The sequence below is a fragment of the Streptomyces sp. NPDC097129 genome, assembly GCF_055668065.1.
On the sequence record NZ_JBVOQE010000020.1, the window covers coordinates 1 to 57,671 of the forward strand.

The window sequence follows — 57,671 nt, forward strand, 5'->3', positions numbered from 1 at the left end:
CCGCAAGCGGAATTCGAAAGGCGGGGCAATTCGCGCAAGCGCGAATTGGAGGCGACCGCGCAAGCGCGGTCGCCTGGGCTGGCTGCAGGGGCGGGTGCATCGCGTGCGGGACTGTGTAGGGTTTGGGATTCCCGGCCACCATCCCTGCATCGGATGTGACGGTCTATCGGCCTGATGGAGTGTCAGTTTCTACCGCAGTGACGGGCTCCGCTGCGCTCCACCCGAACCCCTCCCCTACCTTGAAGCTGGCCCGACAATCTTCACCAATACCCTGCCAGCACGGGCCCAACCGGTCGTTCGCGATGGGATTGAGTCACGTGTCGCTCTGGGGAGCGGCGTTGGTGCGCGAGTGATGCATCATAGACTGTCACTGTGTAGAGTTTGGGATTAGACACCACACCCCCAGCGCCGCGCGCGCCTCGCGCTGGATTCCCTTTCTATTACGTGTCGCATTCCGCGAAAAGGGAGAACACGGGGCATGGCCGTGAGACTGCGTGACCACCAGGTCGAGGCCGTTGCCGCCATTGTGCGCGGCTTGGATGTCCCGCCGGGTGGTATTCCGTGGAACGGTCTGCGTGGGCAGGTGCACGCCGCGTGCGGCACGGGCAAGACGATCATCGCCGCCGCGTCGGCTAAGCGGCTCGTGCCCAAGGAAGGGCTATAGGCCCCTCCGGGGGCCGATCGCCCGTTCAGGGGTGGAGGGTTGGGCTGCCTCCGGCAGACCGCTGAGCGGTCCGGGCGCGCCAGCGCCCGAGCGCGGAGGCTCCGCCGACGCGCAACCTGAAACCCCCGGCCCCGATCCCCGAGGCCGCCGCGCCGCCCTAGCCCGCCCCCACCTTTCTCTCATTCGGGCAGGGAGAGCGGCAGCAGAGGGGGTGTCAGCTTCCCCAACCACGCATAAGAGTCGCTCTGACCTGGGGTGTTGGAGAGGCCGGCCGCTGGTCGAGGGCAGGGGATGACGCAGGAGATGGTGCAGGAGTTTGCGCGTGAGGTGGTGCAACAGATCAAGAGTGCTGTATTATGGAACATGTCGGAAGGGGTGGCCCCCTAACCGGCACCGCCGAACGTTCGTCAACAGAAAGGCGTAAGCGTGGAAATCGTCATCAGTGGAGGCAAGGTGGCTCCCAGCACGGACGAGATCACGACCCCTCAGGCCGTAACGGCCCGCCGGATCGCCAACTTCCTCCCGCGCCCGGAACTCCTCCGGGATGCCGTCATCGAGCACAACCAGGACGACAACACCACGTCAATTCGGTTCGAGACCACGGCCGGTCCCATCCGAATCCTTCTGCCGGTCGCCCAGGGGTTCGAGTTCCACATCATCCACGACAGCGACACCGGGCCCCGCATTCTCGGAACATTCCGAGGAGCATCCCTTTCGGTGCGAGCCATCGCATTCCGCATCAGTGAATTTCTGCGGACGCGCGGACTGAAGTAGGAGGCAATTCCGGGGGGCCCGGTTTACCGGGCCCCCCGGACAGTCCCAGCACCCACACCAACCGAAGGGAAAATCACGTGAGCACGACAAGCATTGAGCCAGCCCACCGCGCCGTTCCGGCGACCGAGGCAGAGCGAGAGCAGATGGAGGCCGCTTTCCGGGCAGCACTCGAACAGCTCCCCGAGAACACCGGTTTCCCGCACGACGTGCGCGAGTTGACCCGGCCCCTGTTCGAGGTGGGATGGATCTCCGGCGTACGGACCGGGCACACCGGGCCCGCGCTGGCCGACGTGCCCTTGCCTCCCCACACGTTCGGTACGGCCCTGGCCAACCTGTCCGCCGCCCTACACGCGGACAGCGGCCCTAGCATCGGGCAGTTGGTCAGCTACCACGGGTCGCAGGAGTGCTGCCACGGCCGCTACTGGGTGACGCGCATTGAGCGCGAACTGGACCGCCGAGGACGAGAGTCCACGCTCTACCGCCTCAGCGAGTACCGGAACGGCGCATTCGTCACCGCACTGACCGGAGTCCACACGTGGAGCGTCACGGCACTGCCGCAGCACTGGCAGCGGTAAGCCCACAGCTGTAGCCGCAGGTCAGCAGCCGCCCCGGGGGGTGGGGCGCACCGGAGATTTAATCGGTTGCCCCACCCCCGGCATTAGGTATTATGGAACCAGCTCGGAAGGGTTGGCCCCCTACCGGACACGCCGAAAGTTCGTCACCAGAAGGGAAGCCCCAAGTGGCTCACGAGATCGAGCAGTTCACCGACGGCACCGCCGCTTTCGCCTCCGCCAACACGAGCGCCTGGCACAAGCTCGGCACCGTCACCAACGGCGCGATGACCGCCGAAGACGCCATGCGCATCGCGTCTCTGTCCGGCTGGAACGTGCGACTCCTCCCCCTCACCGCGACCGAGATCACGGCTGACGGAACCACGCCGCTGGAGGTACCGCAGCACTTCGCGACCGCGCGCACGCACCCCAAGACCGGCCGCACGCAGACGCTCGGAGTGGTCGGCAGCGACTACCACCCCGTTCAGAACGAGGAACACGCCGAGTTCCTCAACCTGCTGGCTGACGAGTCCGGCGCGCACTTCGAGACCGCCGGATCGCTCAAGGACGGACGCCAGGTGTTCCTGACCATGAAGATGCCGCAGGGTCTCACGATCGGCGGGCACGACGACGTTGATCTGTACATCGCAGCGTTCAACAGCCACGACGGAGGCTCAGCGTTCCGCATCGTGGTGACGCCGGTCCGGGTGGTGTGCGCGAACACCATGCGTGCGGCCATCCACGGGGCCCGGTCCTCGTTCGTGGTGCGGCACACCGCCGGAGCCAAGGCCCGCATCGCGCAGGCCCGTTCCGCCCTCGGTCTGACATTCCGGTACGCCGAGGAGTTCGAGAAGGCCGCTCAGCGGATGATCGAAGCCGAGATGACGCTCGGCGAGCTGAAGTCGGTGGTGGACGCGCTGTGGCCGGTCAAGGACAGCGACCACGCCCGCGCCAAGACCAACCAGCGCCAGCGGTGGGGGGCGATCTCGAACCTGTTCGAGCACGCCGACACCCAGGCCGGTATCCGGGGCACGCGGTGGGCCGGATACAACGCGCTCACCGAGTACGCCAACCACGTCGCCCCGACCCGGGGCAAGACCGACGCCGAGAAGGCGAACGCCCGCGCCGAGCGGGTCATCAGCGGAGCGGCGAACGACCTGATGGAGAAGGCATTCGCCCTCACCACGGTCTGACCCCCTGACCGCCGGGTGGGCACCCCAACTCCCCCACGGGGGTGCCCGCCCGGCCCCACCGGCCAGCAGCGGCCGCACCCGCCCGAGCGCGGAGCGCTCACCCCCGCATCAGCAGCGCGGAGCGCTGCCCGCCGGCCCCTGCCGCGTAGCGGCAGCGCGTCGCGTCTGCGGAGCAGAGCGCGCGCCAAGAACACGTCCGCCCCTCGCTGCGCCCAGGCCGCGCCGGCGGACGCCCAGCAACTCGACACCCACCGCCCACCCACCGCCCCGCGGAAGGCCATCCATGCCCATCCCGAAGTGGACGATCAAAGGCATCGTCGACGACTACGACACGTGCGGTTGCTGCGGCCGCCGCGGACTCAAGCGCACGGTCGCGCTCATGCCGCTTGACGCCGACGGGAACGAGGACGGCACCGCCGAAGACGTCGTGTACTACGGCACGTCGTGCGCCGCTATCGCGCTGAGCTGGACGCAGGGCAAGGTGACCGCCACCGCGCGCGCCGCCCAGGCCGAGTGGGACCAGCGCGACGCCTATGCCCGCCGGATGATCAGCATCTACGCCCCGGTAGAGTTCGCCCCCGTCCGCGACCAGGCCCGCGTCTACTACGGCCGCAACCAGCACCAGCGGGACACGGGTGTGAAGGCGACCGAGGAAGTGGCGAAACTGCTGGACAAGGCCCGCGCCACGCTGGCCGACACCACCACTGGCCCGGCCCGCCCCTCGCGGATCGAGGACTTCCGCCGCTACCTCGTGATCTTCACCAGCGACGACCGGATCTTCCTCGTACGGCGCGTGCCGGAGGAGCAGGCCGAGCGCCAGGAGCAGGCCGCCGCCGCCCAGCGCCGCGCCGATCAGATCCGGGGCAGTGTCCTGGTCGTGGCCGCGCTGGACGCCGATTCCGCGCGCGACGTCGCGTACGCCGACGAACTGACCCGCGAGTGGAACACGAAGGCCTGGCAGGCCGCCCATGCCTGAGACCGCCCCCGCGCCCAGGTTGTTCATCGGTAGCCGCGTCACGTACCACGGCAGCATCACCGAGATGCACGACCGCCCCCTGTACCTCCTGCCGTGCACGTGGTTCGGACACTGCGACGCCTGCTGGGAACAGGACGACGAGTTCGGCGAGCAGCACCCGATGGAGCGGGACCACTTCATGGCCGTCGACCTCACCACCGACCGCCGTTTGCACCACGCCCGCCGAGCGCACCTGACCCCGATCCCGCACGAGTGGCCCCAGGACGCCGTTCCGTTCAACATCAACGGCTACTGGTACGCCGCCGCGTACACCACGGCAGGCGGAAGCGACCGGGCCCGGACGGTGCACTTCTACACCGCCGAGGACTTCGTGGGGCGCACCTGGTGCCACTTCCGGGAGCCCGCGCCCGACGTGCGCCGCCTGGACGAGCAGGGTCGCCGCCGCCCCGTCATCTGACCAGTGCCCGCGCGCCACAGCGCGCGGGACACCCCCGCCCGCCGCGCGCAGCCGGCCCCAACCCGTCGCCTCGCTGGAGTCACCGTGACGAACCCGCACCCCGACCAGCCCGCCCGCGCCGACCGCCGCACCCTGCCCTACCCCGGAGACGAAGCGGTCACCGCCTCCCGCGACCGCGCGCACCAGGCATTCGCCCAGCTCTTCACCGCCCTGGGTGCCGGACGTCACCGCCTGCACTTCGGCGCGGTGGACGTCGACGGCCGGTATGCCCTGGCCAGCGCCACCGTCGACGTGGCGACCGCCCCCGCATGGCACCTGGACGCCGACCCGGACGAGTTCACCGTCATCGAGGCCGCCGTGACGGCCGCACTGGAGGGCAGCTGCACCGTCCTGGCCACCCTGGTCGTACAGACCGGTCAGGCTCCGGGCCCGATCGTGTGCGGGTGGCGGATCGAGCGCGGATGGCTGCGTGGCATGACGACCGCCACGGTGCAGGCCGCCGTACGGCGCGGGGGCGTCTCAGCGCCCGTCGCCCGCGCGTACCCCGCCCCGTTCCTGCCGGACCCGTCCGTCACCGGCTGAGGCCCCCGCCCGGCCCCGGGCGGGTCCGGGCCGCCCGCCAACTCGCCATTCTCGATTCTCGTACGCTCTGTGAGGAGACACCCTGTGATCACCATTGGAACCCCGTCCGGCACCGTCCGCGCCGTTCCGTCCGAGGCGGACGCCACCGGCAGCGTGTTATACACCCTCGCCGGCGCCGCCACGGGAACTGTCCACGTGACCGGGACCAGCAGCCCCGCCCGCTGGGACCGCTTCGACGCCGTCCGCGCCAGTCTCGGATCCGTCAGCGCGCGAGAGCTCCCCGCCGAGCCACTGGTACGCATCCGCGGCCGCGCCTACCAGGGCAACACAGTCCGGGTGCTCGCCCACTCCGCCGACGTGCCCTGGGGATGGCTGGAACGCGACCTGACCGACACCGACGACCGGCCCGTGCCCCCGCAGGCCAGCCAGACGCTGACCGCCATCCTGCGCGCGTGCGCCGGCCACTACGCCACGCGCAGCGACTTCCCCAGCCTCCAGCACGCGGCCCGCCGCCACGACACCCCGCAGCTGCTGAAGTGGCTGGACGCGATGATCTCGCACGCCGAACGGGCGCAAGCCCGCTGGCTGAAGGAGGCCGAGACCCACCGGGTCCAGGCCGCCCGCAGTCTGGCCGCCTGGTGGACGCTGGCTGGTTGGTTCACCGCCCGTCCGCACCCGGTGCTCGCGCTGCTGCTGGTGCCGGACCGCGAGAGCCTGGCCCACCGCGCCGAGTACCTGCCGAAGTGGGCCGAGATCAGCACGCGCGCAGCCGAGGACGAGGGCCGCCGTGACGCTCTTCCGGTCGGAGTACGAGGGGTTGACCCGGCCAGCCGCCGCGAAGGACGTCACGGCATGAGCAGCCCGCCGCCGTTTAGGCCCGAGGACTTCGAAGAGCGCTGCGAGACCTGCAACGCCCCGCCCGGACAGCTCTGCCAGGCCTGGTGCGACGCCGGATACACCGCCGAGGACGCCCGCGCCGACGCCGAGCGCCACGCCGCCCAGCGGGGCGCCAAGCCCCCTGCGCCGTAGGTGCACCGCACCCGAGTCCCCCGCCCACCTTTCCCGAAGGAGGCCCCTCATGGAACTGTCCACCCCCGCCGGCCTTGAGTCCCTCGCAGGGGCGGTTGCCGAACAGCTCGGCGCCGACCGTGCCGAGAAGGACGGCGACACAGGCCGGGCGCGTGTCGTCTACGCCGACGGCCGCGCCCTGGAACTCACCCCCAACCGCCCCCGGACCCGGATCACCGTCACCGCGGTTCTGCCCGAGCAGGCCACCGCGCACGGCATCGAGGTCAAGGCGATCACGGTCACCGCCCTGTCCCGCCCGCGCCCCAGCGAGACCCAAGCCAAGGCCACCGCGCGGCACACGGCCGACCACATCCGGCATCGGCTGCTGCCCGCGCAGACCGCCGCCCTGGCCGAGCTGCGTGAGCGCACCGCCCCCCAGCCGGCCACGTTCCAGCGCGCCGACGCCGCCCTTGCCGGATTCCTCGACCGCCCCGGGGGCGGGGTGGCGATCTCCGAGCAGCCGGTACGCCGCCCGCTGGGGCTGACCGCCCGGTGCGCCGTCGCCTGGTGGCACACGCTCGACGGCCCCTCCCGCGCCGTGGCACCGTTCATGGCTGACGCCCTGCGCCGGGCCGGACTGGTGACGACGGAGCCGCAGGGCAGCGGCTACGTGTTCTTCGCCGAGCCCCCGGCCGATCCCTCCGAGACCCGGTTCCGGATCGCCCCTGCCGCCAGTGGCGCAGGGTGGGATCTGGTCGACGAGTTCACCGGCGCGCGCGTGCGCACGTACGACGACCGGGAGTCGGCCCAGGGGATCGCCGAGAGCGCGAACGGCGAGGAGGACGCCGCCCGGCGCGCCAAAGTCGCGTCCATGGACCTGCCAGGACTCTCGGCAGACCTGATCGAGGACGGGCGATTCCGGGCCCTGGCCGTGGAGTTGGCCACCGCCGGACACATGCCCCACGGCCTGACCGACGTCGACTACACGCAGACGCCGGGATTCCACATCTACCCCAGCGCGGAGCCTGGCAGGGCCAAGGTGGCGCGGCTGCTGGAGCCCTGGGGGGCGATCCGGCCCGGTGCCCGCTTCGAGGCGCCCGAACGCGAAGTCGAGCGCTATGACGAGGACATGGAGGCCTACGCGCGGCTCCTGACCAGGCCCGGCCGGACGGTGGCCGTCATGCTGGGCGGCATCCAGGTCACGTACAACGACCCGCCGACCAGGTCCTGATCTGCGCGCTCCGGGGTGGGGCAGCCCCATGAAAATCGGTTGCCCCACTCCTGAGATCAGTATTATGGAACAGGAGGGTAATGGGAGCGGCATACGCCCCGTGGACTGCACCGCAGCGGCCCCGCCCACGGCCCGAACGCGCCGCGGCAGGGCTGCACCCCTCCCCCACCATCACACCCCGCACGGGCGACTAGCACGGGGCGCAGGCGATGGACACCGATCACAGCATTGATGACGAGCCCGAGCGAGACAGCAGGGACCCGAGTCTTGAAGGAGCGCAACACCGCGGAGCTGCGGCGGTGGGCGAAGCCCTAGCGGCCAGAGATCGTTTTCTCTCGGTGTTTCATCCCGTGATGCAGATTTTATTCGGTAATGCCAGGTCGCGCTAGGAGGTGGTGGCTTCGCCGGTGAGGCGGGGCCCATCAAGTCGGTCACGGCCAGGTGGATCATGGCTTTGAAGCGCGCCGGGAGGGTCTCGTAGCGTGGGCCAGGTACTCCCGCGTGTGCCCTCACCTACTCGACTCGCGCCAAGAAGACTTGAGTCGTGCACCGGCCCAAGTCATACAGCCCCCCGGGACCGTTGATCGCTTCACCGGTGACTCGCCAGAAGTCCCTTAGCGTTCCGACCTGCATACCGCCCAGCACGTATGTCGGCGTCACGGCTCGGAAAATAGTGCGGTACTGCGCCGTGTCTGGTCGGGTCAAGGCGGCGCACTCGTATCGTCTGCCCAAAGGCTGACGTCAACCCGACACGGCGTTGCCGGAGTCGAGATCGAAGGCACTGCCTGCAGTGAGCTTCTCGACGAAGGTCCTGAAGTCGCTGGCCAGTGCGAGTTCGCTGTCGAGATCGGTGTCGAACCAGGTGACTGATGGGTCGCCGGCTGGGCCGCAACCTCGGTAGTCGAGACCAATCCAGTAGTGCCCGTCGCCAGAGAGAAGCACGATCGACGATGGCAGCCCCCACTCTGTGACCAAGTAAGGGCTGTCCAGCAATGACGTCATTCGCTTCCTTGGCCCGATGCCCATCAGGGCATCGAAGGGCACGTGGTCTTCGCTCCACGAGGTCGGCTGACTCGTGGGGAACGCATCGTGATCAGCAGCCACGATGCCGCCGTTCTGAACCCGCAGAAGGTCAAGCAGAGCCGAGGGCAGCTGTCACACCAAGCACACGCTCGGCTTCTCTCACCGTCTGGTCCGTCAGAGGCGGCGGGACGCCGAAATCACCGTTAGCCCAGAACGTTGCCAGGACCTCATCGAATCGTGCCATGACAGGCAGCCTACGGTTCAGCAGCAAGATCAATTCTTAGTCCGGAAAAGCTGCTCCTGCTCGCTGTGCATCTCCGCCTCCCGCCACGATGTACTGCTCTCCATCGGTCGGCGGCCGCGGCTGGTCGACCTGTACGCCGAGGTCGAACAGGTCCGGGGCGACGGCTTCCGCGCGAACTGGCGCATCACCGACCTGATCCGGCACACCGAGCAGTGCGGCGCGCCCGACCCGGCCGTCGTCCGCCCGGACGACGGCCCAGAATGCACCGCTCTCAAGAAGCAGGTACCGGCGGCACTGAAGAAGAAGCCCCGCAAGGAACCCGAACTGGCCCGCCGCGTCGGCCGCGCATTGTGCGACGGCTGCACCGTGCACAACTGATGACCACCGCCCGCTGCGCTTCTCGGCGCAGCGGGCGCCCCCTACAGTGGGTAGAAGAGATGACCATGGAGACGAACCCCACCGCCCTGCTGCTCGAACTCGCCGCCCAGGCCCATCGTGCGAGCGACCCGGACACGCTGTACGACTTGCTGTCCAGGGGCCACCGCGCCTGGTGCGAGGGCGTCGCCGACGTCCAGGCCGGCCTGGACCGGGAGACCATGAGCCTGTCCGACGCCGAGCTCGCCGAGCGGTGCGCCGCTGCGTGCGTCCCATGGGAGGAGGGAATGACGCGCAGCGAGGCGGTCGCCGCTCTCGCTTTCATGACGTGGGATGCCGCGCCGGCCGCGATGGCCTACACGGAGCTGGCGGAGCGTGCGGCCCGCTTCGGGGTGTGCCTGCTGGGCGAGGAAGTGCTGTAGGCCGATTTGGCGTCGGGCTGGACAGCAAACCGCCCACTTTGGGATTATCGAACATGTCGCGCTCGTCCGAGTGCCGGCACCGCCGTGCTGATCCTTCCCAAGGGGCCCTGATGTCTTCCGCCGAGCGGCTCGTGGACACCGCGCAGATCGTGTCCGAGTTCGGCACGAGCAAGCCCCGGATCAGCGACTGGAGCAACAACCCGGACAGTGGGTTCCCCGCGGTCGCGCACACGGAGGGCCGCAAGCGGTTCTGGCGCCACGCCGAGGTCGCGGCGTTCTTCGCGCAGCGTGCCCCGAAGAAGCGCGCGCTGCCGGCCGCGGTACTCGAGGCCGACCAGGACGAGCTGCTGACCAAGCGGGAGGTGGCCCAGCTTCTCGGCTACACCCGCACATCGACCATCGACGGCTACTTCCGCGACCGGCCCGGTTACTTCCCGGAGCCCGACGAGGACGTCGACGGTCCCATGTGGCGCCGCGGCACGATCGTGGCCTGGGTCGCCAGCCGCCCCGGCAAGGGCCGGCGCAACTCCGCTCCGGCGGCAGCGCGGCCTGAGGTGTCGGCGAACGGCGACCCCGACGAGCTGCTCGGTACAGCCGAGGTCGCTGCGCTGCTCGGCTATGGCAGCACGGCTTCCTTCTCCAGTGCCCTCTACCAGGGGCGCATCCCCGAACTGCCCGAACCGGACGCCCAGGTGAAGGAGGAAGGCAGCCGCGGCCCGGGCCGCAAGAAGTGGCGGCGGGCTACTGTCGTCGCTGTCGCCCGCAAGCGTGGTGTGCTGCCGCCGGCCGACCAGGGCGAGCACGAGGACCTGGTCGGCGCCGCCGAGGCAGCCCGGATCCTCGGATACAGCAACGCCGACAGTTTCATCAGTGCGCTCGGGCACGGCCTCCTGCCCGACCTCGAGCAGCCCGACGGATACGAGTACCGGCGCGGCAGCGCCGGCCGTCCTCGTCAGCAGCGCTGGAAGCGTTCCCGCCTCGAGGAGCTGGCCGCGCGCCGCTCCTCGACGTCCTGACTGCAGCGCGCCGAGGCGCGCCGCAGGCGGGATACCGTAAGACCGCGGCTTCTGGTTTGAGGGTCGACGAACTCCCGGCGGGCCAGACGCCGCACGATGGCCGGCATGACGCGGCTCGCCACCGCGTCCCGCAGCAGCCACAGGCTGCTGCGGACCGGCCATCGCTACGGACGCTGGCGTGCCGCGCGGCCTCGTCCCCTCATCGGTTGGTCTCCCGCTCCCAGCCCAGCAGTCTCTGCACGGCGCTGGTGCTCCAGATTCCTCGGCGGCTCGGTGTCGAAATCGCCTCTTCAACAAGCCAGGCGGCGATCTTCCTGGGTCCAGCACGTCCTCGACGGAGACAGCCCCCTGGAGAGCGACTGCCCTCCCGCTTGGGCGCACTGGGTCAAGGGCCGCGCCTACATGCCGCTGCTCGCGCCGGCGACGACCGCCATCCGGTCCAAGGCAGACCAGCTGCCCGGCGACCGCGAGGGCGAAGCCGTCCTCGACGCCATCCGCGAGCACTTCAGTGGCCGGGAAAACGACTTCGAGCGCTGCGCTGTCGCTATCTGGCGCCTGATCGCACCGCGGACCGGGGCCTGCGACGTCACCCGTCCCAGCCGTGACGGCGGACGCGACGCCGTCGGCAACTACATCCTCGGGCCGGTAGCGAGCTCCATCGCCATCGACTTCGCCATCGAAGCCAAGTGCTACGCACCGGTCAACTCCGTAGGGTCAGGGAGGTATCCGGTCTCATCTCCCGCAGACGCCACCGCAACTTCGGCGTGCTCGTGACCACCTCCTACTTTCATCATCAGGTGCAGGAGGAGGTGCACGAAGACGGCCACCCGATCGCGCTCGTGTGCGGCAGGGACGTGGTGGACGTCCTGCGGCAGCACGGCCACGCCACTGTCAGCGCGGTGCGGCGCTGCCTGGAGCAGAGCTTCCCCCGCCCCTGAGGCAGGGGAAGCGACTGGGAGAGGGCTCGCCGCAGTGCTAGCGCGCCGCCGGCGAAGGCATCGCTTCCGGCGAGCGCCTGGTGCGCCGGAGGACCAGCCTTGCGGCCGTGCCCGGTCAGTCCAGGGCCGGGCCCGCTATGCGAGTTCCCCGGTGTCGAGCAGTTCCTGGACGGCGTCTTGCTGGCGCCGTAGGACGATGCGGCCGTCGCCTCGGGTGTAGGCGAGGATCCGGCTGCCTGGGGACAGGCCCGCTTCGGCGAGGAGCCCGAGGGGCAGGGCGATACTGCCGTCGTCGGCGATGGTGAGCTCGGCTGGTTCTCGCAGCATGCCGATTACCTTCTCACGCGGCGGCACGGCCCGTACGGCCGCCGTGCCCGGCGAGGCCTGCGGCCCCGCGGCCGGGGCGGAGGGAGTCCCCATGCCTCCGGCGCGGCAGAGCCGACCGGCGCTTTTGTGTCGTTCGGCCCGGGGACCTGATCACCGGGGCCGGGGCGGCCCTGGCGGGAGTGCGCCTAGACTGCCAGGGCGATGACCATTCAGCCTCCGGAGCCAGATCCCCGCCCCTGGACGCCCCCCGAGGGATCGTGGGCGTCGTCCGCTGGGAACCGGCGCAGCATGCTCGGCAACCGCAACCGCGACACTTCTCCGGAACGCGCCCTGCGTTCTCTGGTCCACGCCGCCGGCCTGCGGTACCGGGTTGCTGCCAAGCCTCTGCCGGGGATGCGTCGCACCGCGGACCTCGTCTTCGGCCCGGCACAGGTTGCCGTGTTCGTCGACGGCTGCTTCTGGCACGGCTGCCCGGACCACTTCGTGGCGCCGAAGACCAACCCGGACTACTGGCGCGAGAAGATCGAGCGCAACGTCCGGCGCGACCGCGACACCGACGCGCGTCTTGCTGAGGCGGGCTGGCTTGTCCTGCGGTTCTGGGAGCATGAATCGGCGCAGGCGTGCTCTCGTGCTGTCGTCGAGGCAGTCTCGTCGCGGCGGGCTGCCCTGACCGCCGCGCGCGGCAGCGCGCAAAGGCGCGGGTAGAGCGGGTCCGTCCAGGGCCGGGGCCGGGTTTCCTGCGCGGCGGCCCTGGGCCTGGCAGCACCGCAGGGATCCCGTGGTGGGCTATCTCACCTCTCGCATACGCTGTCTCCTTGCTGCGGCAGGGGGTTCCAGCGTGTGAGGGCGTGCTGCAGCTTCGAAGGAGCATGGTGGGCGGGGCTGGTTCAGTCAGTCCGCGTTCGGGAAAGGGCGGGGCGCCGAGGGATGGCGGTTGAACGTACGAACCGGGATGTCCGGACTCTGATCACGCAGATCGCTGCCGGGGAGATCATGCTCCCCGAGATCCAGCGCGGCTATGTGTGGAAGACGTCGCAGGTCGCGCGGCTCATCGAGTCGCTGTACCGGGGGTATCCGGCGGGCTCGCTTCTGTTCTGGAAGACCGGGCAGGCGGCGGAGACCCGGGTGGCCGCACTCGGTGCTGCCCAGGCGCTACCGAGCGTGATGCCCCTGTACCTGCTGGACGGGCAGCAGCGCCTCACGTCGCTGTTCCGGGTATTGACCGACCATCCGGAAGCACAGGTCGTGTTCAACATCGAGACCGAGACCTTCCAGAACCAGAGCGCGGCTACCCGGAAGAACCGGAAATGGATCAAGGTCTACGACGTCGTCGGCCCGGACGCCGACGTCTTCGCCGTCCACGCAGAGCTCAAGGCGGCTGGCCTGGGTATCCCCGATGCTGAGATCGGGCACCGCCTCAGCGCGCTGCAGAAGATCACTCAGCGCGACTTCCACATGGAGGTGCTGCACGACTTCGAGTACGCGGAGGTCGCTGAGATTTTCGTGCGGGTGAACAGCGGCGGCCGGGCGCTGAAGACGACCGACCTCGCGCTGGCGACGCTGTCCGCCCGCGCGCCGGGTTTCCTTGGCCAGCTTGAGGCGGAGTCGGCCCGGTGGGCCGAGCGCGGCTACGGCGGCCTGGACGTCAACTTCCTCATCAAGGCCCTGACTTTGAGCCTGTCGATCTCCGGCAAGCGGCTGTCGTCTGTTGCGAAGCTGACAACGGCGGGCAAGGACTCTGTCGAGGCGGGCTGGGAGCAGGTCCGCCGGGGACTGGCCCGCGTGGTGCCCCTGCTCCAGGACAGGCTCCTGGTTCCGACGACGGCTCTGATCCCGTCGCTTGCCGCTCTGCACCCCCTGGTCGTCTACTACGGGCGCCAGCCCGAGGGCGCTGCGGTCGCCGGCGAGGTCGAGGACGGCCTGCTGTACTGGTTCATGGCCGCCACGGCCCGCAACCGCTACGGCGGCGCGACCGACACCGGCCTGACGCAGGACATCAGGGCCCTCGATGCGGAGGACCCGGTCAGAGCGCTGCTGTCCAACCTCGGCGTCGGCGAGAGCGGGATCTCCGTGGGCGCCCGCGACCTGGCCGGGCGCAACCACCAGAGCCCCTACCTCATGTTCTGCTATCTGGCGGCGGCCCACGCGGGTGCGAGCGACTGGTGGGACGGCAGCCCGATCTCGGCCGCGGCCGACGCTTCCGGCAGGCCGCAGTACAGCCTCGCGCACCCCGCAGCGAAGCTGCGGGGCCACCGCGCGAAGTACTCTTCCGCGGAGATCAACGAGCTCGCGAACATCGTGTTCGTGTCGCAGCAGACGGCGAAGAACCTGATCGGAAGCCGCTCCCCGGCAGCCTACGCCCAGCAGGTCGGTGCCGGCGACCTTGCGGCGCACGCGGTCCCCGCCGACCCCGCACTCTTGGAAGCCGACGGGTACCGGGGCTTCCTGACTGCCCGCAGGGCCTTGCTGGCGGAGCGGATCACGGAGCTCTTCGACCGGTTCAGGCCCGGCTTCCTGGCACAGGCCAGTGGGCCGGGCGTGCAGCCGGTTGTGCGGTGGCTGGCTTTTGCCGGGTATGCCGGCGGCGGGCGGCGCGTGCTGGTGGCCGATGCGCAGCTGGGCGGCCGGAGCTGGATCGGCTGGATCGATCCGGCCGACCTCGAGGCGGCGCTGGACGCTGCTGCCGCTGGCCTTGCCAGCGATGTGGCCGTCGGCGGCGAATCGACTCCGATGCGGATCGACGACGAGGGCGGTGCGGCATTCGGTCTCGGGCCGTTCCTGGTGCGCGGTTCGCTCGACCAGTGGCGTTCTGCCCTCAAGGACGCGTTCGAGGACGCGCAGCCGCTAAGCGAGTGCCCTGAGCCCACCGACGAGCAATGGCCTGCGGATGCCGAGGAGTTCCCGCTTTCGGATGCCGGGGTGCGGGCTGCCTGAGGTCCGGGCGGCTGCACCGGAGGCGGGGCCTTTGGTGCAGCCTGTGGCTGTAGTCAGCAACCGGGCCATCCCGCCGTGCCTTTGAGCAGGGGCGGGGCGTCCTGGGCCAGGAAGGGAGCGATGCAGGGGATGCCCGGAGCCGGCACGCCGGGCGGTACGTCGAGGCGGCACGACTCCCAGCGCCCGCGCGAGCCCCGATCGGCCGGCGCCTGAGCTGCGATCCAGTCCTTGGGCACCGTTGCAACGGCGAGCGGCTGCAGGTCCGGCGCCAGGCGGACGGCGACCAGCTCCCAGTGCGGGTCGCGCAGCATCGTCTCGTACTCGTTGCGGGAGAGGTAGACGGTGAGGCGGCTGCGGCGCAGCGTCGCCTTCACTTCGAGGTGCGCGCGGTGCTGGGGGGCATGGACGGCGATGTCGTAGCCGTAGCCGTCCGCCCAGGCTGCTACGTGCTCGATGCGGGCATCGGCCGAGGCGGTCAGCAGCTCGACGAGCGCCAGCTCCCCGGCTGCTCCGATCCGCGCGCGCTCGCTGGTGTCCACCTTCCCCCAGACGGCTGCGATCTGCGCGTACGCCTCGCCGTCGGTCAGGTCCAGTGCCTCGGCGGTGCGCAGGACGTCGTCGGGCAGCTCTTGCGGTCCGCGGACCAGGAGGTCGGCATCGGGCAGCCAGAGGGCCCCGCTGTGGGCGATGGCGGCGTCGAAGACCCGGCGGCGGGCGGGGATGCGGCTGCGCACGTCGTCCAGGAGGCCGGTCTGGCGCAGCCAGTGGTAGGCGGCGTCGTACTGGGTGGGGGTGATATCGCTGAAGTCGCTGTGCGCGGTGAACAGGACGCGGATGCGGGCGGCGCCGCTGGCGGGGAGCCTGTCCAGCCAGCGGACTGCCGCGCGCAGGACGGGTTCAGGCGGTATGGGCACGCAGGTGGCCCATCAGTGCCTGCAGGTCGCGCTGGTCGAGGCCTCCTCCGACGGCGGGTTCCTCGTCGAGGTCGGCGAGCTGCTGGACGGCGGGGTCGTCGAGGATGCCACCCATGAACTGGAGCTTGTCGGCCAGCCGCTGCGCGACGACCTCGTCGATGGTTCCCTCCGAGGCGAGCACGGTGATCCGGGTCTCGGTGCCGGGGGCGAGGCCGAGGCGGTGGATGCGGTCCAGGCTCTGCAGGAAGCGGCCGGCGGCGAAGTCCCGGTCGACGTAGACGGCGTCGTGGCAGTGGTGGTGCAGGCTGATGCCCTCGCCGAGGGTGGCGGGGTTGGACAGAAGCACCATGCAGCCGAGGTCGTTGCGGAACCGCTCGATCTCGGCTTCGCGGTCCTCCGTGCCGCCGTGGACCACGGCGGGCGAGAACTCCCCGAGGATGCGCTCGAGGGTGTTGAGGCTGCGGATGAAAGTCGACCAGACCAGCGTCTTGCGCCCGCGGGCGGCGTTCGCTGCGACGATGGCGAGGACCTCGCGGTACTTCGGCGACATTTCGTAGCTGGGAAGGTCCCGCATCAGGTCGAACAGCGGGGTGCCCTGGGGGACGGCCAGCGGCGGCACCCGGTAGGACAGCGGCTCGTAGCGGGTGGTGCCGACGGCCAGCAGGGCCGGGCTGGTGGCGGCCATCAGCAGGTAGACGATGATCTTCCCCAGGGCGAGGAAGTCGCCTTCCGAGCCTGCGGCCCGGGCGGAGAACCGCCCGACAAGCGCTTCGTAGACCTCCTGGTGGACCGGGGGCATGGGTACGGGCCGCACGGTGGTCGTCACGGGCGGCAGGCCGAGCTCGCCTTTCGTGGTGCGGGTGAACAGGGGGCGCAGGACCTGGCTGGCCTTAGCGAGGTCTCCGCCGGCGACGGCCTGGGTGACCTTCTGCCGGCCGTGGCCCGGCCACACGAACCCGAAGAGGTTCTCCAAGTCCCTGACGCCGTTGGGCGCCGGCGTGCCGGTCAGGATGAGCCGGTGGCGGCTGCGGGGTCCGAGGGCGAGGCAGGCCGCTCCGTAGGTGCCGTCGGCGCCGAGCTTCATCCGGTGCGCCTCGTCCAGCAGCAGCATGGACGGCCGGGCGCCCAGCCACTGGCCCAGCTCGTTCACGGCCCCTGAAAGGCGCTCGTAGTTGACGATGAGCGCGTCTGCTGCCGAGTCGGCGCCGCGGGAAAGCACGTCCATGCGCAGGGGCTCGCCCAGGCACTGCTGGTTCTCGTACTGCCAGGACTCGTAGCAGGACTTGGGGCCGACGATCAGGAGCCGCTCGACGCCCTCGGTGCGCCGCAGGGCGTGGAAGACGGCGAGCCCGACGCGCGTCTTGCCGGCACCGGGGACGGAGAAGTTGGCTCCGTGGCGCAGGGACAGCAGTTTGGCGATGTCCCTGCGCTGGAAAGCGGTGAGGTCTGCCTTCCACTCCGGCCCGAGCAGGTCGGCGACCTGCTCGGGGCTGAGGTGCCCGTCGGCTTCGGCAGCGGGGTCCAGCCGCTTGGCGACGGCCTGCGCGTCCAGGGCGGAGTCGGTGGCCAGCGCGGCCAGTTGCGGGTCCCATGCGACGCTCCCCGGCTGGGGCCAGGCGGTCAGCGCCACCAGGTTGGTCAGGAGGTCGTCGATCTCGACCTCCATGGTCTGGGGCGAGCGCTGCACGCTGCTGGCGAACCGCAGGGCGAGGCGGCGCAGTTCGTCCTCGTATCCGCTCCCGGCCCGCAGCCGGGCACGGGCTACACCGTCTGCGAAGCCGATCTCCAGGCTGGGGCCGCCGCCCGGTGCCGCCGCCATCAGCTCTCCCGCGCGGCGTCGAGCAGCCACGCGACGCCGTCGCCCGGCGAGCTGAACGTGCGGCCCGCCTGCTTCGCCAGCCGCGCCAGGCTGGCCCGCAGGGTCAACAACGCGTCGTCGAAGGCGTCCTCGTCCAGGGCGCGCTTGGCCTTGGCCTCGGCGAACTCCGCAGCGCACTGGTTGACGTAGTCGGCGGCGTCCGTGAGGCGTTCGGGGACGGCCACCTGGCGCTTTTGCAGCTGGGCGTTCTGCCCGGCCATCTTCACCGCCACGTCGAAGGTCTTGCGCGCCGACTTAATGAGCCCATCCGCCTCCGCGACGACTGCAGGCTCCAGCGTGCCGCCTGCCTGCGCTGCGGCCTTCGCCTGAAGCAGGGCGTCGGTGAGCGCGCGGGTGGTCTTCACCGCTGCCGTCGCGTCCGGCACCGCCACCCCTGCCAGCCCCGGGATGGACACCGCCGCCGACTGCTGGATGGCGGGCCGCAGCTGTTCAGGCAGGCGCTCGTGCAGGTAGCGGCTGTGGAAGTCGGGCTCCGCCAGACGCACGGTGGTCTTAGGGTAGTTCAGCACCACCATGGCCAGGCGCGTCTCCTTGAGCTGCTCGGCAGCGTCCGGGTCGGTCTTAGCCCGCTTGGTGTAGTCGCGGTGCAGCTCGCGGAGCTTCTCCTGGTGGTCTTCGAAGTCGACCAGCCGCAGCGCGGCGCCGTCCGCGCTCCTGCTGCGCTCGATGGCATCGTTGATGAGCTGGTAGACCCAGCGGTCCTGGTGGAGCGTCGTGGTCTTGATGTTGAAGTCGCGGGCCACGTCCTCCTCGCGCCGCCCGCTCGCAAGCTCATCCTCGATCGCGATGAGGCGGTTGATGTAGGAGTACTCGCGACGCTTGTCGCGCCGCAGCTGCAGGGCCAGCTCCACGCTGTTGATGTCCCGGCGGGAGGTGTCCGCCGGGAGCACAGCGACCCGGATGTCCTTGATCCCCAGGTCCCTCAGGGCGGCGCAGCGGGTGTTGCCGTCGACGAGGATCCCGTCGGGGCTGATGATGCCGGGCTCCTTCTGCCCGAAGTCGTCCAGCTCCTCCTGCAGCGCGACGAAGTCCGGGTCGGTCTGGTTCGGGTTGGAGGGCCGACAGCGCAGCAGGTGGTGCAGGTAGGTCTGCGACGCCTCGCTCCACGGCTCCTCCTCCAGCAGCCGGTTGCGCTCCGCGTCCAGGGTGCGCTGGGCGCGGATGCGGTGGGTGTCGGGGTTGAAGTAGAGCATGTCCACCGGCATGGAGATGACATGCAGGTGCTTCTGCTCGCCGCGCCACTCCACCGTGACCTTGCCGCCGCTCTCGGTCATGGCCTGCTTGAGCCGCTCCTCCACCAAAGAGCGGATCTTCTCGCCCTCGGGCGGAACACCGAACTTCACAGCCATGACTGCAGCCTCCCGAAATCGCGCACACCTTCGCCATGCATGATTGCAGGACCCACTGACATCGGGCACCCCGATGATCCACAATCAGTGCTCCAGCACTGCAGAACGGAGCAAGAGGTGCCCCTCCCCTTGTGGAACGACCCGGACCTCAAAGCCGGAACCATGATCCGCGGAGCGCTCTGGCTCGTCCAGGAGATCGGCGAGGGCAACACTTTCACCAAGGAGCAGATCCGCGACGCCTTCCCCGGCATCTCCCAGGCCGACCGGCGCATCCGCGACCTGCGCAACTACGGCTGGGTCATGCTCACCAACACCGAGGACGCGACGCTGACGGCCGAGGACCAGCGCTTCGTCAAGGCCGGGGTCCCCGTCTGGGACCCGGCAGCGCGGCGCGCTGCAGCACCGCAGAAGTCGGTCTCAGCCAAGGACAAGCAGGCAGCCCTAGCCCGAGACGACTACATGTGCACGATCTGCGGCATTTCGGGCGGAGAGTCGTACTTGGACGACTCCAACCAGACCGCAGTGCTGTCCGTCACCCGCCTCCCTACCGTCCTTGCAGACGGAACGGAGGATGTCCTCCTCGTCACCGAGTGCAAGCGCTGCCGCGCCGGCAGCGGGGGCAGCCCGGCGCGCGCGGACGAGGTCCTTGCGGATATAAAGGCGCTCGACACTTCCGACCAGAAGCGCCTTGCCCGCTGGATCGAGCGCGGCCGCCGCGGCTCAACCCCCTTGGACCGCGCCTGGAACGCCTACCGGCGACTGCCGGCAGACGCACGGGACAGCGTCCGCACGGCACTCGGAGGCTGACTCCCTCCCACTGGATGCGCGATGCGCGCTAGCCGTGTCGGCAGTTGTCGGTGGGACGCCGTAGACTTCCACAGCCTTGCCCGACTCCCTGCACAGATCGGCCGCCCAGCCCGGGACCTGCGGCTATCGTGCCTGCCGGGCCCCGGCGTACGGGATGGACCCGGCATGCTTGCGAGGGCGGGAAGGCGGCACTGCACCTGCGCCGGCCCGGCCTGCGCGCCTGGAAGGAGATCGGAATGTCGGCGTCGGAGTGCGAAGAACGGCTCGAGGTCGTCGAGATCTGCGCCGGCGCCGGCGGGCAGTCGCTGGGCCTGCACCGTGCCGGATTCACGCACCGCCTCGCCGTGGAGCTGGACCCCCAGGCCGCCCTGACCCTGGACAAAAACCTCCGGAGGCTGCTGGAAGAGGACGGCGCAGAGGTGCCCGCCAATCTCGTGCGGGTCGGCGACGTAGCCGACCCCGAGGTCTGGAAGCCGGAGGAGCACCCCGGCATCGCCCTCCTTGCGGGCGGTGTCCCCTGCCCGCCGTTCAGCATTGCCGGCAAGCAGCTCGGCACCAGCGACGAGCGGGACCTGTTCGCCTGGGCTATCGAACTGTGCGGCCGGATGAAGCCGAAGGCGCTGCTCCTGGAGAACGTCCGCGGCCTGAGTGCCAACCGCTTTTCCGGCTACCGCCAGGCCGTCCTCGACAAACTCCACGACCTGGGATACATCGCCTCCTGGAAGCTGCTGCACGCCTCCGACTTCGGCGTCCCACAGCTGCGCCCGCGGTTCGTCCTCGTCGCGCTCCAGCCCGAATACGCACCCTACTTCCAGTGGCCGAAGGGCACTCCCGGCCAAGCACCGACCGTCGGCCAGGTACTTGCCGGCCTGATGGCCGAGGAGGGCTGGGAGGAGGAAGCGATCGCAGCCTGGGCGAAGAAGGCGGACGGCATCGCCCCCACCATCGTCGGCGGCTCCAAGAAGCACGGCGGCGCCGACCTCGGCCCGACCCGGGCGAAGAAGGCCTGGGCGGCGCTCGGAGTGGATGCGATGGGTGTCGCCAACCACGCGCCCAAGCCCGGCTTCCAGCCCGAGAACGGGGCCCCCGGACCGAAGCTGACAACAGCCATGGTGGCCAAGATCCAGGGCTGGCACGGCGAGGAGTTCAGCGGCTGGCAGTTCGAAGGGCGCAAGACAGCCGTCTACCGGCAAATCGGCAACGCCTTCCCCCCGCCCGTCGCCAAAGCCCTCGGCGAGGCGATCCGGGACGCGCTGCACAAGAAGGGCGAGCCGCAGCCCCTCGTCGAGGCCTCCAGCCCCGTCCACGACCCCGTGTACAAGGTCCTCAGGGACAGCACCCGCCCGCTGACCGCCGAACAGATCATCGCCAAGCTCTCGGCGGACGGCGTCGCCATGGACCAGCCGGAGGTCGAGCGCCACCTGAACCACCTGGGACACGACTTCGAGCTGGAGACGGCCGAGCGGAAGACCGGCCAACTCGCCTACAGCCTGGGCGCGTTCAAGGCATTCGTCGGCCAGGCCGACCACCAGCGCCACGACCTGTTCAACCAGCACCGGGCCAAGATCAGCTGAAGTATTGCCAGCCGCCTGGTCTGCCGCGCAGCGTCCGCCGCAGACCCGGGGCTGGGTCGGCTGGCCCAGCCCCGCTCAGCCGCCCCGAAGAGAGGCTCTCTGCTCGGTGCGGGACGCTCACAACCGCTGCTGGGCCACGCCGTTCACCGAGAGGTCCGGATCTGCAGCGGGTTGCGGCGAGGCCTGCGCACGCTGCCTGCTTGCAGCCTCCTCCCGCTCCCCCTCCGTTTCATGCGGGGAGGAGCCGGCGTCCAGGAAGGGCACCTCGGTGTGGGACAGGAGCCGCGCCAGTTCGTCGCCGAGTCCGGCTTGGAGCGGGGTGCCGTCCTTGCCGAATGAGTCGATCTCGCCGTCGAAGAGAGGTGTCTTGGTGACCTCGTGGGTAACCTTCACTCCGAGGATGCCGCTGTGGTCGTAGCGGAACTGCACCAGCACCGCGTTGCGTTCGGGGTCGCGCTCCGGCTTGGGCAGCGCAACTTCCAGATGGGACAGGGGAAAGGCCCGGTCGCTGTCCGCCGGGTAGCCTGCTTCCCCCTCGATGATCTCCACCTTGACGGAAACTGCGTCAGGCTGCGACGGGGTGAAGCGCCGCTCCCCCCTGGCGATGAGGGTGCGGTTGCGGCGGATGATGGGCTGGAATCCCTTGCGCGGGCCGGCATCGAAGGCGGTGCCCAGGTCGTAGTTGGTGACCAGGCTGAAGCGGTCCCTCTGGTCGGGGTCGTCCAGGGCCGCCGCATAGATCGCCGCGCCGCGTGCGACTGCCGTCATCGGATGGCACAACTCCGCCGGGACGATCCGGTCGGCGCCCAGGACGCGGCCCACGGCCTCCCGTGCTTCGGGGATCTGGGACGTGCCGCCGATCATGAGCACGGTATCGATCCCGCCAGGAGCGATCCCGGCGTCGTGGAGAGCCTGCTCCAGCGGTTGCATCGCACGCTCGATCAGCGGTGAAACGGACGCCAGGTACTCGGCGCGCGTCACGGTCAGTGTCGTGCCGAGGGCTGGGAGGTCAAAGGGCACCTCGGCCGCGTCGCGCCGCGACAGGGCGATCTTCGTGAGCTCGACATCGCGGCGCCACCGGTTGCGTTCTTCAAGGCTCAGGTGCTCGGGCACCTGGCCGAGCTTTGCCAGGAAGATCCGGGCCAGCGCTTCGTCGAACTCCAGGCCGCCCAGTGCGGCGATGCCGCGCGAGGACAGCTCTTCGAAGTACTTCCCGTCGTAATACAGGACGGTGACGTCGATGGTGCCGCCGCCCCAGTCGAAGACGAGGAAGCGGCCCGGGATGTCGATGTCGTTGGTGTAGGAGACAGCGGCGGCCGTGGGCTCGTTGAGCAGTGCCTTGACCTTGATGCCGGCCAGCCGCGCAGCCGCACGGGTCCGGTACCGGGCGCCGCCGGTTGCGTTGGCCGGCACGGTGACAACGGCTTCGGACAAGTCGAGGAAACTGCGCTGCGCGGCCGTCTTCATCTGAGCGAAGAGCGCTGCTGCGGCGGCTGTGGTGCGGAAGGGCTCGCTGCCCAGCCACACATGGTCCTCTTCGAGGGCGGGCGCTCCCGCATCACCTTCCTGCACCCCGGCGGAGCGGGTGCCCAGCATCCGCTTGACCGCGTCCACGGGTTCGCCCGGCGCTGTCTTGGCCGCCCAGCCGAAGCACAGGGTGCGCTGCAGGTCGCGGACGGCCAGGACCGAGGGGAAGAGCTCCTCGAACTCCGGCTGGCGCCACTGGGCGGGGATGCCGTGGCTGTCGATGGGCAGGGTCTCGGTGTGGGCGCCGTCGGACCGTGCGACAACCGAGTTGCTGGTGCCGAAATCGATACCGAATGTCAACTCGTACTCCTGGGCGGCTCGTTGTCCTGTCCGGGGGCCGTACCGGGCTGCTGAGAGCGGTACCGGCGGGGCATGGCGACGCCGCCGACGGCTCCCGGCGCGCGTCCGGTCGTGCGCCTGCGCTTCTTGGCCCTGTCTGAGTGGGCAGCCTGAGGCAGCGGGTGCCCGGGCTCCTCGACTGCGCCCGATTCCCGGGAATCGGCTGCTGGGGCGGGCCCGGCGGTGCGCGCGTCGGCGTCCTTTCCTGCGGCTGGCCGGGTCTGCAGGTCCGCGGCATGCCAGGGCTCCGGGCCTGCGGGGCCGGCTGCACTGCGCGGCGCGGCGCGGCTGCCGTGGCCTTCGGACTGCGGCTCCTCGCAGTCAGGCTGCCGGGGCGCAGTGCGGTGCTCGCTCCGGCGCGTCCGTTGGTCCTGGGCGGTCTGCTCTGGGGCTGCAGCCGGCTCGGCGGCGAGCTGTGCCGGGGCGCCGCCGGGGCGCTGCTTGCTGCTGGGCGGAGCGGAGTCCTCCTGCGGGCCTTGCGGATCCGGTTGTGCTGCGGGTGCGCTGCTGCCGGCGGCTGCCTCAGGCCGGCGGTCCTTGTGTGCGCGCGATACCGACCCGTGGAGCTTGCCGGCGGGCGCAGGAGCCGGTCCTTGCGGCAGGGAGCGGATCCACCCGCGTTCGACCATGCGCCCGGTTTCGGCATCGACGTAAGCGGGACTGACCAGTTCGTAGGCATCATCGCCTGGCAGGCTGCCACTGGGGGCGCCGCCCGCGTCAGCCAGGTTGAACGCGGCTAGATCGGAGACTTCGGAGATGCGGCGCAGGCCCGCCAGCGCCAGTTCCCGGTCGATGCGCTCCTGGAGTTCCGCTAGGGCGCTGGCCTGGGCTGCAGCACGGTCGATCACGGCCAGTTGGGCCAAGTGGCGGTCCCGGGACCTCATGCCTTCCACGACGCCCGACCGCACGGCGTCCGCGAGCTGGCGGCCGACAGCCCGGATGGCCTGTGCCACCGCCTCAGCGCTGGTGCCTTGGCCGGCCGCGGCGTCTTCAAGGGAGTGCAGGCCCTCGGTGATCCTCGGTTCGATAGATGCCAGGACCGATTCGAGGAGGGCCGCAGCATCGAAGGTCCCTGCCTCGCAGCGGGGATGGCCTTCTCCAATATGGACGACGACAGGCCGCGGTTTCCGCCGGGGAGGGGCGGCGGGTGCGCCGCCGGCGCGGCTCCGCCGTTCCTGCGGTGCTGCTTGGCCCCGCCGGAGCCGGGTGCTGCGGCCGGTGCCCTTGGCCGGCGGCTGGCCTTTCCTGTCCGTACGCGCGGACGAGCCGCTGCCGCCATGGGACTTGTCGCTCACTGGTTGCTGCTCTCTGGGGAGAAGGCCGGGAAGGCCACGGCGTCGGTTGGAAGCCCTACATTCTGACAGGCAGCGCGGATGATGCCGTGTGCTGCCTGGTCGCGGGCGTAGTCCCGCTCCTGCTTCGTCGGTTCAGCTGTGCGGCGCGGCATCGGCGGCGCTCCTGCTCCGGTCGCAGCTGTCCCGGCGGCGGGGTTGGCCCATCGCTGGGGCATCAGGGGCACGAGGAACGGCTCCACGGGGGCCCGACCCCGCTCGCGCGCCTGGATAGCGTCCTTGGCCTGGTTGACCGCGGCCTCGCCGTCATCGTCGAGTGCCCGACGCAGAGCCCGCCATTTGTCCTTCCACACCTCCGTCGGCGCACCGTCCGGTACGCCCAGGACGAGGTAGGGGTTCAGGACGTGGTCGTCTTCGCGGTGGCGCTGCAGCTGGCGCAGCACGGTGCGGTTGTGCTCGAGATGTGCGCGCCCTGGGCCGGGCAGCTGGTCCTCGCGCGGCCCGCGGCCCAGCGGCACGGGGCTGATCACTTCGAGGGCCTCGTCGTAGGGGTCGTCTCCTGTGGGGCTGAGCACAATGAGGTAGGCGAGGAGGTTCTTGGCCTCCCAGCCGCCGGGCGACCAGATGTCCCGCAGGGCGTAGGCGTCGCTGCGTGCGTGTTTGAGTAGCGCGTCGGCCCGCTTTTGGTCTTTGAGCAGCTGCTCGCGGTGCGCGGTCCGAAGAGCCCGGTGCATGCGCCGTACGACGTACCAGCTGCCGAAGGCCTTGTCGCGGCGCAGGTTCACCGCAGCTTGCGGGGCGAGCCGCTCGAGTGCCGGCCACAGCCATTTATGGGCGGACAACTCGGATGGGATCCGGCCTGTTGCACGCACCTGTGCCAGGTCTGCCGCCAGTCTAAGCTGCTCGTCCGTCAGCCCGCGCGCTTCATCGAGCACCGCGATGTCCCCGCGCGCGAGCCGGATGCGGAATTCCCGGCGTGTCTGCTCCTCGGCCCAGCCAAGGCCCCGCAAGCCTTCCATGTCCACCAGGGAGGGCGCGAGGCGGGCCTGCAGGTAGAGCCGTCGGTCACCGTCTTCCGGGACCGCTTTGACCGCCAGCTGCCCGTCGTCGACGAGGTCGTCGACGACGGGCAGCGGCAGGCGCTGCGCTAGCCGCTTCTGGTTTTCGGCGGGCACCCGGCCGTACTGGGTGAGCCGCACGTAGTCCGCGTACACCTGCCAGGCGTCGTCGGCTCCCCCTTCCAGGACGCCCCCGTACCCGGCGGCTACCTGGCCAGGGTGGCCTGCAAGGAGTGCACGGGCCCGTACAGCCAGTCCCGGCGGGAGGAGTGCATCTACCGAAGCTGCCGCCTCTGCAAGCGCCCGGACAGCGCTGACCGGCGGCATCGGCAGGACCGCCGCGACCATGCTGCGCGCCAGCAGGTCCGCTGTCGTGTCCGCGGCGATGGCCTCGAGCTCGGGCGCGGGGTGCCCGCCTGCCCGTGCGGCAGCGGCCAGCACGCGCGCAGCCTGCTGCGCGGCATGCCAAGCGGACTGGGATGCGAATCCTGCCGGGACCGGTGCTGCTGGCGGACGCCGCTCCGGCATGGCGGCTTCATGCTCGGCGGCTCCCTCGGCCGACTGCGGCTGCAGGGATCCGTCCTCGCTGCACGAGCGCTCGACCGCATTCGGCGAGCCGACTGCCTGTGCGGCGATCAAGGCGAGCCGGCGCTGGCGCTCCCGCTCGATCAATTCCTCGCGGGTCTGAGCTGCAGTAGGGCGGTCGGCGGCCGCAGGGTGCGAGAACAGCGGTCCGCCGGTCACAGCTCCTCCTCTGCGAACTCCACCAGCGCGTTGGTCACTGCCGCAGGGATGCGGTCCAGGCAGTACCCGTCGGCGAAGGCCACGCGCTCAGCCAGACCGCTGTTGAGGATGAACTCGCTGCACTGGCGGAGCCGAGGGGCCATCGCCGTCGACTCGGCCGACTCCAGCGGGTGCTTCACCACCACGGCGAAGGGCTCTTCTGCGAATTCGCTCTGGGCCAGTGCTACGGAGCCGAAGGGCGTGTCGCGTACCTCCGCGTCGAGGTCGGTGCGGTCCTCCGCCCAGCGTTGCAGCAGCTTGCCGTAGGCAGCCGTGTCGACACACAGCGGGCGTCCCCGCAGAACGCCGAGCAGGTCTCTGGCGAGCCTCCAATCCAGCAGCGGGTGGAGCCGCATGTTGGAGTAGTCGCGCAGGCAGCGGTAGCACGAGCCGCTGCACTCCTGTGCGTGGGCCGAGCCGAGTCCTGCGAGGTATCCGTCGACGGCGTCGAGGAACTCCTCGATGTGTTGCGGCGATCCCAGGTAGGTGCTGAAGCCGGCGCCGTTCTCGAGGCTGTCGGCGAGGTAGGCCAGGACCGGGGATGAAGCAGTGGCCGAGCCGTGGATGCCTGCCAGGAGTTCCTCTGGCTGCACGTCGAGGAACGGTGCCGCGGCTCGGCGCAGGAGTGCGGCAAGCGAGTACCAGGCGGCGCGCCGTCCGTGGTAGGCGTCGCGGAACCCGTGTGGCTGATCGTACGGGGAGATACCGAACTGCAGGCCCCGGTCCGTATCGAGGGGTGCCCGCGCGCCCAGGAAGAGCATGTCGGTGTGCTCTGTGGCTCCCAGGGCTGTCTCGATGTCGGCCTGTGCTTTCGGGCTGTCGACGACGTGGTAGCCGCCCCAGGAGCCATGGACCTTCTTGAACCGGTACAGGCGGCCGTTGTTGCTGTTGATCGTGAAGCGGTCGCCGCTTCCCGCATGGGCAACGAGCCAGTCGTCGGCGCTCCGGAATACCCGGGGTGCGTCCTTTTCGAGGTCTGCTGCTGTACGCGAGCTGGTCCCCCCCTGGCCCCATTCGCGGACGCCGTCGTAATCGCGCGGCACCCCGGCGCGGAAGCCCGCCGGTTCGCGCATGGGCAGCGAGGCGTAGTTGCGGCCGGTCGCGCCGCATGCAGGGCAGGACTTCGGCTCCTCACCTTCCTCGAGCGGGCGGATGTGGGCGCACAGACGACAGAGGGCGACCCGGGTCTCGGGCCCGAACGGCTCCTCTTCGGCCCACGGGCGGGTCCGCCCCGGTCGGAAGGAGACCACGCCCATGGACTGGTAGAGGCGCCCGTCACGCGGGGTCTCGGAGCCTGGCGCGAATTTGGTCAGCGCCACTGCCAGGTTGCGGTCGATCGCGCCGGGCGGGGGCCAGGGGAAGTTCGCCTCCGGCCTCTCGGTGTAGAGGTAGCGGACGCGCGTGGGGAAGCCGAACATCGGCAGGAGCCCAGCTTCGGCGAGCCGCTGGCTGAGCTCGGCGTGCCCCGTTGCTGAGGCGGCCTTGGCGTCTATCCGGTCCAGGAGCTCTTTGACGCGCGGGATCGGGTCGATGGACGCGACGGGCTCGGGTGTCTGTGCCTGCAGTGCGCGGGCTGCCGACTCGATGTCTGCGTGGTGGCTGTCCACCCAGCGGCGCACTGCCTCCCGGTGCACGGGCCAATCGGCCGCGAATCCGAATTGGCCGTGGATGTTCCTGGTGAGGTCGGGGGCGCGTTTGCCCCGTGCGGCGGACACCGCATCGAAGGCTTGACGGAGCACTTCGCCGAGCAGTACCCGTTCGAAGATCGACGGCATGCCCAGGGCCAGGTAGGGCGGCGGGGTGGGAGCGTTGGTGATCTCTTCGGGTCTGGCGAAGTAGTGGTCGTCGTGGCTGCGTCCGCGGCAGATGGTCAGGGCCGTGGCCGCGGGGCTGCCGCGGCGGCCTGCGCGGCCTACGCGCTGCTGGTAATTGAAGCGGGTGGGCGGCATGTTGGCGAGCAGGACAGTGTTGAGGGAGCCGACGTCGACGCCGGCCTCCATGGTGGTCGTTACGGAGAGGACCTCGATGCTGTCGGCGTCGGGCACGTCGTCCTCGCCGATGAACACGTCCTGGAACCGCGCTTGGCGCGACTGGGCGTCCATGCGGTCGGTCTGCCCCGTGAGCTCAGCTGCTCGGAGGGGGAAGTTGCCTGTGCGGGTGCGGGCTTTCCAGGCGTAGTAGTCGTCGTTGAGGGCGCCAACGAACTGCGCGGGGGTTTCGGGCAGTTCGGCTTGGCACTTCGTGCAGAGGCCGACGCCCCTGTGCAGGTGCGGGCGTCGGCAGCTGCGGCAGGTCCAGGCCCGTCCCTCGCCTGGGCGCAGTGAGACCTTGGAGGGGTCGATGATGTATTGGGCGACTGCCGGTCCCCAGGCGGCGAGGACGCGGTCCTCGAGGGTCTCGACGTCCGTGCCGTCGCGCTGGGCGATCTTTTTCCAGAAGCGCAGAAGGAGAGCGGGCGGCTTCTCAGAGCCAGCCCGCATCTCTGTGAAGCGCCGGAGCAGGCCGAGGATACGGAGACTGGCGCGGGCGAGCGCGACGTCCGAGTCCGGCGGCATATCGACCGGGGAGCGGTCGCCGGACAGGCTGAGCCAGCCGAGCCCGAGTGATTCGAAATCGCGGCCGGCGCCGGAGAACAGTCCGAAGACGAACTCGCGTCCCAGCCGGTCCTCGATTCTCCTGAGGTACTCCTCCTGCTCCCCGGTGAGTCCTGGCTTGAGGCCGCGGTCCTTCTTCCAGTCGAACAGGGCGGTCCACGGGATGCCGTTGCAGGCCTGCAGCGAGGCTGCCGGGCCGCCCGGGTTGACCCCGTAGTCGATGAGGAGCCCGCGCAGGTCGTGGCGCAGGTCCCGGAGCGAGGGCAGGGAGCCGAGCACCGACTCCAGCTCGGGCTGCCGCTCGGGTTCCGCGTCGATCTCGTTGTTGAGGATGTCGCGCAGCGCCGACAGTTCGCGCGGGTGCCGGTCGCGCAGCCGCTGCAGCGCGGCCCTGACCTGCTCCGGGTCGGCAGCCTGGCGTGCGTAGTGCGCTTTGACCAGCTGCAGGTCGGCGTACGGGTCGCCCTGCCTCTCCACGACCTCGGCGGCCATGAGCCGCAGGAGGTCCTGGTAGTGACGCAAGGAGAGGCCGCTGGCCAGTTCTGCGGCGTCGTCGCGGCTGTCGGAGAAGGCGATGACCTTGCGCTCGCCTTCGGGCATGTGGCCGAGTGCCTCGGTGGTGAGCACCTGGTTGAGCTTGTCGAAGCCGGTGCGCATCCGGCGCACCGGGGCGGTGCGCAGGCGTGCTGGGTCCTCCAGGCCGATCGGCTTCATCGCGCCTGTCTTAGGGTCTCGGGTCCGCTTCACCTCCCAGTCATCGCCGCAGGCCGGGCAGCGCGTCGGCAGCGCTCTCAGTCCCCGAATGTCGATGGCCGGTTTTCCTTCTCCGTCCTTGTCTGGGACGACGTGGAACGACCAACCCGTGTATTCCGCCTTGTCGTTGGCGAGTCGCCCTGTTCCCGGTTGGTAGCGGCTCGGCCTGAACTGAAAGGTGGCCTTGGCGCCCTGATTGGACTGCGAGGCGGTCCACTGAGCACTTTCCAGGCCGAGTGCCGCCTTGCGCGGCCAGTAGACGACGTAGTTGGCGGCGCTTGCCGCGCCCGTCGCGTCGTCCGGCAGCTGGTCGAAGTCAGGGAAGTCGGTGTGCAGTGAGCCTCGGAAGGTGGGCTTGCCCAGCAGCGCGGGACTGGTGAAGCCGCCGAGCATGAGGTCGCCGCAGTTCTGGCAGTACAGCAGCTCCAGGACCCGGGCCCCGCAGCTGCACCGGGAGGTGGGGGTCTTGAACAGGCGCCCGACGCGGCGCAGCGGGTGCTTGGGTACTGGGATATCGGGGCATTGCGGGTCCGAGCAGGCCCAGATGCCGTCGATATTGCGGAAGAACATGTGAGCGCGCAGCCTGGGCAGTGCGGGGTCCGACGCGGCACCGAGAGCGCGGAGCACGCCGTGGAGTGCTTTTTCCTGCTCCTGCGGTGACGGGAGCCCGGGAAAGAGCCGGGCAGCTGTGCGGGACAGTCGCTGGGCCTGGGGCTTGCTTTCTGGCGCCAGGGCCAGGGCCAGCGCGTCGGCCGCGCCGGTGGCCCGTAGTAGCCGGCCCGCCGACTTGGCCGCCAGGTCGCCCTCGGCCGCAGCGGCCAGGTCTTCGGCATGGGCGGTCAAGTCGGTGGAGCCGGGTTTGGGCAGTGCAAGGGTGCCGGGCACGACCATGTGCCGTCCGCGCGGCAGGGCGAAGAACGACTCCAGGAACTCGTCGTCCCTGCCCGCTTCGAGCGAAGCCGAAGCGGCCAGCACACGGAACTTTTCGGGCGCGTTTTCCAGCCCGAGCCGGTGGCGCAGCTTGCGGAGCAGGTAGGCGACCTCGGTCCCTGCCGTCCCGCGGTACATGTGCAGCTCGTCGAGGACCAGCGTGAAGCGGGCGCCTGGGGTGCTCTCCAGCCAGCGGCGCGTGGCTTCGAACACCGGGGCCTCCTGCGGGCGCAGGAGCATGATGTTGAGCATTGAGTAGTTGGTGATAAGGATGTCCGGTGCGGCGTGCTGCATGTCCCAGCGGGCGTGCATTTCCGCCCCGCCGACCCGCGGTATGAAGTCGTGGATGTGGTCGGCGGCCCCCTGCTCCCGCTCGTAGAGCTCGGCGGCCCCCTGCTCCCGCTCGTAGAGCTCGGCGGCCCCCTGCTCCCGCTCGTAGAGCTCGGCGGCGCGCTGCTCCCGCTCGTAGAGCTCTCTCATGTACGAGCGCATCCGGTCCAGGGCGGGCAGGGCCTCAGCGCTCCCGGACACCGGCGTAGCGCTTGTGTAGCGGCCGAAGTAGAAGCGGTGGCCGTCCCGGTTCCGGTCCAGCCAGAGGCGCGCACGGTCGCTGTCCAGTGCTCTGCGCAGACGTACGAGCTGGTCGTCGGCGAGGGCGTTGGTCGGGTAGAGGACCAGGGCCCGCACGGCGGCCTGGTGCCCGGCCTCGCCGGCCCGGCTCGGCTCGTAGCCTCCGCCTCCTCGCCACCACGCGGCCTGTGTGCTGCCTCGGCCCGGCCACTGAGCGGATTCAGCGACCAGATCCGCGATGATCGGCAGCAGGAAGGCTTCCGTCTTGCCGGAGCCAGTACCGGCAGTGACGACGATGTCCCTGCCGTCTCGGCATGCGGCAACGAGCGCGTCGTGCTGGTGCCGGTAGAGCTGCTCGACGTCGTCGGGGAGGGCGAACTGGCCGAACTCTGAGGCCTTTGGGTGCGCGCCTGCGGCACGGAAGGACTCGGCGATGGAAACGCCGCTCAGGGCGTACTGCGGACGCAGTTCCAGCAGCGGCTCCCGCCAGGCGCCGCCGTCAGTGTCCAAGAGGTCGCGCCGCTCCCGCATCACTGAGGGGTCGTCGACAGCGAACGGCGTGTCGTAGTAGCGCATGAGCGTGTCCCGCAGCGCCTGGAAGCTGCCGAAGATGTCCGCGGCCTCGGGCCGCCGGGCCTGCTCGGTGGAATCAGCCATCACTCTGCCTTCCCGGACGCCGCGTCGGCGCTTTGGACTTCGAGCTTCTGGTGCAAGGACTTGGCCAGCCTCTCGGCGGCTGCGAAGGGGACGTTGTCGTAGCGGACGGTCTCAGCCAGTTTGTGGAACCGCGGCTGCAGGCCGCTGCAGAGGACGGCCGCGCGGGCATGCAGAGGCGGCAGGGGCGCTCCCCAGTCGACTGCGAGGCGGCCTACGCGCTTTCGCCCAGTGCCTTTTTCGGGCTGCCACCGCATCACGCTGCTGCCCAGCCGCTCGTGCTCGAGGTAGACGCCGCACTCGTACTCCGTGCTGAGGAACTGGCTGCCTCTTCTGACCTGCACCAGGCGTGCGAAGTCTGCGCTCCGCCACCGGTACAGGCCCTCCTCGCTGTATGAACGGGCGGGTTCAAACCGGCCCGTTGCGAGGTCGTACCGCTCCACCGTGTGGATGTTGCCTTGCCCCGGCGGGGCAGCTGCAGGGCCCGCTGCGAGTCCGGGCAGGACGGACACCGTTTGAAGCGCCGCGCAGGGGACGTAGGCGCATCCCAGCCGCTCGGCGTCGCGGAGCAGGTCCTCTGCCGCGTCGTACTGCAGATACAGCGTGTCCGGTACGGGGATGTCGCCTTCCGCCACCTCGTTTTCGACCCAGAGGACCTCGGCCCACTCATCGGCTGCAGCATCGACCGCCTGGTCGAAGGATGCCGTGCGGCGCCCGGCGATCAGGGCCAGGCCGTCGGAGAACGGCACACGCGTGAGCACGGGAGGCGCCGCGGACCACAAGCCCCGGCGCCAGTCCACGTCCAGGTGCCCCAGGGCGGACACATCGCGCAGCCATCGGCCGTCCGCACCCTCGCGTACGGAGACGCCCCTGCTGCGGGCCGTACGCAGCACGCCGGCCCTCAACTCCGCAACCTTGCCACCCCCGCGTTCGCTCGCCCACCGCAGGAGCAGGTTTCCGATACTCAGCACTCTGCGACCTCCCGGGCCATGGCAACGAAGGCGGCCCAGAGCTCTCCGCTGCCCGCACCTGCCGCATCCAGTACGGCATCAGCCCACGCCCGGTGCTGCAGGCCGGGAGCGAACGAAGGCGCCTCGGGATAGGCCGGTTCGACGCACCATTCGCTCTGCCGCAGCTGCAGCACCCATCCGCCGCCGGCACGGACGTCGACCTCGAAGCGGTAGTCGGAAGGCGCCTGAGGCAGCCTCGACCACCATGAGGGGGTGTCGGGCTCGGCTATCCGCCAGGCCCGCCCGTCGGAGGAGACGAACACCGTCTGCTGCGCCCGGCGGCGGCACAGGACGACACGGGGCGCAGCGCCCAAGCCAGCGGCTCCGAGGTCCGCTCCGCGCACCAGGAGGGTATCGCTGCCCGCGCAGGCGAATGCCGCAGCTTCAGAACCTGTGACGGCGAATCCGGCGACGCTGCCCGGCTCGGCAGGAGACGGAGCGCCGTCGGCTGTAGTGAAGGCCAAGGCACTTCCCTCCGCCTCCAGGAGGTGATCGCCCGGCGCGAGGGCTCTCGGCCAGAGAGGGATGGGTACTCCCCTGGCCTGGAAGGGCGGATCCTGCTGCCGTCCGTCGAGCACCGCCTCGCCCGACGCGCCGTCGGGCAGCACGAGGTCGGGCTCGCCCCCGGCCAGGTACAGCTTCTTGCTGAGCTTCGGGGCGAGAAGCAGCCCGCCCTGCAACGACGCCTTGAACTGCGGAGCGGGCTGCACCGCGAGCAGCGAACCCTCGACATCTCGGATGGCCTCTTTGAGCGTCACCGCATCCTCGAAGACCACGCGGGGGTAAAGGACCCACCCCTTCGGCAGCCACGACAGCGAGAACTTGGGCGAGCGGCTGGGCGACGCCGCCCTCTCCAGCACAGCCTCGACATCCCGGACCGCCTCGGGCGCCGCGAGGATCATGTGCTCCTCGCCCGGGACGAACCTATCCACGCTGGTGCGGCAGTCCAGCGACTCGTTGTGCGTCAGCACCACCAGGGAGGAGGCGGGGCGGCTGACGGCAACGCCTTCTCCGATGAGCTGCACGCCCGCACGCAGGGAGCGGTCGGCCGGCAGCTCCAGCCCGTCCACCGCGTAGTAGTTCGTCTCTCCCAGCTGCCGCAGCGCGACACCGCGGGCCAGCTGGTACTCGGCGGCACCCGGGCGCTGGAACCTGGCCAGCCAGCTAAGGCGCCGGTTCTCGAACCGCACCACGAGCTCCCCTCGCGGCGTTCCGTGGCGGACGTACTCCGTGGAGCCGTCCCACACATCGGCCAGACGGCCCAGCAGCCGCTCGACGATCGGCCGGAACTCGGGATGGTCAAGCGCCTTCTGGAAGGCCGGGGAGAACTTGCCGGCCTGATCCCAGAGCCGGGCGCCCCGCAGCAGCGCGGCTCCGGGAAGCGGCCAGGCCCCGGCACTGCGGGACCTCATGACCTCGAAGAACTTCGGCAGCAGCTGCCGGTCGGTGCCGCGCAGCACGGCCTGGGACAGGGCATACCCGATACGCGCCTGATGGCGGGGCACGTCGCCCGGCGACGGGATGGTGCACAGGCCCCGGTAGGAGCCCCATTGGACTTGCCAGGAGGCAAGCCGCTGCCACATCTCGGCGACTGCAGCGTAATCGGCGGACGTGAGCACACCTTCCCTGACTGCGAGAAGCTCAGAGAAGTGGCTGTGGTAGTTGCTCGCCCGGCGATTGCCGTCATGGGCCATACGGGTGGCAGCCACTACTGCGCAGGCCAGCAGGGGCAGCACGGCTGGCGCATTCTCGCTGCTCGAGCCCTTTGAGGCCTCATACCGCTCGACGGCCTCGTAGGGCCTGGGCTCATCCGGCCGGATGACCCGGCGCACTGCCTCAGCCAGCGGCACAGCAAGGCTGAAACGGTCTCGCAGCTGCTCCGCCACCCTGTCGTCTACGTACATGATGACCGGATGCCCGTCCCAGTCAGAGCTGAAGAAGGCCTCCTCCAAAACCCGCTGCCAGTCCGCATATGGCGCGAAGTCCACGTCCTACCCCCACCTCTTGCCCCGGCCCGCCCGCCTGGGCCCCCTATCGCCCTCGGGCACCCGCGGCACATGCCACACCGCCCGCGCCTACAGCCCGCCCCCCAGCGCTTGCACCCTACAAACCACCACTGACATCGCATGGTTGCACCAGTCAACCCGGCCCGCCAAGCACCCCCGGCCCCTCGACCAGACCGAGGACGGACTGCTCACCCCGCGCCCACGCAGCCGCCACCCACCTCCCTCGCGCAAGCAGTGCACTCGGGCCGCGTCAAATCCCGTCGCGCAGACGCCAGGGGCTCTCGCTCTCCCCACAGCAGCCCTCTGCCGGCCCGGATACCATCCGAAGGAACCAGGCGGCGACACAGATTATCCATGCCCGCTACACACAATCGACACCCGTGCCGCAATCGTGATCTTGCCTGGCAGGCAATCAGGCGGCTGGCCCGCAGCCGAGCAGCCCAGGCCGGTGAGCAGACGCGACGGGCTCAGAGCGCACACCGCGCGGGACCAGACTCGGTACATGCGAGCCCATTGGCGACCCCTCGTCAATTAGCTCGAGGCCTACTCGGCAGCGCAGGCCGTGGCCTCGGATCCAGTCGATTCCGTAGACCTCGTGCCCGTACTCTCGCCCTTCTTGCCCGCCTCGACGAGGGCGTAGCGCCGCCGTTGCAGCTCATCACGTTCAACGTCCGGGATCGTCATCGACTCGGCAAGCACGGCGGCAAGCGCGTCCACTTGAGCGTTGTCGATGTCAGCGTGGAAAGGCCACCGGATGTTCTCGTCGCGCGTGATGAGGTCGATCGCCAAGCGGGTGTTTTTGTCCTGTGCGGTCGCTGCTCGGACGTATCGCACCCGGTCGATCGGGATGACCTCACGGATCTCGCCTTGCTCAAGGAATGCTTTTGCCTTGGCCATGATGATGCGGCGATCCGTGACGGCGACCAGTGTTTTCGCCGGGGCCTTGTCCCTCGCTGCGGCCAACATCCCCATTGCTCCGTTGAGGATCGCGGAAACGGGATCGGGGGCATCGAGCTCGTCGGGGAAGCCCAGGACACGTAGGGTCTCACCGTCCTCGAGGAACCATCGCAGGATGCGAAGGTAGGGCTCGAGAGCCAGCGATGTGGGTGCGCAGACCACGCCCGGTGCCTCGAGCGGAGAGGCCGGCGGATGGAGAACATCGGCAAGAGGCTCGATCGCCTCCAGAAGACAGGCGGAGATTTGGCGGGCTGCGTTCGAGTCCTTCCGCTTGCTCAGCAGTGGCAGTGTGTCGCGTCCGGGGAGCTCGGCGATGATTCGTAGCTCCCGCGTCAGCGAGTCGACGAGGCTCGTTGTCTCGGCTAGAGCGGAGCCGAGCGCTTCGCGAGTGTCGCGCGCAATGATGTCGACGAGCCGGGCCTCGCCGGCATCGTCGGGTCCAGCGGCGCTCGCCCGCGCAGCGTGGAGCGCCTGATATCCGGTCCATGCCTTCAGGGAAGACAGGAGGGCGTTGGCGTCGAAGAAGATCGCGGCGGCGTTCGTCTGGAGATACTCACGGCGGCCATGCAGTTCGAGTTCATGGATCTGCCCGATGTGGTCGCGGACGTTGAGTCGGTACAGTTCGAGCTGCTTTTCCAGGTCCGCCTCCTTATCCGCGACCTTATGCCACAAGGTGGTGGGGACCGATCCGACCTCTCGCGCGTGGTCGACTGCGCGATCGATGGTAGCGACGAGGCCCGTCAGTTCGGCCCACTGCTCGTTGCGGATAGTTGTGAGTACCTGGCTTGTCAGCGCGATGTTGGTCCTGACCAGGCGCGTGACCTCGCTCAACTGCATCTGAAGGCCGATCATGGCCAGCGCCGGCCCGATCGCAGCCGCGGTCTGCGCCGCGCTCACCGCAGTCACGGGGATGAAGCGGGCCTGAGCGACGAAGCGGCTGGAGGAGATCACCGTTCCGAGGTTCGCGCCATCCTTGACCGCGAGCGTTGCGCCGGCCCTCAGGAAAGTCTGTGTTGCGTCGCTGATCCTGTAGAGCCCCTGCGCGCTGGCGAATGCGTTTGCGAGGTTGCCGGCCACCGTCGCCGTGTTTCCTATCGAGGCAAGGGCCGTGGAGATCTGCTTGCGGTCGGTTGACGACACGAGCCCGAAGTCGAGTAGATCGGGCTTGAGTTCCGCCGGGACCTCGCCGAAGACGACAGCAACCCCTGGAAGCACCTCTGCCAGGACCGTCGATGCCATCGTTGAGTCGATGCCCGAGTCGGGTTTCGGATCGTACGCAACAGGTGAGTCGGCGGTGTTGTTCTGGCCGTTCTCCTCAGGCTCGGCGTTCTCTGTCGAGTCCGAAGGGTCCTGCATGCGATCTCCTCCCCGCGAAGTCGCGCAACGGTCAGACGTCGTCGGCGTTCACTGCCGAGCATACGGCTCGGCGTCCTGCGGTTCACGGCTCGTGCGCGGACAAGCAGATACAGGGACATGTCCGCCGGCTGGTGGCCGCCTGGCACGCGCCCGTGCTCTCCCGGGAGCAGGGGCTTGCTCGGCTCGTTCATGCGTTGCTTCCTTCCGCAGATCGGGGCGATGCGGTGGTGCACGTGGTGCAGCGGCCGTCGCCTGCGGGGTGGGCGCGGCGGGGCGTCGGGCCCGGGCAGGTGCGGCAGAGCGGCCAGCCGAGGCAGGCCGGGCAGAGGTCCTCGCCGGGGGCGGTTGCGGGATGGCCGCAGCCGGCGCATTCGGTAAGGGCCCGGTAGGTCAGGGCCTCGCTCACCGTGCGGGCGGCGGCGGAGCCGGTCATCGGCTGCGGCGGCGGGCCGTCCCACACGGGCTGGTCGTGGTGGTCGGCCGCGGTGGCGGGCGGCGGGTAGGCTTGGGCCGCGCGCAGGCGGGCGGCGACGATCGCACCGACCGTGGTCCGAACCGGATGGGGCAGGGGCCGGTCGGCGATGACGTGCAGCAGCTGCTCGCGGCTCCAGCCGGCTTCCAGCATCACGGTCACGACGCGGCCTTGATCGGTCAGCGCCTGCCCGGTCAGCAGCAGCTCGGGGCGAGCCGCCCCGAGGTCGAGCAGCAGCCGGATCCCCGCGTGCATCTCATCCGCCGCGGGCGCGGCTGGCGGGGACGCCGGCGTGTCCCGCCGGTCCGTCCGTCCCGGTGTTCGCGACGCGTCGCCGCGGCACGGACGGAGGGGTCTGGTGTTCTGCTTGTTGGTCTTCTTTCTGTTGGTGTTCTTAGTGGACCGATCAGCCAACGTAGGGTCATCCACTGGTGGAAAACCCGACTCTGGCTGTGACCTGCTACTTTGCAGAGCTGGCAGGTCGGTGAGGAAATACGACGCCGCACCGAGGGTGCCGTCTGGGCCGCGCTCCCGTTCCCGTACCAGGAAGCCGTGCTTCTCCAGCTCCTTCAGCCCGCTCTTGACGGCTGAGTCACCGTCGCGGCCACGACGTGCGATGTCGGCGACCGTCATCCGCCAGCCGTCCCGATGCGTGGAGAGCAGTCCGAACAGGCCCTTGGCCTTGAAAGACAACCGGGGGTCACGGAAGAGCCCGTTGGCGATCTGGGTGAACTGATCGGCCGCCATCACGCCCCGGCGGATTCCCGCCGGGAGGCCGCGAGCAGGCTCGGCCTCGGTGGACGTGACCATCACGTCGGTCTCGATCAGCGCGATGTCCAAGGTGGCCGGCCGGTCGGTGATGCAGTAGACGATCTCGCCGAGGGTGCCGTCCGGGCGGCGTAGGCGTTCACGGATCAGGTAGCCGTGCGCCTCGAGCTCCTGCAGGCCGGTGCGTACCGCTTCGCGTCCGTCCGGGCCCAGGCGAACGAGGTCGGTGACCGTCACCTGCCAGCCGTTCCTGTGCGTACTGACGTATCCGAAGAGCCCCTTGGCTTTGAACGACATCCTGGAGTCACGAAACAGCGCGTTAGCGATCTGGGTGAACTGATCGGCCGCCATCACGCCCCGGCGGATCCCCGCCCCGAAGCGGCTCACCGCCGTGTCTCCGACGCATGCCACGGGCGGCGCCTGCGGCGGCCCACCGGGCTCGCTGCTCTGGGCGGGCCGGGGGTCCTGGGCGTAGAGGCGTGCGTGTGTTCCATGGCCTCAGCTCACTGGCCGACCCCGACCAGGCCGATGGCCACGAGCCCCGACCATCGGTCACGATCCGGCAACGGAGCGGTCTAGCAGCCGTGGTCGGGCCCATGGGCGGGCCGACCACGGCGCCTTCAGCCCGGGCGCTCAGTGATTGCGCAGCCGCGGAAGGGTCTTCCGCAACCGGGCTGCGCAACCGGCTTGGGGTTCCTGCGCAGTCGAGTTGCGCTGGGACGGCTGCGCAGTCCGCCCGAGAGTTCCTGATCTTCTCTTGCACTGGTCCGTATCGCGCACTGCGCAGGCATCTGTCGCGGCCCGGCCGGCTTCCGTCTGCGCATTGGTGTGTCCGGGCCCTGTGGCCGGGCGGCACGTGATCGCACGGCGGCCGCCGGTCCGGGCAGCCCGCGCCGGACGCGATGGCCTGCCCGGGCAGGCCCATGGTTGGGGTCATGGTCGGGCCGACCATGACCATCCACTGCGCGCATTCGCTGAGTGCGCGGGGCTTCTCCCGGACTGCTGATGCCCCGGCCCCGCCGTCGCGGGCCGGGGCATCCAGCGCGGGGTCACTCGGATCAGAAGCTGAGCCCGGGGCCGTTCACGACGGCGTCTCCTCCGCGTCCGCTTCCACATGCTTGGCGAACTTCTCGTGTGCGCTCTGCCTGCTCATCATGAGCGGACCGGCGATCTCGTCCCAGGAGAAGCCGCCCTTGCGAGCCGCGCGCACAGCGTCCCGCTGCCAGGCCTCAACGTCCATCAGCAAAGAGGTAGCCGCGTGGACGGCCAGGAGCGGACGTACAGGCTCGCCGTCCGCGGTGAGGCGGCCGGTCAACTGGTCAAACGCTTCGTCCAGGTCGCTGATGAGCTGCTTCATGCGTTGGGTCTGCATGCGCCACAGGCTGGTCTCGCAGTGCCGTTCCCATTCCTGCTTCAGCTGCACGTCGCAGGCGTCGGGGTCGGTGAAGTCGACCGGGCGGCGAGGCCCTCGCCATCCGCAGTGGCAGATGACGCGCAGGCCTTGGGCTTTCCGTCGTCCCCCGTTGCCGTCGTACTTGTAGGACCACGCCCAGTTCACCCGCCTTTTCCAGGTCTCTTCGGCGTCCTCGAACGTGTCGCGCTCGGCGTCGGTTCCGTCCGACAGGACGGCCACCACCCATCCTTCGTGGTTGTCGCCTTCGCTTTCGTTGTCGCCTTGCGAGTACAGCCAGCCCATGGCCCCCTCCTCGACTCCCGTCAATCTCGTCAGGCAATCCTGACGATACAGAAAACGTCAGGTTTCGAGACAGGTTGCGCAGCATTGGCGCACCCGACTGCGCAGCGGCGAATGGGCGGTGCGCAATCGGCCTGTGCAGCCGGCCGAGGATCCTGCGCAGTCGATGCACGGTCAGGCTGCGCAGTCGGTCCGACGGTTCCTGTTCTTCCGGCGCGCAGTGGGCACTGCGCACCTGCCTGTGTCCCGGGAGCTGCCGGTTACACATCGCGGGGGAACCGGTGGATGAGCGTCACGTGGTCGCCCAGGAGCTCGTCTGATCCGCGACCGCGGGCGGGCCCCGATGTCCCGTCGTCCGTTCACGGCCAGCCGTGGTCGGGCCTGTGGTCGGGCCGACCATGACCCCGACCACGGGCTTCGTGTCCCCATCGTGACCTTGGTCGGGGTCTGGTGGTCGGTGGTCGGGTCGGGGGCGGCGGGTTTTCTCGAGGTCAGCAACATCCGGTTCTGACCTGGGAGTTTGACCATGTCCCCTGGCAAGCAGGCCTCCAAGGGCGAGGCTGCTGCTGTGATGGCGGCGGGTGCCCGACTGGAGGCGATGCGGCGCCGGGCACGGCTGTCGCGGGTAGCGGTGCTGACCGCCATCGCGGCCGGCCCCATCGCCCTGTGCGTCGCCGTCGCCTCCACCCCGACCACGGTTCAAGCGGCCACCCCGAACAAGCCCACCGCTGTGCGCACCGCGGCGGCCGCCACGGATCCGGGCGGCTATGCGCAGCTGTTCCTGAGCGCCTGGTTGCGCAGCAGCGCCGGCGAGGAGACGAGTGCGCAGGCGCGGCTTGCGCAGTCGATGGCGCCGGGCGTCGACCTGCCCACCCCCGTCCCCGATGCGCATCTGGCGCCGCAGTCTGTGACGGCGGTGCGCACTGCGCAGCGCGGTGGTGGCACGTGGTCGGTGACGGTGGCTGCGCAGTACGCCGACGGCTCGGTGCGGTACTACGCCGTGCCGGTGATCTCCGACCGGGCGGGCACCTCGTTCGCGGTGACGGGTGCCCCCGGCGTGGTGGCCGGTCCGGCTCGCGCATCGGTTCCGAAGTCGCCGTACGGCGTGAGCGTTCCCGACGGGAATCTGTCCTCGGCAGTCGAGGAGTTCCTCGCCGCCTACCTGACGGGTGCCGGAGAGGTCGACCGCTATCTCGCGCCCGGTGCGGCGGTGGCGCCGGTCTTGCCCGCCCCGTACACGGCGGTCGCCGTCCAGCAGGTGTCCGCGGTCGAGGAGGCCGCGGCCGCGGAGAAGGTTCCGGCTGACGGCACGACGGTGCGTGTCCTGGCTTCAGTGGAGGCCCGGGACGCCGCCGGCCGGTGGCCGCTGGCGTATGAGCTCACGCTCAAGGCCCGCTCTGGCCGGTGGGAAGTTGCGGCGCTGGAGTCCGGGACTGCAAGCAACGGGGGTGCGCGGTGAACGCGGTGCACAGCTTCATGCTCGCCGGGCAGTTGAACGACCTCGGCACCTCGTGGATCAACATGTTCAAGGACTGGGCGACCAAGGGCCTGCAGGCGGGTCTTATCTGCCTCGTCGTCGTGATCATGATTCAGAAGTTCAGCATCAAGGCCGGGATCGGCGCCTTGCTGCTGATGATCGCTGCCCTCGGGCTGTACAACTCCCGCGACGATCTCGCGAACATGTTCACCGACGAGGTGAAGAACCCGGCCAAGGGCGCACCCGCCGTCCCTGGCATCGTGCAGTCCCAGCTCCCCGCCTCCCGTGACCACTCGCCGGGCGTCGGAGGCTGGCTGTGAGCGCGGCCGCCGCGGCACGGATGGGCCGCTTCTACACCTCTGCCCGCCGCCACCCCTGGGTGCTGGGCAAGGTCGCTGACTGGAAGATCCCCCTCGGCCCCTACACGCCCGCGCAGATCGCTCTCGCCGTCGGTGGCGGCTTCCTGCTGATCAAGACGATCAGCTGGTGGTCGTGGATGTTCCCCCTGCCCATCGTCGCGTGGGTGCTGGCCATCTGGGCGGTGCGCCGGCCGAAGATCCGTGGCCGGGCCCCGATGCAGGCCGCGTTGGGCTGGGTGCTGCTGGGCTGGCAGCCCCGCGGAGGGCGGATCGGCGGGCGGGCCGCCCGCGACCGCGCCCCCCAGGCGCTGCTCGGCGGCTTCACCATCGAGGACGCGCCCGCGTCCGGCCCTGCTGCCCAGGTCGCGCCGTTGCGTCCGGGTCAGCGGCCTTCGGAGCGGGCGCAGCGCCCGGGCCCGCCCACAGTCCACTCGTCCGCGCCCCGCCGCACGCAGCCGGTTGCTGCTGCGGTTGCTGCGGGTCCGGTGTCGGGTGTGCAGCAGCTGCTCGCGCTCGCCCAGCAGGGGGGTGCGCGATGAGGGTTCCGATCCGTCACATCGCCGGGCATCTGGTGTGGTCGACGCAGGGCAGTGTGTGGGCCGTTTACCGGCTGCATCCCGGCCCCGACGCGCAGGGACAGCGTGAGGAGACCGTCCAGGGCACGTACGTGCCGGCGGCGGTCCGCGACGAACAGCTCGCCAAGATCACCCATCTGGTGCGGTCGTTGTCCGGGGCGCCCCGGTTGTTCGGTCTGTGCGCGCAGGTCGACCCGGGTGAGATCGCCCTGAAGATGATCGAGGGCATCGAGCCGGCCGAGCAGGCACCCGGTGCGGGCCGGCACCCGTGGGTGGAGAACGTCGAGGCCACCCTGGATCTGCTGGACGAGCAGGAGATGCACCGCCGCACCCTGTGGCTGGCCGTGCCTCTGCACACTGAGAACACCAGCCTGCAGGTCGCGGCCACGCTCGGTGCGGCGTGGGCGGAGATCGCACCCATGCTGGGCATGCCCCCGGCACCGGTGGCACGGCGTGAGGTGACCGCCTACCGCGAGCAGGCCTCCCGGGTCGAGGCCGCGCTCGCTGGCGGCATCGCCTTCAGGCCCGCCCGCCCAGCGGAGATCGTCTGGATGATCCAGCACGCCCTCCACCGCGGCCTGGCCGAGCCACTGCTGACCGAGGCCGAGACCAGCGACCTGTATGGCGGGCACATCCGTGACGGGGTGCTGCGCTCCCCCAGCTACGCCGACCTCGGCCAGGTCCGCCTGCACGAGGGCGGCATCGATCCCGACCTCGACGACGTCGACGAGCTCAAGAGCGCCGGCCAGATCACGCGGTCGGGCCACAAGGCCTGGTGGCGCGTGAATGCCAGCTCGCCGCTCGGCCGGCGCTGGCTGCAGGTCGAGTCCGACGCAGGGGTGGGCTACCAGGCGCAGCTGGCGCTGGCCGAGTGCCCGCCCGCCGTCAGCCAGGACGCCGCTGATCTGTTCGCCCAGCTGGAGATGCTCGACTTTCCCGTCGACTACACCGTCGACCTCACGCTCGTGCCCGCGGAGAAGGCCCGCGACCAGGTGCGCCGCAAGAAGAACGAGCTGATCGACCAGGCCGACCAGTACGACGCCCGCCCCACCGGCATGCCGGCCTCGCTCACCGAGGCCGCCCGGGACCTGGGCGAGCTGGATGCCCGCCTGTCCCGCACTTCCGTGGAGGTCGAGGTCCAGTCGGTGACCGTGCTGACGGTGTGGGGGCCGACCGCGGCCGTCTGTGACGCGCGGGCGCGGGCCCTGGCCGCGCTGCTCGCGGGTGCCGACTACCGCGCCGTGCGCCCGGCCGGCCTGCAGGAGGCCTTGTTCGCCCTGGGACTGCCCGGCACCGTCCGCCCGGGTGTGGTGCGGGAGTTCACCCAGCACCAGGTCTCCGAGGACTGGGCTCTGTCTGGGGCCTTCACCGCGGCCAAGGTCGGCGACCCGAACGGAATGTTCCTCGGTATCGATCTGGACTGCGGTACCACCCGCCCCGTGATGATCAACGTGGCCGATGCGCCCAAGGTCGACGCGTCGGCGTCCATGGGGATCGTCGGGGATCTCGGCGCGGGCAAGAGCGTGCTGCAGAAGCTGATCGCGGAGGCGGTGTGGGCGCGTGGCGGCTGCGCGATCTGCATCGACCGCACCCCGGTCCGCGAGTGGGCGACCTTCGCCCGCAACGCGGCCAAGGGCCGTGTCCAGATCATCGACGCCGCCCAGGCCGAAGTGTCCATCGACCCCCTGCGGATGTTCGACGGGCCGGAGGGCCGCCACTACGCCCTGTCCTACCTCACCTTGCAGCTCGGCATCGGTCCGATGAGCACCAGCGGCGAGGTCCTCCACCACGCCGTCGAGCAGGCCGCCGCCGGAGATCAGCCGTCCATGCACCGCGTCCTGGAGGTCCTCGAGGAGATGGCCACGCGCGAGGCGGGCAAGCGGCAGGACGCGGCTGCGACCCTCGCCGGCCTCATCCGGGTCGTCGCCACCAACTCCTTGGCCCGGATGGTCTTCGACCCGACGCTGCCGCCTGTGCGGCTGGACGCGTCCAGCGCCTCCGACATGATCGTGATCACCACCACGGGTCTGAAGCTGCCCCCGAAGGCCGCGTTCGCCAACCCAGAGATCCTGCATCAGCAGCCGCTGGAGGCGTTGATCGGCCGCGCGGTGCTCTACCTGATCGCCGCGATCGCCCGGCAGACCGCGTTCGAGGACCCGGAGCGGTTCACCGCCGTGGTGCTGGACGAGCTGTACTGGCTCACCAGCTCGGCCGAGGGCACCGCATTGGTGCACGAGATCCTGCACGACGGCCGCAAGCACGGCGCCGGGCTCATCGCTGGATCTCACGACGCCGATGAACTGGGCCCGGACCGCGGGCTGATGGCCTACCGGGCGCTGGCCCGCACCGCCGACCGCGAGCGCGCTCGGCGCGGCCTGGAGTTCATCGGCCTCGACCCGAACGACGGCGAGCTGTTGCGGCTGGTGACCACCGGCCTGTCCCCGGTCGGCCACAGGGGCAGGGAGGGCGAGTTCCTGCTGACCTGCCCGCGGCAGAACACCGGCCGCATCAAGGTCTCCATCCCGCGCATCGCGCGCATCACCGCCTCCATCACCACCACGCCCGGACGCCGCCCGGGCACCGCCTCGCCCCCATTTTCTGAACCGCTCGCCGGTGAGGTCGAAGACGCACGTCCGAAGGAGCACGCCTGATGACCACATCTTCCTGGGACCGCTCCCGAAGCGTTGCCTCAGTCGCGAGCGTCCTCACGGTGATCGCCGTTGTCGCCGGTGCGGTCATCCTCGCTCTCGGGGCGGGGGTGCCGGACACGTGGTGGCCGCAGACCGGACAGGCCTTCGCCGCCGACGCCCACACCACGCACCAGAACCCATGCGCCCGGATCATCGGGCCGGCCAAGGCCTACTGCGAGCGGGGCGCCACGACCACCGCGGCTGCCCAGCGGGACGTGGCCGGTGGCGTGTGGAGGCTGGGGACGGCCGGTGCGGGTGTGGCTGCCCTGGTGGTGTGGCGGCGGAGGTCGACTGCTGGGCAAAGGCGGCGCTGACGTGTTCCGTCCAGACCGCGCGACCCTGCGTTCCGCCGGCTTCGTCGTGCTGCTCACCGGCGTGTTCCTTCTGGTGAACACCCAGGTCGTGTATGCGGCCGGCAGCAACAGCGAGACCGGAGACCTGCTCGCCCCGCTGAACATCACCTCCTCCGAGGGTGTGCCGATCGACGGATACGACCTGAATGCCGAGGGCGGATCCATCGTCGCCTTCAAGACGCAGGCCCTGGCCTTCGCCCTGTCGGGCCTGTTCACCCTGATCCGGCTCCTGGTCGGGCTGGCGGGGTGGGCGATCGAGGTCGCCTTCCGGTTCCCGCTGCTGAAGATCCTCGCCCGGCCCGCGCAGAAGGTCGCCGACACCTACGGCACCGTGGTGGTCGACACCCTGGGGCTGAAAGGTCTGCTGCTGGCCTGGGCGTTCGTCTTCGCTGGGTTCATGATCGTGCGCGGGCGGGTCGGCCGCGGTCTGAGCGAAATCTTCCTCACCCTGCTCATCGGGGCGATCGCCGCCTCGGCTCTCATCCGCCCCGACACTCTGCTCGGCCCTAACGGCCCGTTGGGGCAGTCCCAGCAGGTGGCCGCCGAGGTCGCCCAGCGGAGCGTGAACTCCTACGACTGGGGCGGCAAGCTCGCCAGCAAGGCTCCCTGTGACGGCATGGCCGGCCAGCAGGAAACCAAGTGCATGGAGCTCGATGGGACAGGGCCCGTCTCTGCTCAGGAGGTGGCCCGCCCCCTTCAGGATTCGATCACCAACGCTCTCGTCGTGAAGCCTTACATGCTGCTGCAGTACGGGCGCATCCTCGACCCGGCCAAGGAAGCCGACCGCAAAGCGTATGCCGTCCACCTCAAATGGATCACCGGCGGATACAAGGCCGGCAACGTCAAGGTCTCAGAGCACGGCAAGGACGTCTGCCGCAAGATCCGCGGCCCGGGAAGGAAGTACTGCGAGCGCGGCTTCCAGGAAGGCGTGCCCAGCGGTAAGGACACCGAGGACGGTCTGCCAGCTCTCACCCCAGGCGGGGAACTACTCGACTCTTCGAATGCGATCGTCACGGACGAGGACCGTGAGTTCGCCGCCTTCCTCGCGGACATGAAGCGGGCGGGTGATGTCGGCAAGTCCTGCGCCGCCTACGCCGAGAAGCCCACCTGGTGGCGAGTCGGTGGCGCCGCGCTGCTGCTGATCGCCGCCCTGTTCATCTGCGGCATGCTCCTGTCCAGCGCCATCGTTCTGCTCGGCACCCAGGGTGTCTGCGCGGCCGCGGCGGCCGCCGGCGGCGTCACGTTCATCGCGGGCATGCTGCCGGGGCCCGCGCGGCAGAGCGTGTGGAAGTGGCTGTCCCTGTGGGGCATCGCGGTCCTGGCCGTCGTCGGGGTCTGCGCGTTCATCCCGTTCTTCGGCATCGCTGTCGACGCCACCATCACCAACGGTCCCCAGCTGATGGTGGAGCGGATCCTACTCATCGACGTCCTCGCCATCGCCGGCGCGGCCGGGCACCGCAGGCTCCTGGCCGGCATCACCTCCTTCGGCCAGCGCATGGCCATGCGGATGCGGTACGCCAAGGTCGGCGGCACCCACATGCCGGGCGACACCTCCGAACTCGGCGCCGCGCTCGCCATGAACTCCCCTGCGGGCGGATACGGCGGAGGATTGCGCGCCTTCACTGGGGGTGGTGGCGGTCGATTCGGGATGCTCGGCACCCGCCAGCGGTTGATGGGCGCGCTGACCTCTCTGTTCGACGGTGCGGGAATGCCGGTGGACACCGGCGGGATCCTGGCCGATGCCACCGCTGAAGCCCGGCGTGGTCTGGCGCCGCTCACCGCAGCTGCGGCCGTTGGTGGGCTGGGCGCCCGCCTGGGCAGGAAGGGCGCGCACTGGCTGCTCATCGGCCGCCGCCCGGACAAGGAGCAGTTGGCCAAGTGGCGCAAGCCCACCGCCGAGGGGGACCTGGGCGCGGGCGGCCCGCCGGACGGCGGGAACGGTGGGTCTGATGGCACGGGGCCGCGCCAGCCCTCAGGGCCGCCCGACCGGTACCGCAACGGCCAAGGGCAGGTCGTCGACCGCAACACCGGGCAGGTCCTGCACGACCAGAACAGCGACCGCACGCTGCTGTCGACGCGGGCCCACAACCGGCTGGTGCGCTTCCGGGGTTACCGGATCCTGCACCGCGGCGGCCGGGCCGCATACGGGGCCACGGTCGGCCTGCCGGCCAACGTGCGCCGGGCGCGGTCGGGGGGCTCGCGCTACTCCCAGGACGTCCGCCAGCAGGTGCGGGTATGGGGCAACACCGTGCGCGAGGACGGCCGTGCCTGGACCGACACGGGACGGCACGTCTCCCGCGTCATGCGGGAGCAGACCGACGACCGCGGCGGTCCCGGTCCCTTTGCCAGCCGCCGCCTGCCCACCGCAGCCACTCCGGCAGCTCCGCCCCGCCCGACCACGCCTGCCCGGCCTGCGCCGTCCGGTCGTCCTGCACGGCGGCCGGCCTCCGGCCCGACGCGGCCGACCGCGCCCGCGGTCGGTCCGTCGGCAACGCCGGACCCGGCGCCGTCCCTGCGCCGGGACGGCGCTGCGCCGCGGCCTCCTGCCAACCTCGGCGGTCCGGTTCTTCCCGGAGGCGGGGGTGCCCGCAACCGCACGCGCGACGAAGCGCGGGCCCGGATGCAGGAGTTGATGCGCAGGACCGCCCCCGAGGCCGAACGCCTGCGCCAGGAGCGGTCTCGGCGGCGGCCCGAGGACGGTGAGGACGAGTGAGAATGCCGGGACGCCGTGTGAGGCGGTGGGGGTGCATGGTGGGTCTGCTGATGTTCGCCGCCGTGTGCTGTGCCGCACCGGTAGGGAACGCGATCAGCGCGTACGTCGCGCTGCAGGCGGGCGCACCGGGCGACGGCGGAATCGCCGAAGGCGGCAGCGCCGCGGACATTCCCGCTCGGATGCTGACCGCCTACAAGAAGGCCGTCCAGCAGGTCGGGAAGTACGCGCCGAAATGCCGCGGCATGCGGTGGCCGATCCTCGCCGGGATCGCGAAGGTCGAGTCCAACCACGCCGCCGGACGCAACGTCGCCGACAACGGCGACATCCGCCCAAAGATCTACGGCGTGCTCCTCAACGGCTCCGGCCAGGGCGGCAACACCACCGTCTTCCCCGACACCGACGGCGGCAAGTGGGACGGCACCGCGAACGGGGAGCGCGCAGTGGGCCCTTTCCAGTTCCTGCCCTCCACCTGGGAGGGAATCGGCAAGGACGCCAACGGCGATCGTGTCGCCGACCCGCACAACGCCGACGACGCCGCCCTCGGCGCCGCGATCTACCTGTGCGGAGGCGGCCGTGACCTGACGCAACGATCGCAGCTGAAGGCCGCGATCTTGCAGTACAACCACTCCGAGGAGTACGTGGCGAACGTGCTGGGGTGGATCGACCAGTACACGGCAGCCGCCAAGGGCCCCGACCTGAAGAACGTCTCCGGGACCGTGCGCACCGTCATCGATGCCGCGCTCTCCCAGCGGGGCGTGCCCTACTCGTGGGGCGGGGGCAGTACAAGCGGCCCGTCGTACGGGATCTGCTGCTCACCCAGCGGCAAAAGCGGCACGACGATCAAGGGCTTCGACTGCTCGGGGCTGACCACCTACGCCTACGCCCAGGCCGGCATCAGCCTGCCGCGCACCGCGGCCGCGCAGGCCGGTCGTGGCCAGCGGATCCCCGCCAGCCTCGGCACGGACGCCCTCAAGCCCGGCGACCTCGTCTTCTACGCCTACGCGCCCGGACGCGATTCCACGATCTATCACGTCGGCATTTACCTCGGCAGCGGCCAAATGATCAACGCCCCTCGCCCTGGCACCGTCGTACGGCTGGACTCGGTCAACGCCATGTCCGGCTACGCGGGGGGAGCGCGGCTGCTGTGACCACGACTCCGCGCTCTCCACGTCTGCTGGTGCTGAGCACCGTCATCCTGGCCGTTTTCGGTGGCGTCTCCCTGCTGGGCGTGTCGCACGAGCAGCGGCCATCCGCCCCGGCAGCGGTGTCGGGTGCACCCGCAGCCACGGATCCGTCAACGGCTGCTCTGCCTCCCACCAGCCAGCCGGACATCGCCACGCCGCCTCCCCCGGCATCGGCTCCGTCCTCCGCATCGACGCCGTCAGCCACCGAGCCCGCGCTTCCACCCCATGGCGAGGGGCCGGCCGGCGATGGGGCCATCCAGCACTCCCTTGAGACGGCCTGGCCCCCCGACCTTCCCGCAGGCGTCGAACAGCAACTCCTCACCGCGGGCCGCGCGCTGCTGCGCGCGGACGCCACCGGCGTCGGCCGCGGGAACTGGCCGCAGGTGTTCCCCGCCTCTAACCGGGCGGTGGCGCCGGCGTTCGCCACCGCGCGTTTCCGCATCCAGGCTGCCATCGCCCGCCGAGATGGCAGCCCGGACAAGGCGGTGGTCCATCTGGTCTGGGCCGGCACGGACCGCGGCGGCACCTTCACCGACCTCCGCATCACCGACTGGCACTTCACCCGCACCAACGCACTGAAGGGGGCGTCCACGTGGACTCCGCAGACCCGTTTCTGACTGGCCAGAGCTCCGCATCGGCATCCGGCCAGGTGCTCGGCCTCGTCTTGGGCATCGTTCACAGCGTCGCCTGGCTGATCACCTACTGGTGGGTGGTGGCCTTGGCCGCCGTGGCGGTCTGGGCCACGGGCGAGGCAGCAGTGCGTCACCTGGCGCGGAAGGCCTCGGCCGAACGGATGGCGCTTGAGCTCGTACCGTCGCGGCACTTTGATCCTGGTCTGGAGGAGATCTTCCGCCGGGGTGTGCAACTCGCCCGGGCGTCGACGAGCATGCCGTGGTGGGCGCCGCGCCGGTCGAAGACCGTGCAGATAAGGTTGCGCGCCGATGGCTCCAGCCCGCTGCGCTACCGCATCGAAGGCCCGGCCGGCGGTGAACGCCTGCTGTCGATCACGCCGTTCGGTCCGGCCGTCACCGTGATCCGGGCCCGTCCCCTCATCGACCGGCCCCGTGACCACGTGGTGCGGGCGGAGTTCATCCTGCGTGGTAAGCCGACCGCACCCCTGCGTCAGGTTCCGCTGAACCCCGACCCGTTGCAGCCGCTGATCGACGCCGTCTCGGACCTCCGTGCGGAGCTGGGGGACCTCGCCGAGATCCGGCTCGACATCCAGCGCGCCCCCAAGTGGGCACTGCGGGCGCGTCGTCTGCAGCTGATGGGCGACGCGCGACGCGCGGAGCGGCGCGAGGCCCAGCGGGCCGCCCGGTGGGTGCGGCAGGACGCCACCGGCATCGAGGACTCGCTCACCTGGCAGCTGCAGCAACTGGTAGCCGGCAAGCAGGGCGGAGGCGGGCGCCGACTGGTCATGCCGCCCGTCCCGCGCCGGGTGGACCCGGAGGAGGCGCTGGGCAAGCTCGCCGAGGACGACCACCTGGTCCGAGTGCAGCTGCTGGTGATGTGCGCCTCGAACACCGAGGGCCGCGCCGAGGCCCGGCTCGCCCAGATCCAGGCCGCCCTGGATGTGTTCGGCGGGGGCTCGCGCTGGGCGATGCGCGGCTGGAGGGTGGGCCCCTGGCGGTTCGGGGCGGACCGCTGGCCCAGCCGCCGCAGCTTCGAACGCCGCTGGACTCTGGGGCACTCCCAGCCGCCCCGTCCGAACTGGGTCCGCCTGGAAGAGCTGACCGGCCTGCTCAAGCCGCCTACGACGCACTGCCGTCTGCCTCTGCTCGCCGGCGACCTGCCGACGTTCGAGTATGGCAATCCCGAGCTGTTGCTGCAGGGGATCTACCGCGGCCCGGACGGCCGTCGGCGCCTGGTCGCCACCTATGCCAAGGAGACGCTGTTCGAGGTCGGGGTGGGCAAGGCGGGCGGCGGCAAGACGGAGCGCGCCCTTGCCCAGGCGATCGGCTGGGCGCATGCCGGAGGCGGGCTGATGTTCGTCGACCCGCACCGCGACTCGTGGCCGCGCGCCCTGCCGTTCCTCGCCCACGACCACCTGATGTCGCGGATCGCGCTGATCGACCTCAACGCCAGTGGGCCTGCTTCGCAGCTCAGTTGCTGGAACCCGATCGGTATGCACCAAGGCCAGGTCGCGCACGAGGTCGTCGAGGCGACCGCCGACGCCTACGCGTCGGTGCTCGGCTGGGATGACGCCACCGCTCCCCGCGCGCTGACCATCTTCACTGCCGCCTTGGCGGTGCTGGTGGCCGTCAACGAGACCGCCTGCCGGGCCGGACGGCCGGAGGACCAGGCCACGATCTTTCACGTGCGGTCCCTGTTGACCGACCCGGTCTTCCGCACGACGGCGCTCGCCGCGGTCGAGGGGCGGCTGGACGATGAGACCCGCTCCTGGTGGCAGACCGTGTTTCCCACGCTGCCCACCGACGCGTTCGCCGTTGTCCTCAATCCGATCGCCCGTCTGGCCGCGAACCCCGTCACCCGCGCCTTCCTCGGGCAGCCGGCCGGTGTCTACAACATTCGGGACGCGATGGACTCGCGGATGATCGTGTGGGTGTGCCCGGGCGGGAATGGGCCCACCCACCGGCTGATCACCGCGCTGCTCGCCCGGGACCTGCTGCGCGCCGTGCGCTCGCGCCGCGACACCCCCGAAGCCCAACGGGTACCGTTCCGCCCGTACTTCGACGAGCTGATCACCCTCACCGGCGCGGCCCCAGAAACGATCGCCGCGATGTTCGAGGACTTCCGTAAGTACAAGGTGCACGTCCATGGCATGACCCAGCTGCTGGCCCGCCTTCCCATCCCGGTGCGACTGTCGTTGGTGCAGAACGCCTCCACCCTGGCTTCGACCGCGGGGTCGCAGTCCGCCATCGCCCCGATCACTGCCGAGTGGGGTGACCGTCCCACTCCGGATGTCGTTGCCGCTCTGGACCGCTTCGAGCACTACATGTCGCTGACCGTCGAGGGCCGCCGTGTCGGGCCTGTCCGGATCACCGGCCCGCATCTGGACGACGTGTTCGCCGACTACGCCCGCCCGGGCCAGGCCAGGGCGCTGGAACGCGCCGCCCGGGCTACAGCGGGCGCCGCCCCGCTGGAGGCGCTCACCGCCAGGGCCGAAGCCCAGCTCACCCGCGTAAGCACCTTCCTCGCCCAGCACACCTCCGCCGCCCAGCCGGCCGTCCATCTGCAGAAGAGGAACTACAAGTGACCACTGCCTTCGAGACAACGCCGTCCACCCGTACGCCCAGCCCCATCGAGCCGCTGCCGCATCAGCTTCTGGTCGTGCTCGGCCAGCACCGGATGGCGACCACTAGCCAGCTCCACCAACTGCTGCGGCCGGGGACCGCGCGGCAGACCGTCTCCGCGCCGCTCAACAAGCTGCGCCGCGACGGCCTGGTGGACTACACCGTGCTGCCGCAGTCCAACCGGTCCCGCGCCTGGTACCTCACCAGCGAGGGCGTACGGCTGACGAAGGACTTCCCCGCCCTGCGCGGACGCCCCGCATATCCGATCAACTCGGCCACGGCGGCCTCGCTGAAGACGCCACACACCCTGACCGTTCTCCGCACCCACCTCGCGTTCGTCACCGACGCCCGCCGCCGCGGCGACGAGCACGGCCACCTGGACTGGACACCGGAGGTCTCCCACCCACTCAGCGATGGCGAGCGGATCATCACGGACGCGGTCATGCACTACACCCTCATCGAGGGTGAGGAGCGCACCAAGCTGCGAGCCTTCGTCGAGGTCGACCGGGCAACGATGGGCAGCGAGCGGCTCGCCTCCAAGCTGATCGAGTACGCGCGGCTGTGGTCGTACGAGCCGCAGCCCTTCGGCCGGCCACGCTCGCGCCAGCCCGCCAGCCCCGGGGCGGTGTGGCTGCGCTGGTATCCCGTGTTTCCCCGGGTGTTGTTCGTGCTGACCGGGGCCTCCCGGTACGTCCTGGGCAACCGGATCAGTGACCTGCAGGCCATGGTGGCGGAGCACCCGCTGGTGGGCACGCTGGCCCGGCAGGTGCCGATGGGCGCGGCAGTCCTGGAGGACCTCGAGGACCCGGGGCCCACCGGTGACGTCTGGGTGCCTCTGGCCGGCGGCGATTCGAGGCCCTGGACCGAGCTGTGACATGGCGGCGCTGCGGCCGGTCGTGCGTCTCAGCCTCGCAACTGCCTCCTGCGCGGAGCGCGATGCCCGCCGGCGCGGTGACGGTTGGGTACGCGAGGCTGTGGACGTACGAGCCGCAGCCCGTCGGTCGGCGGCGGCAGGCGGCCGGGCCCGGCTGGTTGCGCTGGTACCCGGTGTTTCCCCGGATCTTGTTCGTGCTGACCGGCACAGGGCGTGAGGCGATGGACAACCGGATCAGGGACCTCAAGGCGATGGTCGCCCTTCACCCGCTCGTGGCCGATATGGCCCGCAAGGTGCCACTGGGAGCGGCCGTCCTGGAGGACTTGGACGAGTACCGCCCCACCTCTGACGTGTGGGTACCGCTGGCCGGCGACAAGCCTCGTCCGTGGACTGGGCTATGACCCCCATCCGTCTCACTCACGAGACGCGCTCCGGCGAGAGGCCTCCGGTGGCCTGTGACGCCGCTGGGACCGGCTTCGGGAATAACCGGCGCGCGGAGATCTCGTTCTCACGCACGGCAGTGCCAGAAGGTCCGGCCCGGTCCGGCGATCACGTCCTGAGATGTGCTGGCGCGACGAGCGAAGACACAGAACTACAAATCGACCTCCGGTTCCGAAAGTGACCGGATACATCCCGAGTTGTGCGAGTGGACTCGCATAGCGAGCTGGGAAGCTGGCTGGCATATGCGTAATCTTGCGGTCACGCAAGCGCATCATCGCAGTTGGACCAGGCCGCGGTTCTGGGCCACCGCACGTCGGAGGCCGGGGGTTGCGGTCGACCGCACCGCGTCGTACGGGGAGGCAACGTGAAAGCTACACAACAGCGCTCAACGGGGCGCGAGCACGCCGTTGTTCGCAACCGGAAGCACGCAACCGCGCTGTTCCTCACCGGAAGTCTGCTGGTGCTGGCTGCGTGCAGCGGCCACGATTCGGACACGTCGTCCAAGCCCAGCTCTACCCCTACGGCTGTCTCGCCGGCGCCCAGCTCCACCGTCGACGCCGCCGTCCTCGCGGCGTACACCAGCTCCTGGGATGCACAGACCGAGGCCTACAGCAAGGCGTCCTCGGCGGGCACCGACCTGAAGAAGAACACCACCTTGAGGGCCCTGTTCGATATCGAACACGACCTCGAGGTCATGCGGAAAGCCGGACAGGTGACCACCGGCAAGCCAGTGATCCGTCCGAAGGTCGTCAAGGTGACCAACACCAAGATCCCCACGGCCACGGTGACGGACTGCATCGACACGACACACTGGACGCTGATCGACAAGGCCTCGAAGAAGAAGGTCCCTCTGCCCACGACACGGCTCATCAAATACGTCAGCACCGCAACGCTTGAAAAGTGGGGGACGAAGTGGATGGTCACGAAGTTGACCGCTCAAGAGCAGGCCTGCTAACTCGGCGCCTCGCCGCACTCACCGGTGCCCTCGCCCTGGCCTCGGCGGGCGTCGCGCACGCTGACGGTGATCCCGACGTTGGTGCCGGTAAGTGCCAGGTCATCAAGTTCTGCGTCGACGTAGGCGTGGGTGACCAGACCGGCGGCAACGGCGGGCAGGCCGGTGGCTCGCAAGGCGGCAGCGACAGCGGCGACAGCAAGATGGACTGCAAGTACACCAAGGTCGATCCGAAGCCACCGGCCGAATGGCCGGGCTGGAAGGGTGCCGACCCGAAGAAGAACGACCTGTACTTCTACGGGTGCACGGACGGCGGTCAGGACAACCCGGACGGCTTCGTCGTCGTGCCGGCCGGTCAACCCCCTGTGCCGCAGGTGGATCCTCGCGAGCTGGCTCAGCGTGCGGTCGACTCCATGACGCTCCTGGGACCGGACATCGCCAGCCCGCGCCCGGCCGGGAAGTACACCGTGGGTGTCCCGATGTGGATGTGGGTCAACCAGAGCCCCACAACGTACGGACCGAACACCGCATCGGCCACGGCAGGCGGCATCACCGTCACTGCGACCGCGAAGGTCTCGAAGATCGTGTGGACGATGGGCGACGGTGCTTCCGTGACGTGCAATGGGCCGGGAACGCCCTACACGTCGTCCGCTGGCATGGCCCAGTCGCCGACCTGCGGACATGTGTACGCCAAGACCTCGGCCGGCGCCCAGAACGGCAAGTTCCCAGTGACCGCGACCTCGACATGGACGATCAACTGGCAGGGCGGCGGACAGGCCGGCCAGCTCACCGAGGTCCGGCAGACCAACGTGCAGGTGGCCGTCGGCGAAGTCCAGGTCGTCAGGTAACGCCGCCGGAAGGACAGAACCGTTGAGCAAGACCGAAGAACGAGTAAGCACAGCCCCGAGCGGCGTCCCCCAGCAGGGACACGTGGCCACTCCGGTGGCGCCGCCCCGAGTGTCAGCCCGCAGGCGACGCCCGGGCGTCATCGCCCTGTCGTTGGCGCTGATCGCCGCCGGTGGCGCCGGTGTTGCCGTCCTGCTGCTCCAGGTCGGCAACCGCACGGATGTGGTAACCGTGGTCCGCGACGTCCAGGTCGGCCAGGTGCTCACCGAGGATGACCTTGGCAAGGCATCCATCGCCCTGGACCCGGCCGTCAAGGCGGTGCGCGCCGACGACCTGAAGTCAGTGGTGGGCAAGCGGGCCGCCGTGGAACTCAAGCCCGGCTCCCTCCTCACCCCCTCGCAGGTGACGAAGGACAACCTCGTCAAGGCCGGCGAGCAGTTGGTGCCGATCGGTCTGGAGCCCAAGCAGATCCCTGCCACCGCGCTGGTGCCGGGCCAGAAGGTCAAGCTGGTGCACGTCCCGGCCCAGGGCACCACGGATACCGGCAAGGCGTCCGACGCCGCGCCGCAGACCATCGACGGCCGGGTAGTGAAGGCGTCCGCTGCCGCGCCGGGTACGGGAATCGTGGTCGTCGACGTTGCCACCTCTGCTACCGACGGCCCCACGGCCGCCGCGTGGGAGGCGGGCGGCGCCCTGCGGCTGGTCCTTGCTGCCCCGGACGGTAACTGATGGCTGTGATCGCGCTCGCAGGCTGCAGCGGTTCGCCCGGCGTGACCACGAGCGCTCTGGCCCTGCTGCTGGCGTGGCCACTTGAGGCGGGCCGGCGGATGATTCTGGCCGAGTGTGACCCAGACGGCGGAGCCGTACTGCACGGCCTGCTGCAGGGCACGCTCGGCGACCGGTACGGGCTGCGCAACCTCTCGGTCGCCGCCCGCAAGGGCGAGTTCAGCGACGCTTTCTGGCGGCAGCTGATCGACCTCAGCAGCGATGACGGCAAGGCAGAGTCCCCGCGCAACCGGCTGCTGCTGCCCGGCCTCACCGACCACGCACAAGCGGCGAGCCTCGGCTCGGTCTGGAAGATCCTCGCGCAGATGTTCCGTGGCATCGAGGCCGAGAGCAGCCACGATGTCCTCATCGACCTCGGCCGCCGCGGCGCCTACGGACCCTCCGGGGTCCTGGCCGAGCAGGCCGACGCCGTGTTCGTGGTGGTCCGCAACACCCTGCGGTGCCTGCAGGCGGCGGAGGGCCGGGTACGTGCCCTTCAGGAGCGGGTTGGCGACGTGGGCGTGCTGATGGTCAACGAAGGGCCGTATCCCGCTGGTGAGGTGCAGCGCGTGCTGCAGGTGCCGGTGATCGCCACCCTGCCGTACGCGCCGAAGGAGGCCCGGGTGCTGTCCGACGGAGCCGAACAGCCCCGCCATTTCACCAGGTCGCCGCTGATGAAGGCCGCCCGCACGGGCAGCACGCTGCTTGCTCAGCGGGCCGCCATGCGCCGGGCCCGCCTCGATCCACGCGGTGTGCGCGCAGCAGGCGGGGAGGTGACCCATGCACGCTAGGCCCCTGCACCCCGACCCCACGGTGGCTCCGCCGCCTCAGGGGTGGGCGCAGCAGACCAACGGCGCACCGCTGCCTGCCGGTGCCGCCTCGAGTCCGCAGGTGCTCGGCACGGCGGCTCCGCAGATCACTGTCGACTACCGGGTGGCCCGGGAGATCGCGTCCCAGGTCGCCAAGCAGCGCGAGGAACTGCTCAAGACGAAGCCCGACATGGACCGGGCCAGCGAGGAGCAGCGCTGCCTGAACTGGATCGCAGAGGCGGTCGCGCTGTGGTCGGACGCCCAGGCGATGACGCCGCAGGAGGACGAGGCGCTGCGGCGCGCCGTGTACGACTTGCTCTTTCGGGCTGGTCGGCTCCAGCCGTACCTGGACGACGAACGGGTCGAGGACATCATCATC

The 57,671-nt window shown here is 70.1% G+C and carries 46 protein-coding genes and 2 pseudogenes (1 of these 48 running past the window's edge); 33 read left to right on the forward strand and 15 right to left on the reverse strand.

Features of this window, described 5'->3' with window-relative positions:
- Positions 1-478 precede the first annotated feature (478 nt).
- The 9 genes and pseudogenes from AC0B9F_RS35425 to AC0B9F_RS35465 form a co-directional block, all read left to right on the forward strand.
- Positions 479-652: pseudogene (locus tag AC0B9F_RS35425) on the forward strand (DEAD/DEAH box helicase family protein); the annotation flags it as partial.
- Positions 653-1,090: 438 nt separating this feature from the next.
- Positions 1,091-1,438 (forward strand): hypothetical protein, encoded by a 348-nt coding sequence (locus tag AC0B9F_RS35430; protein WP_472009560.1) that lies wholly within the window; start codon positions 1,091-1,093, stop codon positions 1,436-1,438.
- Positions 1,439-1,581: 143 nt separating this feature from the next.
- Positions 1,582-2,013, forward strand: a complete 432-nt coding sequence (locus AC0B9F_RS35435) for a hypothetical protein (RefSeq protein WP_472009562.1) — start codon at positions 1,582-1,584, stop codon at positions 2,011-2,013.
- Between the two features lie 164 nt (positions 2,014-2,177).
- Positions 2,178-3,182 carry a DUF932 domain-containing protein gene (locus AC0B9F_RS35440; RefSeq protein WP_472009564.1) on the forward strand — a complete coding sequence of 335 codons (1,005 nt, stop codon included), beginning with the start codon at positions 2,178-2,180 and terminating at the stop codon, positions 3,180-3,182.
- A 283-nt stretch (positions 3,183-3,465) separates the two neighbouring features.
- On the forward strand, positions 3,466-4,158 hold the full coding sequence (locus AC0B9F_RS35445) for a hypothetical protein (protein ID WP_472009566.1): 693 nt from the start codon (positions 3,466-3,468) through the stop codon (positions 4,156-4,158).
- Complete coding sequence (locus AC0B9F_RS35450) at positions 4,151-4,615, forward strand: hypothetical protein (protein ID WP_472009568.1); 465 nt, start codon at positions 4,151-4,153, stop codon at positions 4,613-4,615. Before AC0B9F_RS35445 ends, AC0B9F_RS35450 begins: the two co-directional genes overlap by 8 nt.
- 84 nt (positions 4,616-4,699) lie before the next feature.
- Positions 4,700-5,197 (forward strand): hypothetical protein, encoded by a 498-nt coding sequence (locus tag AC0B9F_RS35455; RefSeq protein ID WP_472009569.1) that lies wholly within the window; start codon positions 4,700-4,702, stop codon positions 5,195-5,197.
- 84 nt (positions 5,198-5,281) lie between these two features.
- Entirely contained in the window at positions 5,282-6,226 is a 945-nt protein-coding gene (locus AC0B9F_RS35460) for a hypothetical protein (protein ID WP_472009571.1), read from the forward strand.
- Positions 6,227-6,275: 49 nt separating this feature from the next.
- The gene (locus AC0B9F_RS35465) at positions 6,276-7,436 is read left to right on the forward strand and encodes a hypothetical protein (protein WP_472009573.1); all 1,161 of its coding nucleotides are present in this window, start codon (positions 6,276-6,278) and stop codon (positions 7,434-7,436) included.
- Positions 7,437-8,177: 741 nt separating this feature from the next.
- Here the strand turns inward: AC0B9F_RS35465 and AC0B9F_RS35470 are convergent.
- The gene (locus AC0B9F_RS35470; RefSeq protein ID WP_472009575.1) at positions 8,178-8,540 is read right to left on the reverse strand and encodes an SMI1/KNR4 family protein; all 363 of its coding nucleotides are present in this window, start codon (positions 8,538-8,540) and stop codon (positions 8,178-8,180) included.
- Between the two features lie 199 nt (positions 8,541-8,739).
- Entirely contained in the window at positions 8,740-9,075 is a 336-nt protein-coding gene (locus AC0B9F_RS35475; protein WP_472009577.1) for a hypothetical protein, read from the reverse strand.
- Positions 9,076-9,146: 71 nt separating this feature from the next.
- Here AC0B9F_RS35475 and AC0B9F_RS35480 point away from each other — a divergent pair, with 71 nt between their 5' ends.
- From AC0B9F_RS35480 to AC0B9F_RS35495, 4 genes are all read left to right on the forward strand, one after another.
- Positions 9,147-9,500 carry a hypothetical protein gene (locus AC0B9F_RS35480; protein WP_472009579.1) on the forward strand — a complete coding sequence of 118 codons (354 nt, stop codon included), beginning with the start codon at positions 9,147-9,149 and terminating at the stop codon, positions 9,498-9,500.
- Positions 9,501-9,610: 110 nt separating this feature from the next.
- Positions 9,611-10,516 (forward strand): helix-turn-helix transcriptional regulator, encoded by a 906-nt coding sequence (locus AC0B9F_RS35485; protein ID WP_472009581.1) that lies wholly within the window; start codon positions 9,611-9,613, stop codon positions 10,514-10,516.
- Between the two features lie 402 nt (positions 10,517-10,918).
- On the forward strand, positions 10,919-11,290 hold the full coding sequence (locus AC0B9F_RS35490; protein ID WP_472009583.1) for a PDDEXK family nuclease: 372 nt from the start codon (positions 10,919-10,921) through the stop codon (positions 11,288-11,290).
- Positions 11,281-11,454 carry a hypothetical protein gene (locus AC0B9F_RS35495; protein WP_472009585.1) on the forward strand — a complete coding sequence of 58 codons (174 nt, stop codon included), beginning with the start codon at positions 11,281-11,283 and terminating at the stop codon, positions 11,452-11,454. The genes AC0B9F_RS35490 and AC0B9F_RS35495 overlap by 10 nt, the downstream gene beginning before the upstream one ends.
- A 135-nt stretch (positions 11,455-11,589) precedes the next feature.
- Here AC0B9F_RS35495 and AC0B9F_RS35500 read toward each other — a convergent pair whose 3' ends face one another.
- Positions 11,590-11,781: a hypothetical protein gene (locus AC0B9F_RS35500; protein WP_472009587.1), complete on the reverse strand. Its 192-nt coding sequence runs from the start codon at positions 11,779-11,781 to the stop codon at positions 11,590-11,592.
- Positions 11,782-11,982: 201 nt separating this feature from the next.
- Here AC0B9F_RS35500 and AC0B9F_RS35505 point away from each other — a divergent pair, with 201 nt between their 5' ends.
- Both AC0B9F_RS35505 and AC0B9F_RS35510 read left to right on the forward strand, forming a co-directional pair.
- Positions 11,983-12,486 carry a very short patch repair endonuclease gene (locus AC0B9F_RS35505; protein WP_472009589.1) on the forward strand — a complete coding sequence of 168 codons (504 nt, stop codon included), beginning with the start codon at positions 11,983-11,985 and terminating at the stop codon, positions 12,484-12,486.
- A 222-nt stretch (positions 12,487-12,708) separates the two neighbouring features.
- On the forward strand, positions 12,709-14,715 hold the full coding sequence (locus AC0B9F_RS35510) for a GmrSD restriction endonuclease domain-containing protein (protein WP_472009591.1): 2,007 nt from the start codon (positions 12,709-12,711) through the stop codon (positions 14,713-14,715).
- 53 nt (positions 14,716-14,768) lie between these two features.
- Here the strand turns inward: AC0B9F_RS35510 and AC0B9F_RS35515 are convergent, their stop codons facing one another.
- Genes AC0B9F_RS35515 through AC0B9F_RS35525 form a run of 3 tightly spaced genes read right to left on the reverse strand, consistent with a single transcriptional unit; the run spans position 14,769 to position 18,857 of the window.
- Positions 14,769-15,629, reverse strand: a complete 861-nt coding sequence (locus tag AC0B9F_RS35515; protein WP_472009593.1) for a protein NO VEIN domain-containing protein — start codon at positions 15,627-15,629, stop codon at positions 14,769-14,771.
- The gene (locus AC0B9F_RS35520) at positions 15,613-17,448 is read right to left on the reverse strand and encodes a DEAD/DEAH box helicase (protein WP_472009594.1); all 1,836 of its coding nucleotides are present in this window, start codon (positions 17,446-17,448) and stop codon (positions 15,613-15,615) included. The genes AC0B9F_RS35515 and AC0B9F_RS35520 overlap by 17 nt, the downstream gene beginning before the upstream one ends.
- The gene (locus AC0B9F_RS35525) at positions 17,448-18,857 is read right to left on the reverse strand and encodes a transcriptional regulator (RefSeq protein WP_472009596.1); all 1,410 of its coding nucleotides are present in this window, start codon (positions 18,855-18,857) and stop codon (positions 17,448-17,450) included. Before AC0B9F_RS35525 ends, AC0B9F_RS35520 begins: the two co-directional genes overlap by 1 nt.
- Before the next feature lie 117 nt (positions 18,858-18,974).
- On the opposite strand from AC0B9F_RS35525, the gene AC0B9F_RS35530 reads away from it, so the two are divergent.
- The gene (locus AC0B9F_RS35530; RefSeq protein ID WP_472009597.1) at positions 18,975-19,664 is read left to right on the forward strand and encodes a hypothetical protein; all 690 of its coding nucleotides are present in this window, start codon (positions 18,975-18,977) and stop codon (positions 19,662-19,664) included.
- 236 nt (positions 19,665-19,900) lie between these two features.
- Positions 19,901-21,238, forward strand: a complete 1,338-nt coding sequence (locus AC0B9F_RS35535) for a DNA cytosine methyltransferase (protein WP_472009598.1) — start codon at positions 19,901-19,903, stop codon at positions 21,236-21,238.
- A 117-nt stretch (positions 21,239-21,355) separates the two neighbouring features.
- Here the strand turns inward: AC0B9F_RS35535 and AC0B9F_RS35540 are convergent, their stop codons facing one another.
- The 9 genes from AC0B9F_RS35540 to AC0B9F_RS35580 all read right to left on the reverse strand — a co-directional run bounded on the left by AC0B9F_RS35540 (position 21,356) and on the right by AC0B9F_RS35580 (position 40,003).
- Positions 21,356-23,065, reverse strand: coding sequence for an Hsp70 family protein (locus AC0B9F_RS35540; RefSeq protein WP_472009603.1), 1,710 nt, complete (start codon positions 23,063-23,065; stop codon positions 21,356-21,358).
- Positions 23,062-24,399: a DNA polymerase III subunit gamma/tau domain-containing protein gene (locus AC0B9F_RS35545; RefSeq protein WP_472009604.1), complete on the reverse strand. Its 1,338-nt coding sequence runs from the start codon at positions 24,397-24,399 to the stop codon at positions 23,062-23,064. Before AC0B9F_RS35545 ends, AC0B9F_RS35540 begins: the two co-directional genes overlap by 4 nt.
- A complete protein-coding gene (locus AC0B9F_RS35550) occupies positions 24,396-26,198 on the reverse strand; it encodes a hypothetical protein (protein ID WP_472009606.1) in 1,803 nt (600 codons plus the stop codon). Before AC0B9F_RS35550 ends, AC0B9F_RS35545 begins: the two co-directional genes overlap by 4 nt.
- Entirely contained in the window at positions 26,195-31,741 is a 5,547-nt protein-coding gene (locus AC0B9F_RS35555) for a DEAD/DEAH box helicase (protein ID WP_472009608.1), read from the reverse strand. The genes AC0B9F_RS35550 and AC0B9F_RS35555 overlap by 4 nt, the downstream gene beginning before the upstream one ends.
- A complete protein-coding gene (locus tag AC0B9F_RS35560; RefSeq protein ID WP_472009610.1) occupies positions 31,741-32,487 on the reverse strand; it encodes a hypothetical protein in 747 nt (248 codons plus the stop codon). Before AC0B9F_RS35560 ends, AC0B9F_RS35555 begins: the two co-directional genes overlap by 1 nt.
- Positions 32,488-32,702: 215 nt before the next feature.
- The gene (locus AC0B9F_RS35565) at positions 32,703-34,736 is read right to left on the reverse strand and encodes a hypothetical protein (RefSeq protein ID WP_472009612.1); all 2,034 of its coding nucleotides are present in this window, start codon (positions 34,734-34,736) and stop codon (positions 32,703-32,705) included.
- 561 nt (positions 34,737-35,297) lie between these two features.
- Entirely contained in the window at positions 35,298-37,067 is a 1,770-nt protein-coding gene (locus AC0B9F_RS35570; RefSeq protein ID WP_472009613.1) for a hypothetical protein, read from the reverse strand.
- A 187-nt stretch (positions 37,068-37,254) separates the two neighbouring features.
- Positions 37,255-38,694 carry a hypothetical protein gene (locus AC0B9F_RS35575; RefSeq protein WP_472009614.1) on the reverse strand — a complete coding sequence of 480 codons (1,440 nt, stop codon included), beginning with the start codon at positions 38,692-38,694 and terminating at the stop codon, positions 37,255-37,257.
- Between the two features lie 694 nt (positions 38,695-39,388).
- Positions 39,389-40,003 carry a hypothetical protein gene (locus tag AC0B9F_RS35580; RefSeq protein WP_472009616.1) on the reverse strand — a complete coding sequence of 205 codons (615 nt, stop codon included), beginning with the start codon at positions 40,001-40,003 and terminating at the stop codon, positions 39,389-39,391.
- Positions 40,004-40,526: 523 nt separating this feature from the next.
- Here AC0B9F_RS35580 and AC0B9F_RS35585 point away from each other — a divergent pair.
- The 16 genes and pseudogenes from AC0B9F_RS35585 to AC0B9F_RS35660 all read left to right on the forward strand — a co-directional run.
- A complete protein-coding gene (locus AC0B9F_RS35585) occupies positions 40,527-41,459 on the forward strand; it encodes a conjugal transfer protein (protein ID WP_472009617.1) in 933 nt (310 codons plus the stop codon).
- Positions 41,456-41,797: a hypothetical protein gene (locus tag AC0B9F_RS35590; RefSeq protein ID WP_472009619.1), complete on the forward strand. Its 342-nt coding sequence runs from the start codon at positions 41,456-41,458 to the stop codon at positions 41,795-41,797. The genes AC0B9F_RS35585 and AC0B9F_RS35590 overlap by 4 nt, the downstream gene beginning before the upstream one ends.
- Positions 41,794-42,375: a hypothetical protein gene (locus AC0B9F_RS35595; RefSeq protein WP_472009621.1), complete on the forward strand. Its 582-nt coding sequence runs from the start codon at positions 41,794-41,796 to the stop codon at positions 42,373-42,375. Before AC0B9F_RS35590 ends, AC0B9F_RS35595 begins: the two co-directional genes overlap by 4 nt.
- Positions 42,372-45,062, forward strand: a complete 2,691-nt coding sequence (locus AC0B9F_RS35600) for an ATP-binding protein (RefSeq protein WP_472009623.1) — start codon at positions 42,372-42,374, stop codon at positions 45,060-45,062. The genes AC0B9F_RS35595 and AC0B9F_RS35600 overlap by 4 nt, the downstream gene beginning before the upstream one ends.
- Complete coding sequence (locus tag AC0B9F_RS35605; RefSeq protein WP_472009625.1) at positions 45,062-45,415, forward strand: hypothetical protein; 354 nt, start codon at positions 45,062-45,064, stop codon at positions 45,413-45,415. The genes AC0B9F_RS35600 and AC0B9F_RS35605 overlap by 1 nt, the downstream gene beginning before the upstream one ends.
- Position 45,416: 1 nt before the next feature.
- Positions 45,417-48,167: a hypothetical protein gene (locus AC0B9F_RS35610; protein ID WP_472009627.1), complete on the forward strand. Its 2,751-nt coding sequence runs from the start codon at positions 45,417-45,419 to the stop codon at positions 48,165-48,167.
- A 35-nt stretch (positions 48,168-48,202) separates the two neighbouring features.
- Positions 48,203-49,315, forward strand: coding sequence for a C40 family peptidase (locus tag AC0B9F_RS35615; protein ID WP_472009628.1), 1,113 nt, complete (start codon positions 48,203-48,205; stop codon positions 49,313-49,315).
- Positions 49,316-49,344: 29 nt separating this feature from the next.
- Positions 49,345-49,968: a hypothetical protein gene (locus AC0B9F_RS35620; protein WP_472009630.1), complete on the forward strand. Its 624-nt coding sequence runs from the start codon at positions 49,345-49,347 to the stop codon at positions 49,966-49,968.
- Positions 49,944-52,568, forward strand: coding sequence for an ATP/GTP-binding protein (locus AC0B9F_RS35625; RefSeq protein WP_472009631.1), 2,625 nt, complete (start codon positions 49,944-49,946; stop codon positions 52,566-52,568). The genes AC0B9F_RS35620 and AC0B9F_RS35625 overlap by 25 nt, the downstream gene beginning before the upstream one ends.
- Positions 52,565-53,479 (forward strand): replication-relaxation family protein, encoded by a 915-nt coding sequence (locus AC0B9F_RS35630; protein ID WP_472009632.1) that lies wholly within the window; start codon positions 52,565-52,567, stop codon positions 53,477-53,479. The genes AC0B9F_RS35625 and AC0B9F_RS35630 overlap by 4 nt, the downstream gene beginning before the upstream one ends.
- A gap of 83 nt (positions 53,480-53,562) precedes the next feature.
- A pseudogene (locus AC0B9F_RS35635) lies at positions 53,563-53,880 on the forward strand (replication-relaxation family protein); the annotation flags it as partial.
- Positions 53,881-54,284: 404 nt separating this feature from the next.
- Positions 54,285-54,875: a hypothetical protein gene (locus tag AC0B9F_RS35640; RefSeq protein WP_472009634.1), complete on the forward strand. Its 591-nt coding sequence runs from the start codon at positions 54,285-54,287 to the stop codon at positions 54,873-54,875.
- Positions 54,821-55,720, forward strand: a complete 900-nt coding sequence (locus AC0B9F_RS35645; RefSeq protein ID WP_472009636.1) for an ATP/GTP-binding protein — start codon at positions 54,821-54,823, stop codon at positions 55,718-55,720. The genes AC0B9F_RS35640 and AC0B9F_RS35645 overlap by 55 nt, the downstream gene beginning before the upstream one ends.
- An 82-nt stretch (positions 55,721-55,802) precedes the next feature.
- Positions 55,803-56,447 carry an SAF domain-containing protein gene (locus AC0B9F_RS35650; protein ID WP_472009638.1) on the forward strand — a complete coding sequence of 215 codons (645 nt, stop codon included), beginning with the start codon at positions 55,803-55,805 and terminating at the stop codon, positions 56,445-56,447.
- Positions 56,447-57,274, forward strand: coding sequence for a hypothetical protein (locus tag AC0B9F_RS35655; protein ID WP_472009639.1), 828 nt, complete (start codon positions 56,447-56,449; stop codon positions 57,272-57,274). Before AC0B9F_RS35650 ends, AC0B9F_RS35655 begins: the two co-directional genes overlap by 1 nt.
- Positions 57,264-57,671: the beginning of a CpaF family protein gene (locus AC0B9F_RS35660; RefSeq protein WP_472009641.1), read on the forward strand. It continues 1,080 nt past the right edge of the window; the window shows 408 of its 1,488 coding nt (coding positions 1-408); its start codon is at positions 57,264-57,266; the stop codon falls past the right edge of the window. Before AC0B9F_RS35655 ends, AC0B9F_RS35660 begins: the two co-directional genes overlap by 11 nt.

Bases quoted from the DNA above. Each gene is read 5' to 3' on its own strand.
- AC0B9F_RS35435 (WP_472009562.1), top strand. From the start codon at position 1,582: ATGGAGGCCGCTTTCCGGGCAGCACTCGAACAGCTCCCCGAGAACACC.
- AC0B9F_RS35445 (WP_472009566.1), top strand. From the start codon at position 3,466: ATGCCCATCCCGAAGTGGACGATCAAAGGCATCGTCGACGACTACGAC.
- AC0B9F_RS35450 (WP_472009568.1), top strand. From the start codon at position 4,151: ATGCCTGAGACCGCCCCCGCGCCCAGGTTGTTCATCGGTAGCCGCGTC.
- AC0B9F_RS35465 (WP_472009573.1), top strand. From the start codon at position 6,276: ATGGAACTGTCCACCCCCGCCGGCCTTGAGTCCCTCGCAGGGGCGGTT.
- AC0B9F_RS35480 (WP_472009579.1), top strand. From the start codon at position 9,147: ATGGAGACGAACCCCACCGCCCTGCTGCTCGAACTCGCCGCCCAGGCC.
- AC0B9F_RS35485 (WP_472009581.1), top strand. From the start codon at position 9,611: ATGTCTTCCGCCGAGCGGCTCGTGGACACCGCGCAGATCGTGTCCGAG.
- AC0B9F_RS35490 (WP_472009583.1), top strand. From the start codon at position 10,919: ATGCCGCTGCTCGCGCCGGCGACGACCGCCATCCGGTCCAAGGCAGAC.
- AC0B9F_RS35500 (WP_472009587.1), bottom strand. From the start codon at position 11,781: ATGCTGCGAGAACCAGCCGAGCTCACCATCGCCGACGACGGCAGTATC.
- AC0B9F_RS35505 (WP_472009589.1), top strand. From the start codon at position 11,983: ATGACCATTCAGCCTCCGGAGCCAGATCCCCGCCCCTGGACGCCCCCC.
- AC0B9F_RS35510 (WP_472009591.1), top strand. From the start codon at position 12,709: ATGGCGGTTGAACGTACGAACCGGGATGTCCGGACTCTGATCACGCAG.
- AC0B9F_RS35520 (WP_472009594.1), bottom strand. From the start codon at position 17,448: ATGGCGGCGGCACCGGGCGGCGGCCCCAGCCTGGAGATCGGCTTCGCA.
- AC0B9F_RS35525 (WP_472009596.1), bottom strand. From the start codon at position 18,857: ATGGCTGTGAAGTTCGGTGTTCCGCCCGAGGGCGAGAAGATCCGCTCT.
- AC0B9F_RS35535 (WP_472009598.1), top strand. From the start codon at position 19,901: ATGTCGGCGTCGGAGTGCGAAGAACGGCTCGAGGTCGTCGAGATCTGC.
- AC0B9F_RS35555 (WP_472009608.1), bottom strand. From the start codon at position 31,741: ATGGCTGATTCCACCGAGCAGGCCCGGCGGCCCGAGGCCGCGGACATC.
- AC0B9F_RS35570 (WP_472009613.1), bottom strand. From the start codon at position 37,067: ATGCAGGACCCTTCGGACTCGACAGAGAACGCCGAGCCTGAGGAGAAC.
- AC0B9F_RS35580 (WP_472009616.1), bottom strand. From the start codon at position 40,003: ATGGGCTGGCTGTACTCGCAAGGCGACAACGAAAGCGAAGGCGACAAC.
- AC0B9F_RS35585 (WP_472009617.1), top strand. From the start codon at position 40,527: ATGTCCCCTGGCAAGCAGGCCTCCAAGGGCGAGGCTGCTGCTGTGATG.
- AC0B9F_RS35600 (WP_472009623.1), top strand. From the start codon at position 42,372: ATGAGGGTTCCGATCCGTCACATCGCCGGGCATCTGGTGTGGTCGACG.
- AC0B9F_RS35605 (WP_472009625.1), top strand. From the start codon at position 45,062: ATGACCACATCTTCCTGGGACCGCTCCCGAAGCGTTGCCTCAGTCGCG.
- AC0B9F_RS35615 (WP_472009628.1), top strand. From the start codon at position 48,203: ATGGTGGGTCTGCTGATGTTCGCCGCCGTGTGCTGTGCCGCACCGGTA.
- AC0B9F_RS35655 (WP_472009639.1), top strand. From the start codon at position 56,447: ATGGCTGTGATCGCGCTCGCAGGCTGCAGCGGTTCGCCCGGCGTGACC.